At 66.6% G+C, this 54761-nt stretch carries 56 protein-coding genes and 1 pseudogene (1 of these 57 only partly in view); 20 read left to right on the forward strand and 37 right to left on the reverse strand.

Translation table 11 applies throughout. From position 1 onward, the window contains the following. The 4 genes from AC0GNO_RS14655 to AC0GNO_RS14670 form a co-directional block, all read right to left on the reverse strand. Positions 1-301 carry the start of a M14 family zinc carboxypeptidase gene (locus AC0GNO_RS14655; RefSeq protein WP_472904463.1) on the reverse strand. The gene continues 719 nt to the left of window position 1, outside the view, so 301 of the gene's 1020 nt are visible here — the first part of the coding sequence; its start codon is at positions 299-301; its stop codon lies beyond the left edge, outside the window. Between the two features lie 81 nt (positions 302-382). Beyond that, on the reverse strand, positions 383-1651 hold the full coding sequence (locus AC0GNO_RS14660; protein ID WP_472904464.1) for an acyl-CoA dehydrogenase family protein: 1269 nt from the start codon (positions 1649-1651) through the stop codon (positions 383-385). 32 nt (positions 1652-1683) lie between these two features. Further along, positions 1684-2499: an alpha/beta fold hydrolase gene (locus tag AC0GNO_RS14665; protein WP_472904558.1), complete on the reverse strand. Its 816-nt coding sequence runs from the start codon at positions 2497-2499 to the stop codon at positions 1684-1686. Further along, positions 2496-3545: a 2,5-dihydroxypyridine 5,6-dioxygenase NicX family protein gene (locus AC0GNO_RS14670; RefSeq protein WP_472904465.1), complete on the reverse strand. Its 1050-nt coding sequence runs from the start codon at positions 3543-3545 to the stop codon at positions 2496-2498. Before AC0GNO_RS14670 ends, AC0GNO_RS14665 begins: the two co-directional genes overlap by 4 nt. An 87-nt stretch (positions 3546-3632) precedes the next feature. Between AC0GNO_RS14670 and AC0GNO_RS14675 the strand changes: the two are divergent. Both AC0GNO_RS14675 and AC0GNO_RS14680 read left to right on the forward strand, forming a co-directional pair. Continuing rightward, positions 3633-4151: pseudogene (locus AC0GNO_RS14675) on the forward strand (flavin reductase family protein); the annotation flags it as partial. Positions 4152-4690: 539 nt separating this feature from the next. After that, the gene (locus AC0GNO_RS14680; protein WP_472904466.1) at positions 4691-5590 is read left to right on the forward strand and encodes a DMT family transporter; all 900 of its coding nucleotides are present in this window, start codon (positions 4691-4693) and stop codon (positions 5588-5590) included. A 20-nt stretch (positions 5591-5610) separates the two neighbouring features. Here the strand turns inward: AC0GNO_RS14680 and AC0GNO_RS14685 are convergent, their stop codons facing one another. The 8 genes from AC0GNO_RS14685 to AC0GNO_RS14720 form a co-directional block, all read right to left on the reverse strand. Then, on the reverse strand, positions 5611-7407 hold the full coding sequence (locus AC0GNO_RS14685; protein ID WP_472904467.1) for an NAD(P)/FAD-dependent oxidoreductase: 1797 nt from the start codon (positions 7405-7407) through the stop codon (positions 5611-5613). A 188-nt stretch (positions 7408-7595) separates the two neighbouring features. After that, a complete protein-coding gene (locus AC0GNO_RS14690; protein ID WP_472904468.1) occupies positions 7596-9518 on the reverse strand; it encodes a sigma-54-dependent Fis family transcriptional regulator in 1923 nt (640 codons plus the stop codon). Positions 9519-9738: 220 nt separating this feature from the next. After that, positions 9739-10503 (reverse strand): hypothetical protein, encoded by a 765-nt coding sequence (locus tag AC0GNO_RS14695; RefSeq protein WP_472904469.1) that lies wholly within the window; start codon positions 10501-10503, stop codon positions 9739-9741. A gap of 116 nt (positions 10504-10619) precedes the next feature. Next, positions 10620-11186: a hypothetical protein gene (locus AC0GNO_RS14700; protein WP_472904470.1), complete on the reverse strand. Its 567-nt coding sequence runs from the start codon at positions 11184-11186 to the stop codon at positions 10620-10622. A 457-nt stretch (positions 11187-11643) separates the two neighbouring features. Beyond that, on the reverse strand, positions 11644-12246 hold the full coding sequence (locus tag AC0GNO_RS14705; RefSeq protein WP_472904471.1) for a lipocalin family protein: 603 nt from the start codon (positions 12244-12246) through the stop codon (positions 11644-11646). A gap of 73 nt (positions 12247-12319) precedes the next feature. Continuing rightward, positions 12320-13321 carry a tripartite tricarboxylate transporter substrate binding protein gene (locus AC0GNO_RS14710; RefSeq protein ID WP_472904472.1) on the reverse strand — a complete coding sequence of 334 codons (1002 nt, stop codon included), beginning with the start codon at positions 13319-13321 and terminating at the stop codon, positions 12320-12322. Between the two features lie 130 nt (positions 13322-13451). After that, a complete protein-coding gene (locus tag AC0GNO_RS14715) occupies positions 13452-13628 on the reverse strand; it encodes a hypothetical protein (RefSeq protein ID WP_472904473.1) in 177 nt (58 codons plus the stop codon). Between the two features lie 150 nt (positions 13629-13778). After that, positions 13779-15890, reverse strand: coding sequence for an acetoacetate--CoA ligase (locus tag AC0GNO_RS14720; protein WP_472904474.1), 2112 nt, complete (start codon positions 15888-15890; stop codon positions 13779-13781). 121 nt (positions 15891-16011) lie between these two features. Between AC0GNO_RS14720 and AC0GNO_RS14725 the strand changes: the two genes are divergently transcribed. Beyond that, complete coding sequence (locus AC0GNO_RS14725) at positions 16012-16497, forward strand: DUF3237 domain-containing protein (protein WP_472904475.1); 486 nt, start codon at positions 16012-16014, stop codon at positions 16495-16497. A 160-nt stretch (positions 16498-16657) separates the two neighbouring features. Further along, positions 16658-18010, forward strand: a complete 1353-nt coding sequence (locus AC0GNO_RS14730; protein WP_472888976.1) for a solute carrier family 23 protein — start codon at positions 16658-16660, stop codon at positions 18008-18010. Here the strand turns inward: AC0GNO_RS14730 and AC0GNO_RS14735 are convergent. Next, complete coding sequence (locus AC0GNO_RS14735; RefSeq protein WP_472904476.1) at positions 17994-18296, reverse strand: hypothetical protein; 303 nt, start codon at positions 18294-18296, stop codon at positions 17994-17996. The genes AC0GNO_RS14730 and AC0GNO_RS14735 overlap by 17 nt on opposite strands. 141 nt (positions 18297-18437) lie before the next feature. Here AC0GNO_RS14735 and AC0GNO_RS14740 point away from each other — a divergent pair, with 141 nt between their 5' ends. The 4 genes from AC0GNO_RS14740 (at position 18438) to AC0GNO_RS14755 (ending at position 21208) form a co-directional block, all read left to right on the forward strand. After that, positions 18438-19016: a DJ-1/PfpI family protein gene (locus tag AC0GNO_RS14740; RefSeq protein WP_472904477.1), complete on the forward strand. Its 579-nt coding sequence runs from the start codon at positions 18438-18440 to the stop codon at positions 19014-19016. 65 nt (positions 19017-19081) lie between these two features. After that, on the forward strand, positions 19082-19483 hold the full coding sequence (locus tag AC0GNO_RS14745; RefSeq protein ID WP_472904478.1) for a ribbon-helix-helix domain-containing protein: 402 nt from the start codon (positions 19082-19084) through the stop codon (positions 19481-19483). Between the two features lie 95 nt (positions 19484-19578). Beyond that, the gene (locus AC0GNO_RS14750; RefSeq protein ID WP_472904479.1) at positions 19579-20001 is read left to right on the forward strand and encodes a hotdog fold thioesterase; all 423 of its coding nucleotides are present in this window, start codon (positions 19579-19581) and stop codon (positions 19999-20001) included. Between the two features lie 82 nt (positions 20002-20083). Then, positions 20084-21208 (forward strand): PilT/PilU family type 4a pilus ATPase, encoded by a 1125-nt coding sequence (locus AC0GNO_RS14755; RefSeq protein WP_472904480.1) that lies wholly within the window; start codon positions 20084-20086, stop codon positions 21206-21208. Between the two features lie 18 nt (positions 21209-21226). Here the strand turns inward: AC0GNO_RS14755 and AC0GNO_RS14760 are convergent, their stop codons facing one another. Further along, positions 21227-21601 (reverse strand): hypothetical protein, encoded by a 375-nt coding sequence (locus AC0GNO_RS14760; protein WP_472888970.1) that lies wholly within the window; start codon positions 21599-21601, stop codon positions 21227-21229. Continuing rightward, positions 21598-22164, reverse strand: coding sequence for a cob(I)yrinic acid a,c-diamide adenosyltransferase (locus AC0GNO_RS14765; protein ID WP_472904481.1), 567 nt, complete (start codon positions 22162-22164; stop codon positions 21598-21600). Before AC0GNO_RS14765 ends, AC0GNO_RS14760 begins: the two co-directional genes overlap by 4 nt. Positions 22165-22379: 215 nt before the next feature. Here AC0GNO_RS14765 and AC0GNO_RS14770 point away from each other — a divergent pair, with 215 nt between their 5' ends. The 4 genes from AC0GNO_RS14770 to AC0GNO_RS14785 all read left to right on the forward strand — a co-directional run bounded on the left by AC0GNO_RS14770 (position 22380) and on the right by AC0GNO_RS14785 (position 25864). Continuing rightward, a complete protein-coding gene (locus AC0GNO_RS14770; protein WP_472904482.1) occupies positions 22380-22685 on the forward strand; it encodes an EF-hand domain-containing protein in 306 nt (101 codons plus the stop codon). A 109-nt stretch (positions 22686-22794) separates the two neighbouring features. Then, the gene (locus AC0GNO_RS14775; RefSeq protein ID WP_472904483.1) at positions 22795-24219 is read left to right on the forward strand and encodes an FAD-binding oxidoreductase; all 1425 of its coding nucleotides are present in this window, start codon (positions 22795-22797) and stop codon (positions 24217-24219) included. Between the two features lie 167 nt (positions 24220-24386). Next, positions 24387-24962, forward strand: coding sequence for a tetratricopeptide repeat protein (locus AC0GNO_RS14780; RefSeq protein WP_472888966.1), 576 nt, complete (start codon positions 24387-24389; stop codon positions 24960-24962). 62 nt (positions 24963-25024) lie between these two features. After that, a complete protein-coding gene (locus tag AC0GNO_RS14785) occupies positions 25025-25864 on the forward strand; it encodes a hypothetical protein (RefSeq protein ID WP_472888965.1) in 840 nt (279 codons plus the stop codon). A 301-nt stretch (positions 25865-26165) separates the two neighbouring features. Here the strand turns inward: AC0GNO_RS14785 and AC0GNO_RS14790 are convergent, their stop codons facing one another. The 8 genes from AC0GNO_RS14790 to mnmG all read right to left on the reverse strand — a co-directional run bounded on the left by AC0GNO_RS14790 (position 26166) and on the right by mnmG (position 32478). After that, a complete protein-coding gene (locus AC0GNO_RS14790) occupies positions 26166-27089 on the reverse strand; it encodes a ParB/RepB/Spo0J family partition protein (RefSeq protein ID WP_472904484.1) in 924 nt (307 codons plus the stop codon). 1 nt (position 27090) lies between these two features. Continuing rightward, positions 27091-27396 carry a type II toxin-antitoxin system RelE/ParE family toxin gene (locus AC0GNO_RS14795; protein WP_472904485.1) on the reverse strand — a complete coding sequence of 102 codons (306 nt, stop codon included), beginning with the start codon at positions 27394-27396 and terminating at the stop codon, positions 27091-27093. After that, the gene (locus tag AC0GNO_RS14800) at positions 27396-27686 is read right to left on the reverse strand and encodes a ribbon-helix-helix protein, CopG family (protein ID WP_472904486.1); all 291 of its coding nucleotides are present in this window, start codon (positions 27684-27686) and stop codon (positions 27396-27398) included. Before AC0GNO_RS14800 ends, AC0GNO_RS14795 begins: the two co-directional genes overlap by 1 nt. Positions 27687-27706: 20 nt before the next feature. Continuing rightward, on the reverse strand, positions 27707-28252 hold the full coding sequence (locus AC0GNO_RS14805) for an RBBP9/YdeN family alpha/beta hydrolase (RefSeq protein WP_472904487.1): 546 nt from the start codon (positions 28250-28252) through the stop codon (positions 27707-27709). A gap of 17 nt (positions 28253-28269) precedes the next feature. Continuing rightward, positions 28270-29040: a ParA family protein gene (locus AC0GNO_RS14810; RefSeq protein ID WP_472904488.1), complete on the reverse strand. Its 771-nt coding sequence runs from the start codon at positions 29038-29040 to the stop codon at positions 28270-28272. A gap of 15 nt (positions 29041-29055) precedes the next feature. After that, positions 29056-29670, reverse strand: a complete 615-nt coding sequence (locus tag AC0GNO_RS14815) for a LysE family transporter (RefSeq protein WP_472904489.1) — start codon at positions 29668-29670, stop codon at positions 29056-29058. Positions 29671-29857: 187 nt separating this feature from the next. Then, positions 29858-30511 carry a 16S rRNA (guanine(527)-N(7))-methyltransferase RsmG gene (gene rsmG / locus AC0GNO_RS14820; RefSeq protein ID WP_472904490.1) on the reverse strand — a complete coding sequence of 218 codons (654 nt, stop codon included), beginning with the start codon at positions 30509-30511 and terminating at the stop codon, positions 29858-29860. After that, positions 30508-32478 (reverse strand): tRNA uridine-5-carboxymethylaminomethyl(34) synthesis enzyme MnmG, encoded by a 1971-nt coding sequence (mnmG, locus tag AC0GNO_RS14825; RefSeq protein ID WP_472904491.1) that lies wholly within the window; start codon positions 32476-32478, stop codon positions 30508-30510. The genes rsmG and mnmG overlap by 4 nt, the downstream gene beginning before the upstream one ends. A 143-nt stretch (positions 32479-32621) precedes the next feature. On the opposite strand from mnmG, the gene AC0GNO_RS14830 reads away from it, so the two are divergent. Genes AC0GNO_RS14830 through AC0GNO_RS14840 form a run of 3 tightly spaced genes read left to right on the forward strand, consistent with a single transcriptional unit; the run spans position 32622 to position 33830 of the window. Beyond that, entirely contained in the window at positions 32622-32927 is a 306-nt protein-coding gene (locus AC0GNO_RS14830; RefSeq protein WP_472904492.1) for a TfoX/Sxy family protein, read from the forward strand. 49 nt (positions 32928-32976) lie between these two features. Further along, positions 32977-33567 carry an NADPH-dependent FMN reductase gene (locus tag AC0GNO_RS14835; protein WP_472888955.1) on the forward strand — a complete coding sequence of 197 codons (591 nt, stop codon included), beginning with the start codon at positions 32977-32979 and terminating at the stop codon, positions 33565-33567. Beyond that, entirely contained in the window at positions 33564-33830 is a 267-nt protein-coding gene (locus AC0GNO_RS14840; RefSeq protein WP_472904493.1) for a YkgJ family cysteine cluster protein, read from the forward strand. Before AC0GNO_RS14835 ends, AC0GNO_RS14840 begins: the two co-directional genes overlap by 4 nt. Here AC0GNO_RS14840 and AC0GNO_RS14845 read toward each other — a convergent pair. The 4 genes from AC0GNO_RS14845 to AC0GNO_RS14860 form a co-directional block, all read right to left on the reverse strand. Further along, complete coding sequence (locus AC0GNO_RS14845) at positions 33805-34704, reverse strand: alpha/beta fold hydrolase (protein ID WP_472904494.1); 900 nt, start codon at positions 34702-34704, stop codon at positions 33805-33807. The genes AC0GNO_RS14840 and AC0GNO_RS14845 overlap by 26 nt on opposite strands. Positions 34705-34899: 195 nt before the next feature. Further along, on the reverse strand, positions 34900-35466 hold the full coding sequence (locus AC0GNO_RS14850) for a YceI family protein (RefSeq protein ID WP_472904495.1): 567 nt from the start codon (positions 35464-35466) through the stop codon (positions 34900-34902). Between the two features lie 68 nt (positions 35467-35534). Continuing rightward, the gene (locus tag AC0GNO_RS14855; RefSeq protein ID WP_472904496.1) at positions 35535-36104 is read right to left on the reverse strand and encodes a YceI family protein; all 570 of its coding nucleotides are present in this window, start codon (positions 36102-36104) and stop codon (positions 35535-35537) included. A 46-nt stretch (positions 36105-36150) separates the two neighbouring features. Then, a complete protein-coding gene (locus AC0GNO_RS14860; protein ID WP_472904497.1) occupies positions 36151-36708 on the reverse strand; it encodes a cytochrome b in 558 nt (185 codons plus the stop codon). A 129-nt stretch (positions 36709-36837) separates the two neighbouring features. On the opposite strand from AC0GNO_RS14860, the gene AC0GNO_RS14865 reads away from it, so the two are divergent. From AC0GNO_RS14865 to AC0GNO_RS14875, 3 genes are all read left to right on the forward strand, one after another. Then, positions 36838-37491 (forward strand): Crp/Fnr family transcriptional regulator, encoded by a 654-nt coding sequence (locus AC0GNO_RS14865; protein ID WP_472904498.1) that lies wholly within the window; start codon positions 36838-36840, stop codon positions 37489-37491. A 146-nt stretch (positions 37492-37637) separates the two neighbouring features. Beyond that, positions 37638-37823 (forward strand): YgaP family membrane protein, encoded by a 186-nt coding sequence (locus AC0GNO_RS14870; RefSeq protein ID WP_472904499.1) that lies wholly within the window; start codon positions 37638-37640, stop codon positions 37821-37823. A 244-nt stretch (positions 37824-38067) separates the two neighbouring features. Then, entirely contained in the window at positions 38068-38841 is a 774-nt protein-coding gene (locus tag AC0GNO_RS14875; RefSeq protein WP_472904500.1) for a class II aldolase/adducin family protein, read from the forward strand. On the opposite strand, the gene AC0GNO_RS14880 is transcribed toward AC0GNO_RS14875, so the two are convergent. The 10 genes from AC0GNO_RS14880 to AC0GNO_RS14925 all read right to left on the reverse strand — a co-directional run bounded on the left by AC0GNO_RS14880 (position 38842) and on the right by AC0GNO_RS14925 (position 51595). After that, the gene (locus AC0GNO_RS14880) at positions 38842-40179 is read right to left on the reverse strand and encodes a glutamine synthetase family protein (RefSeq protein ID WP_472904501.1); all 1338 of its coding nucleotides are present in this window, start codon (positions 40177-40179) and stop codon (positions 38842-38844) included. Between the two features lie 53 nt (positions 40180-40232). Next, a complete protein-coding gene (gabT, locus tag AC0GNO_RS14885) occupies positions 40233-41519 on the reverse strand; it encodes a 4-aminobutyrate--2-oxoglutarate transaminase (RefSeq protein WP_472904559.1) in 1287 nt (428 codons plus the stop codon). A gap of 143 nt (positions 41520-41662) precedes the next feature. Continuing rightward, a complete protein-coding gene (locus AC0GNO_RS14890) occupies positions 41663-43150 on the reverse strand; it encodes an aldehyde dehydrogenase (protein WP_472904502.1) in 1488 nt (495 codons plus the stop codon). A gap of 167 nt (positions 43151-43317) precedes the next feature. Beyond that, positions 43318-44181 carry an ABC transporter permease gene (locus AC0GNO_RS14895; RefSeq protein WP_472904503.1) on the reverse strand — a complete coding sequence of 288 codons (864 nt, stop codon included), beginning with the start codon at positions 44179-44181 and terminating at the stop codon, positions 43318-43320. Between the two features lie 13 nt (positions 44182-44194). Continuing rightward, positions 44195-45112, reverse strand: a complete 918-nt coding sequence (locus tag AC0GNO_RS14900; RefSeq protein WP_472904504.1) for an ABC transporter permease — start codon at positions 45110-45112, stop codon at positions 44195-44197. Positions 45113-45251: 139 nt separating this feature from the next. Next, complete coding sequence (locus tag AC0GNO_RS14905; protein ID WP_472888941.1) at positions 45252-46355, reverse strand: ABC transporter ATP-binding protein; 1104 nt, start codon at positions 46353-46355, stop codon at positions 45252-45254. Between the two features lie 102 nt (positions 46356-46457). Next, positions 46458-47636, reverse strand: a complete 1179-nt coding sequence (locus AC0GNO_RS14910) for an extracellular solute-binding protein (protein WP_472888940.1) — start codon at positions 47634-47636, stop codon at positions 46458-46460. 146 nt (positions 47637-47782) lie between these two features. Continuing rightward, positions 47783-49222, reverse strand: a complete 1440-nt coding sequence (locus tag AC0GNO_RS14915; RefSeq protein WP_472904505.1) for an aspartate aminotransferase family protein — start codon at positions 49220-49222, stop codon at positions 47783-47785. Positions 49223-49361: 139 nt separating this feature from the next. Next, positions 49362-50732: a glutamine synthetase family protein gene (locus AC0GNO_RS14920; RefSeq protein WP_472888938.1), complete on the reverse strand. Its 1371-nt coding sequence runs from the start codon at positions 50730-50732 to the stop codon at positions 49362-49364. A 50-nt stretch (positions 50733-50782) separates the two neighbouring features. After that, positions 50783-51595 (reverse strand): gamma-glutamyl-gamma-aminobutyrate hydrolase family protein, encoded by an 813-nt coding sequence (locus AC0GNO_RS14925; RefSeq protein WP_472904506.1) that lies wholly within the window; start codon positions 51593-51595, stop codon positions 50783-50785. 132 nt (positions 51596-51727) lie between these two features. Between AC0GNO_RS14925 and pdxR the strand changes: the two genes are divergently transcribed. Beyond that, positions 51728-53218, forward strand: a complete 1491-nt coding sequence (pdxR, locus tag AC0GNO_RS14930) for a MocR-like pyridoxine biosynthesis transcription factor PdxR (RefSeq protein WP_472904507.1) — start codon at positions 51728-51730, stop codon at positions 53216-53218. A gap of 109 nt (positions 53219-53327) precedes the next feature. After that, the gene (locus tag AC0GNO_RS14935; RefSeq protein WP_472904508.1) at positions 53328-54749 is read left to right on the forward strand and encodes a beta/gamma crystallin-related protein; all 1422 of its coding nucleotides are present in this window, start codon (positions 53328-53330) and stop codon (positions 54747-54749) included. The last annotated feature ends 12 nt before the right edge of the window (positions 54750-54761 follow it).

Below are 54761 nucleotides of genomic sequence, written 5' to 3' on the forward strand. Positions count from 1 at the left end.
CCACCAGCACCCGGATGCGGGCTTCGGGTGCGACCACGTCGCGCTGGTACAGGGTGCGCCCCTGGACCGAACGGCCCACCGTGGGTTTGAGCCGGGCCGCCGCGCACACCGGCGCTTTGACGTTGGGCAGGCGCGCCACGAATTCCCGGCAAGGATCGCTGCCCTGGATGTCGGCCAGCGGATGGCCGGGGCCACGGGCCTTGCTGGCCGGGCTGGCGCTGTTGGCGTGTGCCACAGGCCACAGCAGGCTCGCCGCAAAGAGCAGGGGCAGGGTCGGGAGCAGGGCAGGAAATCGGCGCATCACGGCATTCTAGGGACCCGGCCCCCGCGGCGAATGACCGACCGCGTGAGCACCGTGAACGGCGGCACGGCCGCGCGGTGCTCAGGCGTCCTTCTCGCCCGGCTCGTACAACGTCTCGCGGCCCATGCGGTCGAGGATCAGTTCGGCCGTCCAGGGCAGCATGAGCGCGCCGCAGCGGCTGTCGCGGTACAGGCGCTCCAGCGGCAGGTGTTTGAGCATGCTCTGGCCGCCGCAGGTGCGGATCGCCAGGCGCGCGACGTCGTTGGCGCCTTCCATCACGCTGTAGTGCGCGGCGTAGAGGCGCATCCTCTCGTCCTTGCTCGGGTTGGGTTTGGCCTCGGCGATGGCGCGCGCAAAGAGGCTCTTCATGTTCTCCAGCTGGATGCGCATCTGCGCCACCGCGATCTGCTTCGTTGGGAACTGGCGGCGCTTGATGGGGGGTTCTCCCGGCACCTCGCCGCGCAGGTACTGAACCGTGAAGTCGTAGGCCGCGTTGGCCACGCCCAGGTAGGTGGGCGAGAGCGTGAAGAACATGGCCGGCCAGGTCTGCGCGCCTTTGAAGTAGATGCCGCGCGGCATGAGCTGCTCGGCGTCGCTCACGAACACGTCCTTGAACGCGAGGTTGCGGCTCACCGTGCCGCGCATGCCCAGCGGGTCCCAGTCACCGCTGATGCTGAAGCCGGCCGACGTGGCGGGCACGCTGATGTAGAGCGTGTCGCGCGCGTCGGGGTGCTGGTCGCCCTTGTCTTCGGTGCAGAGCACGCCGTAGTAGTCGGCCGCGCCGGAGAGGCTGGCCCAGATCTTCCGGCCGTTGATGAGCCAGCCGCCCTCGACCTTCTTCGCCGTGGTGCCGAAGGGCGCGCGCCCGGCGGCCGCCGCCGTGCCTTCGCTGAAGGGCTGGGCGTAGAGCGCGCCGTCGTTGACGATGCGGCCGAAGTGCAGCTCGCGCCGCGCCGCGTGTTCGCGGCGCTCGTCGTCGCTCATCGGAATGCCGTCGGCCAGCACGCCGGTCCACATGGTGCTGCAGATGTGCATGTTCCAGGTGAGCGCGGTGGCGCCGCAGAAACGCCCGATCTCGGCCGCGGCCATCATGTAGGTGGTGTAGTCCGCGCCCAGGCCGCCGTGCGACGTGGGCACGCAGAGCTTGAGGAACCCGGCCTCGCGCAGGTCGTCGTAGTTGGCGAACGGGAAGCTGGCTTCGGTGTCCCACTGCTGGGCTCGCGCAGCGAACTTGTCGCGGCCCAGCGCGTGGGCTTTGGCCAGCAGTTCGCGCTGCAGCGGCGTGAAGGCCATGTCGCCGACAGCGGGGGTGAAGTCGAGCCCGGTGTGGGGGTTGACGGGGTTGTTCATGGGTCTTGTCTCCGGCTGTTTTTCGGTTCGGGTCAGTGGGTATCGGGCAAAGGCTTGGGCTCGGGCTCGCGCAGGAAAGCGAGCAGCAACGCATCGAATTCGTCGGGTGCTTCGAGGTTCATGAGGTGGCCGATGCCGGCGAGTTCGGCGTATCGGGCGCGCGGAATGGCGCCCGCCATCTGCTTCATCACCGCCGGCGCGGCCACGCGGTCGAACTCGCCGCCGAGCAGCAGCGTGGGCACGCGGATGTCCGCCAGCGCGGCCTGTCGGTCAAACGTCACCAGGCATTCGAGCGCGCGCCGGTAGGTGGCGGCGGGCACGCCGGCCATGCAGTGTTCGGCCAGTCGCGCGCCTTCGGGCAAGGCGCCCGGGCCGACCATCTGCGGCACCAGCGTGGCCGCCATGTCGGCCATGGTCTTGCCGGCGTCGAGCGGTGCGGTGCGCTGGCCGATGAACTGCTGCGCCCAGGCTTCGGCCGAGCGGCCGTCGGTGCGTTTGCCGAAGGCGGCCGAGGTGCCGCAGAGGATGAGCTTTTTCACTTTGTCGGGCCGGCGCGCGATCACCTCCTGCGCCACCATGCCGCCCATGCTGTGACCCAGCAACACCACGCTCTCACACCGCAGCGCGTCGATCAGGTCGATGCAGCTCTGCGCCAGCGCCTTGAAGGTATAGGGCTCGATGGGTGCGCTGCGGCCGTAACCCGGCATGTCCCAGGCCACCGCGCGGTAACCGGCCTGCGCCAGGGTTTCCACCTGCGGCGCGAACGCGAGGTGACCGCCACCGATGCCGTGCAGCATCAAGACCGTCGGGCCACTGCCCAAAGTGGTGAATTGCGGAAGCGGCATCAGTCGTTCACCTTTCCAGCGCTGACCACCACCGAGTCGTCCAGGGCCACGGTGCAGTTGCGCATCGGCCAGTCGAAATGGCCCCGCGTGTAGCGCCCGGCGGTTTCGTTGGCGCCGGTGCTGTAGAGGAAGTTGCCGGCGAAAGCGCGCAGCTCGGTGCCGTTGAAATCGCGCTTGTCGTAGAGCGCCATGCTGTCCCAGCGCGCGGCATCGTTCAGGCCATAGCCCACGTGGCTCACGGCGTACGCCTCTTTCTCCTGCCAGGCTTCAAAGTACGAACGCAACAGCTCGGCATCGACCCCCGTGCCTTCGATGCGGATCACGTAGTCGTTCTCGATCGTCAGCGCGATCGGCCGCTCGATGTAGCGCTTGAAGGTCAGGTTCACGTCGCCCTCGGCCAGCACCAGCGTGCCGTTGACGCTGCCCGCGGCGGGAAACGCCAGCACCAGACCACCGGGCCAGTGGGTCAGCGTGCCGGGGCGGGTGGTGGTGCCCCAGTTGCCGCCGGCCACCGCGCCCTGCAGCGCGATGCTGAGGTCGGTGCCCGCGGGCGAGGTCACGCGCATGGCCTTCGCGCCACGCAGGCGTTTCACATGGTTTTTCACGCGCGCTTCGGTCGCGTCGTCGGGTAGCAGGCGCGCCAGCGCTTCGGGGTGCTCGTTGCTCACGTAGACGATGCGCGGCTGCGTCGTGCCGTTGCCCTGCAGGATGGCCGGCAGTTCGGGCGCGTGCATCAGGCCCTCGACCGTACAGTCCACCACCAGGGTGCAGGCCTGCAGCGCCGCGATCACCGGGCCCAGCTGCTGGATGGCCGGTGTGGCGCCGGTGGAGCGCGTGACCGGCTCGCCGCGCGCGAACACCGACGGCAGGGTGAGCGTGAAGGCATCGGCCCCGACGCGCGCGACCGCGAGCCGCGCGAGCTCCATGAGCACCGGGCGGCTCTGGGTTTCACCGAGAATGGCAACCGTATCGCCCGGCTGCAGCGCACAGCGCTTCAAGACCAACTCAAAGGCGTCGATCCAGACGGGTTCGATCCGCTCCTGCAACATCGCTTGTCTCCTGTTTTGGGTCGGCTGCCATCAGGGGAATGGCACCAGCGGACACATTATTCATGAATTTTCATATAAATTGCAGCCATGTCCCCAGCCCGTAACGCCGGCCACCAGGCCCGCCCCCCCGATTTCTCACCGCGCGAATTCCGTGCCTCGCTGGGCATGTTCGCCACCGGCGTGACCATCGTCACCGCGCGCACCGCGTCCGGTGAACTGGCGGGCTTGACGGCCAGCTCGTTCAACTCGGTATCGCTCGACCCACCACTGGTGCTCTGGAGCCTGGCCCAGGCGGCCGGCTCGATGGCGGCGTTTGCCAACGGCCAGCACTACGCCATCAACGTGCTCGCGGCCGACCAGCAGGCCCTGGCCGAACGCTTTGCCGCGCGCGATGTGGACCGCTGGCAGGGGGTGGAATTTGTGGAAGGTGTCAGCGGTGCACCGCTGCTCACCGGCTGCGTTGCCACGTTCGAGTGCTTCAACCGCAGCCAGTACACCGAAGGCGATCACGTGATCTTCGTCGGCGAGGTCGAGCGCTGCAGCCGCCGCGCCGCCACCTCGCCCCTGCTCTACCACGGCGGCCGCTTCTACACCGAGCACCCCTTGCAGGGCTCACAGGCCGACCCGAGCGCGCCGCAGGCACCCGACGACCGCTTCGTCGGCAGCTACCTGGGCTACCTGCTCGGGCAGGCCAACCACGCCGTGTACCGCGACTTTGAAAACGCCATCACGGCGCAGGGCCTGACCCATATCGCCTGGCGCGTGCTCGCCGTGCTGCACGACGCGGCGCTGTCCCCCGACGAGCCGGCCGGCGTCGCCATCGGCCAGCTCGCCCACGACGTGCTCGCCAAACAGCCCACCGTGACCAAGCTGGTGCAGCGCATGGCCGAAGAAGGCCTGGTGGCGCTGCACGCCGACGCGGCGGACCAGCGGCGCACGCTGGTGCTCGCCACCGACACCGGACAGCGCATCGCCGCCGCGCTGATCGCCCAGGCGCGCGAGCAGGAAACCACCCTGCTCGCGCGCTGGTCGCCCCGCGAAGCCGAGACACTCAAGCGGCACCTTCAGCGCCTGGCCCAAGGGCGCTGAGCGCCCCTTTCCTTGGCGACAGCGCCGGCACGGCGCGCGCCCTACCATCCCTTTCCATGACCGCCGTCCAACGCAAAGACCACCTCGACACCCTGGCCATCACCCTGCTCGTGGCCTGCTGCGCCTTCTGGGGTTTCCAGCAGATCCTGATCAAGTTCGCCAGCCGGGAGATCCCGCCGCTGTGGCAGGCCTCGATCCGCATGGCCGGCGCCACCGCGCTGCTCTGGCTGTGGTGCCAGGTCCGCGGCGTCAAGCTGTTCCAGCGCGACGGTTCGCTGCACGGCGGGCTGATGGTGGGCCTGCTGTTCGCGGCCGAGTTCTGCCTGATCTACCTCGGTCTGCAACACACCAGCGCCTCGCGCCTGACCGTGTTCCTCTACACCAGCCCGTTCTGGGTGGCGGTGCTGCTGCCGCGTTTCGTGCCGGCAGAGTCGCTGCGCAGAACCCAGTGGATCGGCCTGGTGATCGCCTTCAGCGCGGTCGGCATCGCGTTCAGCGAAGCCTTCACGCACAGTTCGATGCCCGGCCAGTGGAAAGGCGACGCCATGGGCCTGGCCGCCGGCATGTTCTGGGGCCTGACCACCATCGCCATCCGCACCACGAAAGTGGCCACCGTGCAGGCCGAGAAGTCGCTGTTCTACCAGCTGGGGGTCACCGCCGTGGTCTGCCCGCTGATGTCGCTGGCGCTTGGCGAAACCTGGAGCTTCGACTACTCCACGCTGGCCTGGGGCTCGGTGTTCCTGCAGACCGCCGTGGGCGCCTTCGCCAGCTACCTGGCCTGGATGTGGATGCTGCGCCACTACCCCGCCACGCAGATGTCCACCTTCACCTTCCTCACGCCGCTGTTCGCGCTGGTCTTCGGCGTGGTGTTGCTGGGCGAGCCGCTGACGCTGCAGCTGGTGCTGGCGCTGGTGGGCGTGGCGGCCGGGATCGTGCTGGTCAGTCGCAAGGGCTGACCAGCACATCCGGGTGGATTTCAGCGCAGGTGGTGCACCGCCGCCTGCCCGTAGACCGGCGTGTCCAGCCCTTCGTAGCGCGCCTTCAGCTGCAGCGACAGGAACTGCGAGTAGTGGCGGCTCTGGTGCAGGTTGCCGCCGTGGATCCAGAGCTGCTTCTGGTTGGTGGGCTTCCACATGTTGCGCAGCTCGCCTTCCCACGGCCCCGGGTCTTTCGTCGTGCTCGATCCGAGACCCCAGACCTTGCCCACGCGGTCGGCCACCTCGGGTGACACGAGATCGGCGAGCCAGTGGTTCATCGAGCCATAGCCGGTGGCGTAGACCAGCAGGTCGGCGGGCAGCTCGGTGCCGTCGGTGAGCGTCACGCTTTTCGGGTTGATGCGCTCGATGTTGTTGTGGCTCTTGAGCTTGATGCTGCCGTTGGCCACCAGCTCGCTCGCGCCCACGTCGATGTAGTAGCCCGAGCCGCGGCGCAGGTACTTCATGAACAGGCCCGAACCGTCGTCGCCGAAGTCGAGCATGAAGCCCGCCTTCTCCAGCCGGCCGTACAGGTCGGCGTCGCGCTTCTTCATCTCGTCGTACACGGGGATGTGGAAGGTGTGCATGATCTTGTAGGGCACGCTGGCGAACACGAGATCGGCCTTGTGGTGGTCGATGCCGTTCTTCAGCGCTTCCTCGCTGTACAGCCCGCCGAGCGCCAGCTCCATCAGCGAATCGGACGGCGCGATGTGCGTGCTGGTGCGCTGGACCATGGTCACGTCGGCGCCGTTTTCCCAGAGGGCCGCGCAGATGTCGTGGGCCGAGTTGTTCGAGCCGAGCACCACCGCCTTCTTGCCCTGGTACTGCTCGGGGCCGGTGTGCTTGCTGGAGTGGTGCTGGTCGCCCTCGAAGCTCTCGGCGCCGGGGATCTTGGGCACGTTGGCGTAGCCCGACACACCGAGCGCGAACACCAGCTGCTTGGGCCGCAGCGTCACCTCTTCGCCGTCGCGGTCCACCACCACTTCCCACTCGCCCTTGGCCTCGTTGAAGGTGGCCTTCTTCGCGGTGGTCGAGCCCCAGTAGTTGATCTCCATGACCTTGGTGTACATCTCCAGCCAGTCGCCCACCTTGTCTTTCGGCGCGAACACCGGCCAGTCGTCGGGGAAGGGCATGTAGGGCAGGTGGTCGTACCAGACCGGGTCGTGCAGGCACAGCGTCTTGTAGCGGTTGCGCCAGCTGTCGCCGGCCCGCGGGTTCTTCTCGATCACGATGGTCGGCACGCCCAGCCGGCGCAGCCGCGCGGCGAGGATGATGCCGCCCTGGCCGCCGCCGATGATCACCGTGTACGGCTGCTCGTCGTAGCCCAGGCGCGCCTCTTCTTCGTGGCGCCGCTCCAGCCAACTCTTGCGGCCCTGCTGCGCGCCGTGCTCCGCGCCCTTGATGCGGCGCGTGCCCTTCTTTTCTTCAAAGCCCTTGAGCTCGACCATGGTGGTCAGCAGCGTCCAGGCCTTGTCGTTTTTCAAGCGCAGGTGGCCGCGCCCGCGCGAGACCCTGGTCTCGAAGGTGAACCAGGCGTCGGTCACGCCGTCGGCCTCGGTGGCCTCGCCGTCGAGCTGGAAGTTGGACGCGCCGGTTTCGGCCTGGCGCGCCGCGAGCATGTCGCGCACGGCCTCGTGGCCTTCCTGCGTGCGGATGTTCCAGGTGAATGCCACCAGGTCGCGCCAGTAGCAATCGGCGTCGAACAGCGGCAATACGGACTCGGGTTGGCCGGATGCCAGGGCGGCGCCGAAGGCGTCCAGCCAGCGTTGAGCCCGCTGGGAGGGCGTGGTGTCGGTCATGGGTCTTGTCTCCTGTGGATGCCGGCCTCGATGCGGACCGGTACCCTTCCCTTCTCAAGACCCGTGCCATGTGGTGGACACGCGCAAGTGCTTGATTTGCCGAGACTTCCAGAAGCGGTGCGGGTGTCACACCCCGTGCACCTGTCACCCATCGAAGTGACAGGTGTCACAGCCCTTCGAGCAGGCGTTCAGTGGAGCGAGGGATCGTCCTGCCTGTTCGGAGGAACGATGCCGCCGCGCTTCATCCGCCGGTACAGCGTCATGCGAGAAAGCCCCATGTCCCGCGCCACCGCGCTCACGTTCCAGTGCGCCGCGCGCAGCGCCTGCAACAGCGCCTCAGGTCCGTCGTCGTGCGCCGCTTCAACGGCGGCGTTGGCACGCAGCTCCAGCCGACCCGCCTGCAACTCAGGCAGATCGTCCAGGTCGATCGCTCCATCCGCGCACAAGCTCCCCGCGTAGTCCAGCACGTTGCGCAGCTCGCGCAGGTTGCCCGGCCAAGGGTGGCTCATCAGCCGCTGCAGCGCGGCGGGCGTGAGCGAGCGCCCGCCCAGCAGGCGCGTGATCATGGCGCCCAGGTCGCTGCGCTCGCGCAGCGGCGGCAGCTGGATGTGCGCGCCCTTGAGGCGGTAGTACAGGTCGTCGCGGAAGCGGCCTGCGAGCACCAGCGATTCCAGCGGCGCGTGCGTCGCCGCGATCACGCGGATGTTCACCGGCACCGGCCGCGTCGCGCCCACCGGCAGCACCTCGCGCTCCGACAGCACGCGCAGCAGCCGCGCCTGCAGCGCCAGCGGCATGTCGCCGATCTCGTCGAGGAACAGCGTGCCGCCATCGGCCTCGGCGATCAGGCCGCGCTTGCCCTTGGGCGAGGCGCCCGAGAAGCTGCCCGGCAGGTGGCCGAACAGCTCGCTCTCGATCAGGTGCTCGGGGATGGCCGCGCAGTTCACCGCCACGAAAGGCCGCGCGCGCCGCTCGCTGCTGGCGTGGACCGCCTTGGCAAAAAACTCCTTGCCCGACCCCGTCTCGCCCGTGATCAGCAGGCTGATCGGCGTGTTCACCAGCCGCGCCACGCGCTCCACCTGCCGGTCCAGCGTGGCGTCGCCCGCCGAGAGCGCGGCCAGCGGCACCGGCACCGCGCGTTCGCGCTGCGCGGCGGCCACCGGGCGCGGCGGTGGCGGCACGGCCGAGAGAAACAGCAGCTGCCGCCCGCCCGCGAGCATCACCGCGCGCTGGTCAGACGGCTGCGTCAAGACGAAGCGGCCGATCTGGCTGAACGGCAGCTCGAACAGCGCTTCAAAACTGCGCCCCACCAGCGGCATAGCGTGCACCGCCCGGCCCTGCAACGCCAGCTGCGCGCGCCGGTTGTGGCCCACCACGCGGCCGTTCGCGTCCAGCGCCAGCAGGTACTCGGGCTGCACGTCCAGGAACTGCGGCGCCGCCGAGAGCCGCAAGATCCAGTCGTGCCGGTGACGGTGCAGAAAGGCCGCGTGCTCGATGTCGTGCGCCGTCATCTTCACCAGCTGCAGCGCCAGGTGCTGGCTGCTCTTGGGCTGGCTGGAACTGAGCTGCGAAATGTCCAGCACCGCGCTCAGCTCGCCCGCGCTGTCGTATACCGGCGCGGTGGTGCAGGTGAGCGGGATGTGGGTGGCGTCAAAGTGGTCGTCCAGGTGCACGGTGAGCGCCTCGCCGGTGCTGATGCAGGTGCCCACGCCGCAGGTGCCCGCGTGGTGCTCGCTCCAGTCCGCGCCGAGGTAGAGGCCCGCCTTGCGCAGGCTGGGCTCGAACACCAGGTCGCCCAGAAAGTCCACCGTCACGCCGCGCGCGTCCGTCAGCAGCACCACATAACCCAGCCCCGCCACCTTGCTGTAAAGCGCCTCCAGCCCGTGGCGCGCGATCTGCAGCAGCGCCTCCATCTGGTCCTGGTGCTCGCGCAGCCGCGCCTGCGGCAGGATGACGGCCTCCTGCATGCGCGTCGGGTCCAGCCGGTGCTGCTGCACACAGCGCAGCCACGAATCGCGGATCACCTGCTCATGCCCCGCCGCGGCCTGCGCGTCTGCGCCGTCGGTGGCCACCTGCATCACGGTGGCGATGTGCTGGTGCTGGGTGGTGGACATGGCGCGACTCCGGGTGAAAGGCTGGCGGGCGAGCCTTGCACCTTGGGGGGAGCGCGGGGTGGTGTCAATGGTGGGTTTACCCGGGGTGGGGTGGACTGGGCTTTGTCGGCCAGTAGTAGTCCGTCCTCATGCGGTAAAAAAGGCGCTCAACCGGCTTGACCGAAGGGTTGAGCGTCACACGGCAGTGTCTTGCTCATTGTTCGGGTAAGCGGCGTTGGCGTTAAGCCGCTGAGGGTCCGCTTGACCGGTCACCGAGTTTCCAGACGCGCACTTGGTCGTGCACAGAATTGAAGAAGTACGTTCTGTCAAATGCACTTCCGAGACGGCCAATATCCGGAAGACTGTTGGGATCGAAAAACTGAGATGGTTGGTTGCCCTCCACGGCTAGAAGAAGCCAAACCTCATCCAGTTTCGAGCGATATATTGGAAGCTTGTGGTTCTTTGCCGCAATGGCTTCTGCGAGGAGTTCCTCTGACAGGGATGCTCGCCAACCCGCGCGGGCTACGAACCAATGGGCCATGCTTGCCTGTGGCACAGAGATAACGGTAACAAACGCTATTGCGTCCAAGTCGGGATCTTCGTAGTCGTTTCGCCATTGCGTGTGGACTCCGGGAATCAGCGACATCTGAAGGACGAGTTTGCAGAGGCTTCTTGCTGTGGCATCCCTGTCGAGGGTTCTGATATTGATTCCCTCGAAGAAGGCGACGTTGACGTGTACGAAGCTCTTGGCCTCCGCTTCGTAGATGCGCCTTGCAGCCCAGACAATTCGGTCGGTCAGATTCTCTTGTGCTCTCGAGGGAACGCTGCTACCGACTGCGGGGCGGTAGAGCTCAGTGAGTTCAATTCCTACCCTCCTGCCATCGAGTTCAAGAATGAAATCCGGCGACTCTGAGTCCTCAACAGCTTTGACTGGAAGGCTCGCGACGTCAAGGAATAATGACAGAAGGTGTCGCTCGCGTTGCTTCCGAATGGCTGCGCGGTGCATTTTGTGATGCCTAACGTGTAACTAGGGACACGCCGAAGGCGCGTCACAGCGACCCGAGGGAGCGAACTTGAGCGAGAGGCCGCGCTCGGCGCTACCCGGGCAGGGGATTGCTCGCACTACTTCTGCCTACCCTTGAAGTAGCTTTGTCGAGCCTGAGCGCTCGCCTCAAAGTCGCGAAAAGGCGACTCGGTTATGGACTCGTCTACGACGAAGTTGCGATCAAAGACGACGAAACCACCAAACAGACCAGCCACTGCGCCAATCAACCCGAGCGCCATCAAGACCAACTCGCTGTGAACTGAAAAGTGAAACGAGGCGATATAGATGGCGAGCAATCCGCCAAAAGTGGCACCGTAGATACCGAAGGATGTGCTTTTTGAGGCTGCGCCGGGAGACAGCATTCCTTTACCTTGTTCACGTGCTTCGCGTAGTGCGACTTCGTGTGCTTGGACTTTCAGTTTCGAACGATCGGCCTCCTCGGATTCCGTTGCTTCGCGCCGATTGGCAGCATCTATGTACTCGAAAACGTCAACGGGGATCATTCGAGTCCACTCGGCCAACCTTTGCTCGGTTGCATGTAGGTCGCGTTGCAACGCAGCGATCTCCTTTTCGCTCTCGGCAATGCGCTCAGCCTTGAATTGCTTCGCTGCTTGCAGCTTGGCTCGGAGTTCCTCTTCAGTCATGGCAGATTATGTGGTGGTCCGAAGATGTCGTGTGTAAGCCCGGCCTAACTTTGTCGCCTACGCCGATTTCTGCACAGGCGCCATTCCTTCGCCACGCACTGGCTCCGATATACGCAGGGTGCAGAAACTGCTGGGACCTTCTGGCCGCTTCCTCCACCATGATCTGCTCACATGCTGGATGCCATTGAACTTGTGCCTTGAGGAACCGCCTTGCGAGCTATGGGTGAGTGTCTGCTCGGATCGAAAAGAGCGAACTGACGCCAAGCCTTCTCACTCAAGGCAACGCCCCCGCCCAACCGCTCGTTCGGATATTGGCCCAGCGCCAGCGCCTGCAACCCGCACCAGCCAATCAACCAGCCAACGGTCTGAATGCAGAAGTCCCAGGCCAGCCACCAGAGCGCTCACAGCCCACCGAGCACGAGGCCTCTGGGCGCGTCCAGCCAGTCGGTGGGGTCGATCAATCAGGCTTCCCGGTTTGGGCGGTCCGTTCCAGCTTCGAAAGATCAAACCCCTTCGCCTGCAACCGCCCCAGCAAGGCCTGATACGCCCCCGCCTCCACCGTCGGCGTGCGCGACAGAACCCACAGGTATTCGCGCTTCGGTTCGCTCACGGCGACCAGCTGGTAGTCCGCATCGAGGTCGATCACCCAGTAGTTGCCCCAGACCATGGGCAGCCACGACAGCCAGGCGGGGGCGAAGCGCACTTCGAGTTTGGGCGAATCGGCGGGGCCGTCCTGGCGCGCGCGGCCCACGGCTTCGGCCACTTCGCCGTTGGCCTGGCGGCAGCGGTTGATGACGTCGAGCTGGCCGTCGTCGCGCAGCCGGTACAACGCACTCGTGTCGGCCACGCACTGGCGCTGGAAGCGGTTGGGGTATTTCGCGATTTCGTACCAGGTGCCCAGGTAGCGGCCGACGTCGAGCCGGCCTATGGTCTGGAGCGGCTCGGGTGGCGCGGAGGTCTGCGCCGGTGCGGCGAGTGGCGACAGCAGGGCCAGCGCGAGGGCCAGCTGCAGCAGCGTGGGCGATGGGGTGAACGAAGGGGCGGTGGTGGGCGAGGTCATGGCATCGGGTGGGTTGGGCTCAGTGTGCCCGGTTCCCACACGGCGCGATGTCTGCCACCGCACCCAGGCCGCCTCAGCTTTTCTTCGCCAGCCCCAGCCGCTCGATGGTCGCCTTCTCGGTCTTGAAGGTGCGCTCGCCGTAGGCCGTGTAGTCGGCCGTGCTCATGTAGACCGTGGGCATGAAAAACTTGTCCAGCGTCTCCTGCACCTTGGCGTCGTCCAGGGTCTTCTTGAACGCGTCGTGCAGCACCTTGACCACGGCCGGGTCCATGCCCTTGGGGCCGCCAATGCCAAAGGGCGATTCGGTGATGGTGTCCCAACCGCTTTCCTTGACCGTGGGCACGTCGGGGAAGGCCTTGTTGCGGTTGCTGCCCAGCGTGGCGAGCAGGCGCAGTTTGCCGCTCTGCACGTGTGGCGCGAATTCGGTGGTGCCGCTCATCATGCGGATGTGGCCGCCCAGGATGGCCTGCATGATTTCGGCCGAACCCTTGAACGGGATCGGGTTGAGCTGGATGCCGGCTTTCTCGCTGAACTCTTCGATCGCGAGGTGCGGCGTGGTGCCCGTTCCCGTGTGGCCGTATTCGAGTTTGCCGGGGTTGGCCTTGGCGTAGGCCACCATCTCCTTGAGGGTCTTGAACGGTGCGTCCGCCGTGCAGGCGATGCCGAAGGTGTAGCCGGTGAGGCAGACGATGTGGCTGATGTCCTGCACCGGGTCGAACGGCATCTTCTGCATGTGCGGCAGGCGGTAGATGCCCAGCGGCAGCTGCGTGAGCGTGTAGCCGTCGGGAGCGGCGCCAACCATGGCGGCCGCGCCCAGCGTGCCGCCCACACCGGGTTTGTTCTCGATGATCACGGGCACGCCCAGCGTCTTGCTGGCGCTGTCCGCGAAGGCGCGCATGACCCCGTCGCTGCTGCCACCGGCGGGCCAGGGCGCGATCAGCTTGATGGGGCGGCTGGGGAACTTGTCCTGTGCGAACGCGTGTGCCGGCAGGAGGGCCGGAGCAGCCACGGCGGCAGCGGCCGACAGGATCTGGCGGCGGTTGAAGTGGGCGGGGCGGCTGGACGGGTGGCTCATGCGGTGTCTCCTGTTGCAATGAAGTGAGACACGCAACATAGAACCAGCGGGCCCAACCGTGAATGGGGTAGGCCCGGTGCTGCCTCCGGAATCCGTCACCCGCGCGACGCAGGCTCAGGTCTTCAAGCCTTCAAGCGGCGGTCTTCTCGCCCAGCAGGTCGTCGGCCTTGCCGAGCGGCTCGCCGTCGTCCAGGGTCTGCCAGTCGCTGGTGAGCAGCTCCATCAGCGCCTGGTCCAGGGTGTCGATATCAATGTCCAGAGGCTCGACCAAGCCCTCAGGCTGCAAACGGGAAGGTCCGCGGTTCATCTGGGTCCTCCGATCTGATCGACAGCTCGCGCCGGACACGGCGAACGACGGTGCGATCACCACCCGAGTGTTCTGCAAAGCGGGCGCCTTGACCAGTATCAAACCGTTTCAACATGTGAAGGGCCCGACCGGCCTTGCACGCTGAGGACTTCAGATGCGGGTGGCATCGGCCCGCCGGTGCGCGAATTCCACGTACCAGTCCAGACAGCCGGGGTTGGCCATGGCCTCCTTGTTGATCACCTTGTCCAGCGGCTGGCCGAGCAGCAGTTTCTTGATCGGCAGTTCCTGCTTCTTGCCCGAGAGCGTGCGCGGGATTTCGGCCACCTGCAGGACTTCGTTGGGCAGGAAGCGCGGTGACAGCGCGGTGCGGATGGCGCCGTTGATCCTGGCCGTCATCGGATCGTCCAGCGTGAGCCCCGGGCGCAGCACCACGAACAGCGGCATGTAGCTTTCGCGGCCGAGGTATTCGAGGTCCACGACCATCGAGTCCAGCACCTCGGGCAGCGCTTCGACGGCGCTGTAGAGCTCGCTCGTGCCCATGCGCAGGCCGTGGCGGTTGATGGTGGCGTCGGAGCGGCCGTAGATGACGCAGGAGCCGTCGGGGTGGATGCGCAGCCAGTCGCCGTGGCGCCAGACGGCGCCGGCGTCTGCGGCGAGATCACCACCACCCGGTTTGCGACCGTGCCCTGGCGGGTACATGTCGAAGTAGCTGCCGAGCAGGCGCTGGTTGTCCTTGTCGCCGACGAAGTACAGCGGCATGGACGGGATGGGTTGCGCGCAGACCAGTTCGCCCACTTCGTCGATGACGGGCTGGCCCTGTTCGTTCCACGACTCGACCGCGCAGCCCATCAGACGGCACTGCATGCGGCCTGGCGTTTGCGGCAGTTCGCGGTGGCCGCCGATGAAGGCGCCGGCGAAGTCGGTGCCGCCGGAGATGTTGCACCACCAGATGTCGCGCTGCGCATCGTTTGCAGCGATGGCCGCGAACTGCGCAGTGCCCCAGTTCTGCGCATCCTCCGACAGCGGCGAACCGGTCGTGCCCAGTGCCCTCACCTGCGACAGATCACCGCAGGTCGACAGGTCCACGCCCGCCTTCAGACAGTTCGCAAAAAACGCCGCGCCGGCGCCGAAGAAGGTCACGCCGAGTTCGGACGCAAAGCGCCAGAGCGTGGTCCAGTCGGGACTCTCTTTCGCCCCGCCGGGGTTGCCGTCGTAGAGCACGCAGGTGGTGCCGTTGAGCAGGCCGCTGGTCTGTGCGTTCCACATCACCCAGCCGGTCGAGCTGTACCAGTGGTAACGCTCGCCCCAGCTGTTGGGCGCGTAGCTGCAGCCCACGTCGTTGTGGATGATCTTCAGTGCCATCGCCACGATGACCGTGCCGCCGTGGCCGTGCACGATGGGCTTGGGCAGGCCGGTGGTGCCGCTGCTGTAGACGATCCACAGCGGGTGGTCGAACGGCAGCCACAGCGGCTCGAAAGCGGCGGTGGCCGCGTCGTAGCGCGCGGTGGCGGTGCTGAAGGCGGTGCAGGGTTGGGCGGCTTCGAGCGCGCGGTCCACCGCGGCCGGGTCGTCGGCCAGGTTGGTGTGCAGGATCACGTGGCGCACCGTGGGCAGCGCCGTGCGCAGTTCGGCCACCACGGACAGGCGGTCGAAATCCTTCATGCCGTAGGTCACGCCGTCGCAGGCGATCAACACCACCGGCTCGATCTGTTTGAAGCGGTCGAGCACGGCGTTGGTGCCCATGTCGGGTGCGCACACGCTCCACACCGCGCCGATGCTCACCACCGCGAGAAAGGCGACCATGGTCTCGGGGATGTTGGGCAGGTAGGCGGCCACGCGGTCGCCGGGCTGTACGCCCTGGGCCTGCAGGTGCAGCGCGAGCGACGCGACCTGGCGGCGCAGCTGGGGCCAGCTCAGTTCGACATGGCGCCCCTTTTCGTTGCGGCTGACGATGGCCGGGAAGCCCGCGGCATGGGCCGGCATCACATGGCGCAAGACCTGCTGCGCGTAGTTGAACTGCGCGCCCGGGAACCACTTCGCCCCCGGCATCACGTTGCGCTCCAGCACCGCCGTGTGCGGCGTGGGCGACTGCATCTCGAAGTAGTCCCAGATGCTTTGCCAGAAGGCGTCGAGATCGGTGGTGGACCAGCGCCAGAGCGCGTCGTAGTCGTCGAACCGCAGGCCGCGGTGTTCCGCGAGCCATTGCTGGTAGAGGCGTATCTGGGGAATGTGGGGCGCGGGGGTGCCCGGCGTGGTGCTCATGGTGGCTCGCTCTTGGTTCGGGCCCTGGGGGCCTGTTGTCTCCGTCTGCCGCGAGGGTAGCAGCGCACCCCTGACCGCGCCACTGCCGAGGTGACAGGGCCCCCTGCGGTATAACCCGCGCATGCTTCTGCCCACCCCCACACTCGAACCCGCTCTGGACCTGACCGTCTTCGTCGCCGCGCCCATCGAGGCGGGCGAGATCACGGGGCTCAACAGCCGCGGCAAGCGCCGCATCATCCCCATCATAGGGGGCTCGGTCAGCGGTGCCATCCACGGCCGCGTGCTGCCCGGCGGCGCCGATTTCCAGCTCGTGGTGAGCGACACCTGCGCCGACCTTGACGCGCGTTACCTGCTGCAGCTGGACGACCCCGACTGGGCAGGCGCCCATGTGTTCGTGCAGAACCGCGCGCTGCGCCGCGGCTCGCCGGAAGACATCGCCAAGCTGGTGCGCGGCGAGCCGGTGGACCCGGCCGCCATCTACTTCCGCTGCGCGCCGACCTTCGAGGTCTCGCACCCGGCGCTGGCCTGGATGACACAGAGCCTCTTCATCGGCACCGGTGCGCGTTTCCCCGATCGGGTCGAGATGCGATTCTTCCGCGTGGCCTGACGCGTATCAAGGCGCGTGCACCGGCCGCGACGCCAAGATTGCAGCGGCCCTGTCCCGCCCGCGTCGCGCCTGTTGCAACGCAGCATGCGTGCCCTCAGACCACCCGGCAGAATCGCCGCCACCCGACACCCGCTTTCCACAACCACAACAAGGAGTTTTCATGGGCATGTTCAGCTGGACAGAAAAGTCATCGGCCACGCTCGACGGCGGTGGCGTCATCGCCCCCGACGAGCGCCTGCCATGGCCGCAGACCATGGTCATGGGTGTGCAGCATGTCATTGCCATGTTCGGCGCCACCGTGCTCGCGCCCCTCCTGATGGGCTTCGATCCCAACGTCGCCATCCTCATGAGCGGCATCGGCACGCTCATCTTCTTCTTGATCACCGGCGGCAAGGTGCCGAGCTACCTGGGGTCGAGCTTCGCCTTCATCGGCGTGGTGATCGCGGCCAGCGGCTACGCCGGCCCCGGCCCCAACGCCAACCTGGGCGTGGCGCTGGGCGGTATCGTCATCTGCGGTCTGGTGTACACCGTCATTGGCTTCATCGTGCACGCCACCAATGTCCGTCACACCAGGTCCACGCCCATGGCCGGCATGGAAGTGGAAGAAGTGGAAGAAGGCGTGGCCGTGCACTGGATCGAGCGCCTCATGCCGCCGGTGGTGACCGGCACGGTGGTGGCCGTCATCGGCCTGAACCTCGCCGCCATCCCGATCAAGAACATGGCTCCCACCGGCTTCGACGCCTGGATGCAGGCCGTCACCTTCATCAGTGTCGGCCTGGTGGCCGTGTACACGCGCGGCATGACGCAGCGCCTGCTGGTCCTGGTCGGTCTGATCGTGGCCAGCGTGATCTACGCCGTGCTGACCAACGGCCTGGGCCTGGGCAAGGCGATCGACCTCTCGGGCATTGCCAGCGCGGCCTGGTTCGGTTTGCCGACGTTTGCCGCGCCGGTGTTCGAGGCCCAGGCGATCCTGCTGATCGCACCGGTGGCGCTGATCCTGGTGGCCGAGAACCTGGGCCACATCAAGGCCGTGAGCGCCATGACCGGGCGCGACCTCAACCCCTACCTGGGCAAGGCCTTCATCGGCGACGGCGTGGCCACCATGGTCAGCGGCGCCTCGGGTGGCACCGGGGTGACCACCTACGCCGAGAACATCGGCGTCATGGCCGCGACCAAGATCTACTCCACCGCCATCTTTTTCGTCGCCGGCATCATGGCCATCGTGCTCGGTTTCAGCCCCAAGTTCGGCGCGCTGATCCAGGCCATTCCGCTGGCCGTGATGGGCGGCGTGTCCATCGTGGTGTTCGGCCTGATCGCCATCGCAGGCGCCAAGATCTGGGTCGACAACAAGGTTGATTTCTCCAACAACAAGAACCTGCTGGTGGCGGCGATCCCCCTGGTGCTGGGCACCGGCGACTACACGCTGCGTTTCGGCGAATTTGCGCTCGGCGGCATCGGTACCGCCACCTTCGGCGCAATCGGGCTCTACGCCCTGCTCAACCGCAAGGGCTGAGCGGCAGAGCACGGAGCACCACCCCGGGGCATGGAACGGTGCCGCCCGCTGGAGCGGGCACCGGCGCCACCACCAGCTGGCCATTCACCACGCGCGCGACGTCGTAGGTGGCGTCCTGCCGTTCGTGGTCGTCACCGGTGAGTCTGGCTTCGTTGAAGCGGCCCTTCAGGCCCGACGAGAACGACTCGGCGGCGTTGCTGGAGATCCCGGAGCCAAACAGGTCGCGCGTCACGCCCATGTGGAAACTGGCCTTGCGCAGCAGCTGGCGGTCGCTGGACAGGTCCACGTTGTTGGGGATGTTCAGATCGCCGCCTGGCCCCCCGGCGCCGATCAGGGCAAACCCCCATGCCTGCAGCAGCGGGCTGTTACCTCCGCCACCGGCCGCGCTCCAACAATCGTCTCCACCCCCAACCACCAGGAGACGAGCATGGGCAAAAAACTGTTGATGATCTGCGGCGACTACTGCGAAGACTACGAAACCATGGTGCCGTTCCAGGCGCTGCAGGCGGTGGGCCACACGGTGCACGCCGTCGCACCCGACAAGAAGGCCGGCGACTTCATCCACACCGCCATCCACGATTTCGAGGGCGCGCAGACCTACAGCGAAAAGCCCGGCCACCGCTTCACGCTCAACGCCACGTTCGCCGACGTGAAGCCCGAGAGCTACGACGGCCTGGTGATTCCCGGCGGGCGCGGCCCCGAGTACCTGCGCATGCACGCCAGCGTGATGGCGCTGGTCAAACACTTCACCGGCAGCGGCAAACCGGTGGCCGCCGTCTGCCACGGCGCGCAGCTGCTGGCGGCCACGGGCGACATCCAGGGCCGCACCATCTCGGCCTACCCGGCCTGCCAGGTGGAGGTGGAACTCGCGGGCGCCACCTACGCCCACATCGCGGTGGACGAAGCCGTGACCGACGGCCCCTTCGTCACCGCGCCCGCCTGGCCGGCGCACCCGGCGTGGATCGCGCAGTTCCTGGTGGTGCTGGGCACGAAGATCACGCATTGATGTGAATCACCCGCGCCTGAAGCCGCCGACAATGCGGCTTCGTCCGCCCACGCAGGAGTGCTGCCATGTGTGAAGTCTTCATCAGCGCCGACCCCGAGAGCTACGCCAGCCGCACCCGCTCGGTGCGGCTGCACGGCGTGGTGACCAGCATCCGGCTGGAGAACCTCTACTGGGACGTGCTCAGCGAGATTGGCGAGCGCGACGGCATGGCGGTGGTCGCGCTGATCGAGAAGCTCTACGACGAGCTGGTGGCCGCGCGCGGCGAGGTCGGCAACTTCGCGTCCTTCCTGCGCGTGAGCGCGCTGCGCTACATGGCCTTGCAGGCCCACGACCGCATCCCCATGGACAACGCGGTGCCGATCCGCTCGCTCGACGCGCGCGCCGTGCTGCACGCGCTGCCGGCGCACTGGGCGCTGCCGTCCCCGGCGGTGTCGGGCACGGTGGTGGCGCTGCGCCGCAAGGGTTGAGCGGCGGGCACAGGTGACACCCGGCGCTGTGCGCGCCGGTGGTGGGCCGCTACAGTGTGGCGATTCCTCCCCCAAACCGCAGCCTGTTCAGCCCCATGACCCTCTGGAAAAAACCGATCTCCGTCGAAGAACTCACCGCCATCCACGTGGGCACCGCCGTGCAGCACCTGGGCATCGAATTCCTGGCCGTCGGCGACGACTTCATCCGCGCCCGGGTGCCGGTGGACACCCGCACGAAACAGCCCTACGGCCTGCTGCACGGCGGCGTGAGCGTGGTGCTGGCCGAAACCCTGGGCTCGTGCGGCGCGGCCTACAGCTGCCCCGAAGGCCACCGCGCCGTGGGCCTGGACATCAACGCCAACCACCTCAAGGGCGCCACCAGCGGCTGGGTCACCGGCGTCACGCGGCCGGTGCACATCGGCCGCACCACCCAGGTCTGGCAGATCGACCTCACGAACGAGGCCGGCGAGCTGACCTGCGTCTCGCGCATCACCATGGCGGTGCTGGCGCCGCGTTAGGGACGGATTGCAGGGGTTGACGTTTTTTGTTACAAAACCGATAGGCAAGGCGTACAGTCCAGTTCACTCCTCTGACACCACCATGGACTCCATCCTGCCTTCCAACGACGACATCGGCCACTACCTTTCGCTGATGGTCGCGCATGGAGCATCGGACTTGTTTCTCTCCAGTGGCAGCTCGGCGGCGCTCAAGGTCCAGGGCGTGGTCCGGCGCTTGCCAGAGCCTCCGCTGGACCCGGCGCGCACACAGCGCCTGGCCTATTCGGTGATGCGCGAATCACAGATCCGCGACTTTGAAGCCACGCTGGAAAGCGACCTGGCCATCGCCCTGCCCGGCCTGGGTCGTTTCCGTGTCAACGTCTACCGCCAGCGCGGCGACGTGGCGGTGGTGGTGCGCCACATCAACGCCAAGATTCCCTCGCTGGACGCGCTCAAGCTGCCACCGGTGCTGAAAAAGCTGGCCCAGCTCAAGCGCGGTCTGGTGCTGGTGGTGGGCGCAGCGGGCTCGGGCAAGTCGACCACGCTGGCGGCCATGCTGGACCACCGCAACCGCAACCTGAGCGGGCACATCCTCACCGTCGAAGACCCGATGGAGTTCGAGCACAGCCACGGCCTGTCCATCGTGGACCAGCGTGAGGTGGGTCTGGACACGCAGTCGTTCGACGAGGCCCTTCGCCACGCCATGCGAGAGGCGCCCGACGTGATCATGATCGGCGAGATCCGCGACCGCGAAACCATGCAGCACGCCATGGCCTACGCCGAAACCGGCCACCTGTGCGTCTCGACACTGCACGCGAACAACGCCAACCAGGCGATCCAGCGCATCCTGAACTTCTTCCCCGAGACTGCGCACAGGCAGATCCTGATGGACCTGTCGCTCAACCTCAAGGGCGTCGTGGGCCAGCGGCTGATCCGCGGCGCGGAGGGCAATCTGGTGCCAGCGGTGGAGGTGATGCTGCTTTCGCCCTACATCGCCGACCTGATCCAGAAGGGCCAGACAGACGACATCAAGGAGGTGATGGCCAAGAGCAATGATCTGGGCATGGCCACGTTTGACCAGTCGCTCTACGAGCTCTACGAGCGCGGCGAACTCACGGCCGAGCAGGCGGTGGACAACGCCGACTCGCGCACCGACCTCTCGCTGCGCATCCGGCTGCACCACGGGCAACGGCCGCAAGCCGGCGGCCTGCGCATGGTCCCGAAATGAGCCGGCCGGCCCCGGCGCTCAACCGGTTGACGCGGCGCCAGCGACGGGCCTGGGCTGGCCACGTTCGCAGCGCCCGTGTGCACTGGCCACACCGCGGAAATCGCTGCTCCAGGACTGGGCGGCGGTATTGATCTGGATGCGCTCGTTGTCCAGCGACGTGAGGATCACCGTGCCACGGATCGCAAAGGTGTACACCGGCACACCATCGATCAGCACCGAGCGCACACGCTGCTGGTCGTATTCAATCGCGACCGTGCGCGTCCAGACGGTGCGGGCTGGCAGGTAGGCGGCCTCGCACACCAGCACCACCTGGCTCGTTGCTGGCGGTGTCTGGCTGTGGGCGACCGCGCTGAACGTCAGCGCCAGCACCGCGGCCATCCGCACAGGTTTCATTCGGCGCCGCCCTGCGCCATGCGTTCGCTCTTCCAGTAGACGTCGTCGCCACCGTTCATGCGGTTGAGCACGCGCGCGAGCACGAACATCAGGTCCGAGAGACGGTTCAGGTACTGGCGTGGGGCTTCCTTGATCGCTTCTTCGTTGCCCAGTGCCACCACGACGCGCTCGGCACGCCGCGCCACCGTGCGGCACACGTGTGCCTGGGCCGCAGCGCGGTTGCCCGCGGGCAGGATGAATTCCTGCAGGCGCGGCAGCTGTTCGTTGTAGGTGGCCAGGGCCTCGTCGAGCGCGAGCACGGCCTCGGGCTTGAGCAGCTCGAAACCCGGGATGGACAGTTCGCCGCCCAGGTTGAACAGCTGGTGCTGGATCTCCACCAGCAGCGTGCGCACATCGGTGGCCATGTCTTCGCACAGCAGCACGCCGATGTGCGAGTTGAGTTCGTCCACGTCGCCCATGGCGTGCACGCGCAGGCTGTTCTTGGAGACGCGGGTGTTGTCGCCGAGGCCGGTGGTGCCGGCGTCGCCGGTGCGGGTGGCGATCTGGGTGAGTCGGTTGCCCATGGCGGATTCCTTGGTGTCGGCTGTGCGGGGAAGCTTGCATTGTGCGGGATTCGGCGCGCGTTACACCGGGCAGGGAAATGTGTCTGCGGCAAGCGGAATGTCATGCAGGCAACAGCCGGCAAAACCATTGGCGCTGCTCGGTGTGCTGCTATGAAATAACAGAACCCCGCGCTTCAGGGCACGGGGTTCTGTTCAATCTCAAGGAGCCAAGAACCATGTTTGATCGACAACACCACACTCTGTTCGAAGTCCGCAGCGTCCTGCTGTTCGCCGCCCTGACCATGGGCTCGACCAGCGCCCTGATGGCCCAAAGCACCGCCCTGCCCGCGTTGGCTTCCAGCGACCAGGCCATCAGCGCCGCCTTCACCAGGGCCGACAAGAACGGTGACCAGGCCCTGAGTGCCGAAGAGGCCAAGACCTTGCCCGCGGTGTCGCAGCAGTTCACCCAGATCGACGCCAACGGCGACGGCGCCCTTTCGCTGGCGGAGTTCAGGGCGGCCATGAAGGATCCCAAGTCCTGATCGCCTGAACAAAGCGTGAACCCGACAGGGGCATTGCGCAACGCTTCTCCCGGCGGGGGGCTGGCAGTAAACTGGGCCGTTTTTCGCTCGGCCCAGTTTGGAGACTGCCATGAACGCCCCCGCCCAACTCGCCCATCTGGTGCCCGACATCCAGCAGCGCCCCGTGCCTGCGGAACTGTTGGCGGCGCTGCAATCCCGTTTTGGCGCACAGTGTTCCACCGCGCTGGCGGTGCGCGAGCAACACGGCCGCGACGAGTCGGTGTACGACGTGCCGCCGCCCGCCGCCGTGGTGTTTGCGCTGAACACACAGGACGTGTCGGACGCGGTGAAACTCGCGGCGTTGTACAAGGTCCCCGTGATCCCGTTCGGTGTCGGCTCCTCGCTCGAAGGCCACCTGCTGGCCGTGCAGGGCGGCATCAGCATCGACGTCAGCCGCATGGACCAGGTCTTGTCGATCAACGCCGAAGACCTGACCGTGACGGTGCAGCCCGGCGTCACGCGCAAGGCCGTGAACGAAGCGGTGAAAAGCGAAGGCCTGTTCTTCCCCATCGACCCGGGTGCCGACGCCTCCATCGGCGGCATGGTGGCCACGCGCGCCAGCGGCACCAACGCCGTGCGCTACGGCACCATGCGCGAGAACGTGCTGGCACTGGAGGTGGTGACCGCGCAAGGCGAGGTGATCCGCACCGGCACCCGCGCCAAGAAGAGCAGCGCCGGCTACGACCTCACGCGCCTGATGGTGGGCAGCGAAGGCACGCTGGGCGTGATCACCGAAGTCACGCTCAAGCTCTACCCGCTGCCCGAAGCGATCTCGGCCGCGACCTGCTCCTTCCCCACCATCGAAGCCGCGGTGCGCACCGTGATCCAGGTGATCCAGCTCGGCGTGCCGATCGCGCGCTGCGAGCTGATCGACGCCAACACCGTGCGCATGGTCAACGCCCACAGCAAGCTGGGCCTGCGCGAAGAACACATGCTGCTCATGGAGTTCCACGGCTCGCCCGCGAGCGTGAAGGAACAGGCCGAGACGGTGCAGGAGATTGCCAGCGAATTCGAGGGCAACGCCTTCCAGTGGGCCACCACGCCCGAAGAGCGCACCCGCCTGTGGACCGCGCGGCACAACGCCTACTTCGCCGCGATCCAGAGCAAGCCCGGCTGCCGCGCCATTTCCACCGACACCTGCGTGCCCATCAGCCGCCTGGCCGACTGCCTGCTCGATTCCGTGGCCGAGGCCGACGCCAGCGGCATCCCCTACTTCCTGGTCGGCCACGTCGGTGACGGCAATTTTCACTTCGGTTACCTGATTGACCCGGCGATCCCGGAAGAGCGCGAACGCGCCGAGGTGCTGAACAACCAGCTGGTGGCCCGCGCGCTGCGCCTCGAAGGCACCTGCACCGGCGAACACGGTGTGGGCCTGCACAAGATGGACTTCCTGCTCACCGAAGCCGGCACGGGCGCGGTGGACATGATGCGCAGCATCAAGCGCGCGCTCGACCCCGACAACATCCTGAACCCCGGCAAGATCTTTGCGCTCTGAGCCACCGCCTGGCGGTACGCTGTGAAAGCCCTGCCCTGCACCGAGACTCCCCAAAAAGAGGGACGGCTGGCGACCCTGCGTGCGCGGTGGTGACCGCTGGGTGTGACCGAATGCCGTTGAAGATGTAAACTTTACGACTCAAAATTACCCGGTTGTGGAGGTGTCACATGAACAGACTGCTGCTCCCCCTGCTGTTGGCGTCGTCCGCCGTGTTCGCACAGGACGCCGTGCCCACCGTCCGCATCTGCGACAGCAGCGGGTGCTCGGATCGCCCACGCGACAGTGCCACCTTCCAGCCCGAAGCCACCGACCCGGTGGCCGAGCAGCGCCTGCTGCAGCTGACCGAAGTCGCCCGTGACGACCCCCGTGCCGCCTACGACCTGGGCCTGCGCTACTTCCGTGGCGACGGGGTTCCCAAAGACAGCTACCTGGCGATCAAGTGGATGCGCGAAGCCGGCGAACGCGGCGTGGTGCCTGCCCAGTTGGCGCTCGGGCGCTTCTACCTGATGGGTCTGGAGGAAATGGGACCGGATCCTGCCGAGGCCGAAAACTGGCTGTCCATGGCCGCCGCCAAGGGCAACAAGGAAGCTCAAAAATGGCTGCCCCAGGCCCGGGCCGCGAAGAAGGACGAAAAGAGCGCCTACGAATGGCGCGAGTCCCAGCGCAAGACCTGGTATGGCGGGTGGAATGCTGCCTATCCTTATTACGGATACTGGGGTCCGAACGGCTGGAAATACCGTTAAACACCCCCCAGCTGTTCTTTTTTTCTGATCACTTTTTTCCTACATCAACAGAGAGTTCATCCATGAGCAAAACCACCTCCTCCCTCCGCTGGGCCGCTTTGGCTGCCTCCCTCGCACTGGCCGGCTGCGGCGGCGGTGGCGGCGGCCTCCTCACCACCGGTACCAGCAACACCGCCACCACCGGTGCGGCCGCTGGTGGCACCAGCATGAACGCCAGCAGCGGCCTGCAGCGCTGCGATTCGCCGCTGGGCACTCTGGCCGTGGACGACGGCCGCGGCAAGGAGTGGTATGCCAGCTTCGGACGAGAAACCCAGGTCACCACCATCGAACCGCTGATCCGCCTGGCGGTGCAGCAGTCCAACTGTTTTGTCATCACCGCGATCGGCAACACCCGCACCGAAAGCAAGATTTCCGCGATCACCGACAAGCAGCGCAACTCGGGCGAGTTCCGTGCCGGCTCCAAACAGCAAAAGGGCCAGCGTGTGGCTGCCGACTACTACCTGGAGCCCGCCGTGATCATCGACAACGAATCCACCGGCCAGATCGCCGGCGCGCTCGGCGGCCTGTTGGGCGGGCGTAACCGCAACCTGGGTGTGCTCGCCGGCTCGCTGGAAAGCAAGGCATCCGTGGTCACCATGACCCTGCTGGACATCCGCTCGGGCGTGCAGATCGCCATCTCCGAAGGCAACGCCACGGCCACCAACTACGGTGCCGCGCTCGGTGCCTTCGGCCCCAGCGCCGGCGGTGCCCTCAGCGGCTTCTCGCGCACCCCGGCCGGCAAAGCCACCGTGGCTGCGTTCACCGACGCCTACAACAACATGGTCATCTCGCTGCGCAACTACAAGGCGCAGGAAGTCAAGGGCGGCCTGGGCCGCGGTGGTCAGCTCAAAGTCGGCAATTAAAGTACCCCCCTGCGCCGCTGCGCGGCGTCCCCCCCCGGGGGGACGATGCCTTTGGGCCGGCGGAGCCGGACCTTCGGCATCTGCTGGTGGGGCTTCCCTCCTTCGAACAAGGCCTACTTCGGGAGGCCTTTTCTATTGGGCGTGCGCTTTGAACTGAATTGGGTCTGCGCATCTTGGCCCGATGACAGGCCGTGCAACCGGCGCGCCAATGCCCCCAACCCAGGGGCGCCGACGATCCGGCTCCGCCGGTCAAAGGGCGCCGTCCCCCTGGGGGGAAGCCGCGAAGCGGCGCAGGGGGTTACTACTTCCTCAACTTATCGATCAGCCCATTGAGCTCGTCCAGCGAACCGAACTGGATCGCCAGTTCGCCCAGCTCCTCCACCCGACCATGGCGCTTCACGCGCTTTTTCACCCGGACCTCCACCTCGGCGGTCAGCAGGTCCGACAGCTCTTCTTCGACGCGCTTGATGTCGCGCGACTTCTCCTTCTTGAGCTTCTGCGGCGCCAGCGTGAACTCCGCCGTCAGTTTTTTCACCAGGCTCTCGGCCTCGCGCACCGACATTTTTTTGGCCGCGATCTGGTTGCCGGCCGTGATCTGGGTCGCCTTGTCCAGGGTCAGCAGCGCACGCGCATGGCCCATGTCCAGGTCGCCCGCCATCAGCATGGTCTGCACCGGCTCGGCCAGCTGCAGCAGGCGCAACAGGTTGCTGGCCGCACTGCGCGAGCGGCCCACGGCCTGTGCCGCCTGTTCGTGCGTAAGCCCAAACTCCTTCACCAGACGTTGCAAACCCTGGGCTTCTTCCAGCGGGTTCAGGTCTTCGCGCTGGATGTTCTCGATCAGCGCCATGGCGGCGGCCGATTCGTTGGGCACATCGCGCACCAGCACCGGCACGCTGTCCAGACCCGCCAGCCGGGAAGCGCGGAAGCGCCGCTCGCCCGCGATGATTTCGTACTTGCCGGCGTTCGGCCCATCGGCGAGCTTGCGCACCAGGATCGGCTGCATGATGCCCTGCGCCTTGATCGACTCGGCCAGCTCGTAGAGCGCGCCCTCGTCCATGCGCGTGCGCGGCTGGTAGACACCCGGCACCAGCTCGGTCAGCGGCAGGCTGCTCGGCGTCTGGTTGCGCGCGTTGTCCTGCGCGTCGGGCGAAGCGGCTTCCGCCACTTTGGGGCCCAGCAGGGCTTCGAGTCCGCGGCCCAGGCCTTTGGGTTTTTTGGTGACCATGTCAGATGTCTCTTTCGGTGTAGCCAGACTGGCGCTGATGGCGAAGGCGCAGCACGCGCACAGCCTCCAAGTGGGACAGATAACGGTATTTGACGAGGTAGCCGCTTTTGCCCCGGTGGAGGATCAGTTCGCGCAGGCCGTCTTCCATCGGTCGTCCGATACCGGGTTGATGGGTCAGCACCTGCAAGCCGTCCAGCACAAACGCCAGCAGCTCGGGGGCCGTCGGGTCATCTTGGGCCAGCAGGAAGTCCACCAGTTCTTCAAGATCGATCCAGGCATCTTCGGCCAGCTGTACGGTGATGGGCATCAGCGAACCACCGGGCGCAGCGGCGGCCGCTCAGGGCGTTCGCCTCGCGCACGCGCTTCAAAATAGGCCTTCACGTCTGCCAGGTCATAACCACCGCGTGCCAGCATGTGCTGTTCGGCCGCCAGTGCGTCCTGCGTGAACTGCTCGCGCAACCGTGCCCGTTCGGACGCATCGGCCAGGGTCCGCACCATGTAGGCGTGGCTGGAGAGGCCTTGCTTGCGCGCGTCCTCGTCGATGGCCGCCTTGAGTTCGGCGGGCAATTTCAAACTGGTGGCGATGGTGGGGGGCATGGCGAATCTCCAACAAGTAGTCAGACTTGACTACTTGTGCAGTCTAGCAGCAGCCGATGCCCTTCGGGCCAGTCGCCCAGACCCGATTCGGCGTTGATGTGGCCGCGTTCGCCGAGGTCGACGAAGCGCGAGCCCCAGCTCTCGGCCAGGCCCTGCGCGCGCTCGAAGCTGCAATACGGGTCGTTGCGGCTGCCCACCAGCATGCTGGGGAACGGCAGGCGCTCGCGCACGATGGGTGACCAGCTGGGCAGCACCGGGCGCATTTCTTCGCGCTCGGCGTCACCGGGTGCGACCAGCAGCGCGCCCTGTACGCGGTGCGTGCTGCGCGACACCTGGGCCCAGGCAGCGGTGAGGATGCAACCCAGGCTGTGGGCAACCAGAACCACCGGGCCTTCACAGCCGAGGATGACGTCTTCCAGCCGCGCGATCCAGTCGCCGCGGCGCGGGGTCATCCAGTCGTGCTGGTCCACGCGGCGGTAGCCGTACAGGGCTTCCCAGCGGCTTTGCCAGTGGTCCGGCCCGCTGTTCTGCCAGCCGGGCAGGATGAGCACGTTGTGGGGTTTCACGTGAAACACAGCCGCGCTCACATCTTGTCGATGCGTGCCACCATTTCGGTGGCGAAGGTCACAAAGGCCTGGCTGCCCTTGGCCCCCGGATCGAACACCACGCCCGGCAGGCCGTAGCTGGGCGCTTCGGCCAGGCGCACGTTGCGCGGGATCACGGTGTCGAACACCTTGTCGCCAAAGTGCGCCTTGAGCTGGTCGCTCACCTGCTGCTGCAACGTGATGCGCGGGTCGAACATGACGCGCAGCAGACCGATGATCTGCAGATCCTTGTTGAGGTTGGCGTGCACCTGCTTGATGGTGTTGACCAGATCGGTCAGGCCTTCGAGCGCGAAGTACTCACACTGCATGGGCACGATCACGCCGTGCGCCGCGCACAGGCCGTTGAGCGTGAGCATGCTCAAGCTCGGCGGGCAGTCGATCAGCACGAAGTCGTAGTCGGCTTCCGCCGCGGCCAGCGCGGTCTTGAGGCGCTTTTCACGCCGCTCCACGTCCACCAGCTCCACCTCGGCGCCGGCCAGTTCCCGGTTGGCACCGAGCACGTGGTAACCGCACTTCTCCGAAAAGATGGCGGCCTCCTTGACGGTGACCGACTCCAGCAGCACGTCGTAGACGGACAGCTCCATGCTGCGCTTGTCCACGCCCGAGCCCATGGTGGCATTGCCCTGCGGGTCGAGGTCGACCATGAGCACCCGCTGCCCCACCTTGGCCAGGCCGGCGGCCAGGTTGACGGTGGTGGTGGTCTTGCCGACACCACCCTTCTGGTTGGCCACACAAAAGATCTTCGCCATCTGGTGTTCCGGTGCTTATTTGGAGATGGCCAGCTTGATGCCGAAGCCGATGAGGAAGACGCCCGCGAGCTTTTCCAGCGTGCGGGCAATGACCGGGTTGGCGCGCATGCGCTCGGCCAGAAAGTGCGTGAGCAGCACGGCGGTCAGGCCATAGAAAAAGGTCAGCACCGCGACGGTGGCGGCCATGGCACCGAAGGTGATCAGGCCCTGGTGCTTCGCAGGGTCCACAAACAGCGGGAAGAAGGCCATGTAGAAGACGATGGCCTTGGGGTTGAGCAGGGTGATGGTGAGCGCCTGCTGGAAATACTGGCGCGGGCGGATATTGAGCACGGGTTTGGCGCCGGGCTTGGCGGTGAGCATCTTCCAGCCCAGCCAGGCGAGGTAGGCAGCGCCCAGCCACTGCACCGCGGCGAAGGCCGCCGGGTACGCCGCGAGCAGCGCCGCCACCCCTGCCACGGCCATCCACATCAGCACCTGGTCGCCTGCGATCACGCCGAGGGTGGCGGCCAGTCCGCCGCGCATGCCCCCCTTGCTGGTCGAGGTGATCAGCGCGAGGTTGCCCGGGCCCGGAATGGCCAGAAACAGGACGATGGCGGCGACGAACGCGCCGTAATCAGCGATGCCGAACATGTGAAAACCCCGGGAGTTGAGGGACTGAGTTTACGTGACCCTCCCTCTTCGTTTGGCGTTGCTTTGGGTTGTGTTGCGTTTTGCGTTCGTAGCGTGCGTTCAAAGGACGTCCACATCCGCCACTCCCCGGACGGAGGCGGCATGCGCTGGCGCGAGGTCTTCGCGATGAGCGGGGATGCGAGAAAGCTCAGACCGAAGGCGACGGGCGCAACCAGACGATGCAACGCTCCGCATCCAGCCCCGGCACCACCAACTGTTCCACGTGAAACACCGACACCGAAGCAGGCAGCGCAGCGATCTCGTCCGCCGGGTGTTTGCCCTTCATCGCCATCCATACCGCACCCGGCTTCAAGGCCGATGAAGACCAGGTCGTGAAATCCACCAATGAGGCAAATGCCCGCGAGCAGATCACATCAAAGCCGGCGCCCTCTTCCGCTTTCAGCGCCTCCACCCGGGCGTGCACGCCGCGCAGGTTCGGCAACTTCAGCGAGGCGGCCGCCTGCTGGATGAAAGCCGCCTTCTTGCCCACCGTGTCCACACAGCTCACCTGAATCTGCGGACAGGTGATGGCGATCACCACGCCCGGCAACCCGCCACCCGAACCGACGTCCAGCAGCTTGATGGGCTGGCCGCCGGTCTGGCCCAGCAGCGGGCCGATGGCCGCCAGGCTGTCCAGCAGGTGGTGCGTCATCATCTCCGCCGGATCGCGCACGGCGGTCAGGTTGTAGACCTTGTTCCACTTCTGCAGCAGCGCCAGGTAGTCCAGCAGCAGACTCACCTGTTCGTCGCTCAGTTGCAAGCCCAAAGCTTGAAGACCAGAAGTCAGCACATCCCGGCTCATGCCTCGGCGCCTTCCACCGCCACAGTGGCAAAACCCTTGAAGCCGCCCTTCTTCAGGTGGATCAGCAGCAGCGAGATGCTGGCCGGCGTGATGCCCGAGATGCGCGAGGCCTGACCGAGCGTTTCGGGCCGGTGCTTGGCCAGCTTCTGCCGCGCCTCGAACGAGAGCGCGGCCACCTGCAGGTAGTCCAGATCGGCGGGCAGCTTCAGCCCCTCGTAGTGCGACGCCCGCTCCACCTCGTTCTTCTGGCGGTCGATGTAGCCCGAGTATTTCGCGGCGATCTCCACCTGCTCGACCACCGGCTCCAGCAAGTCACCCAGCGTTTCACGTGAAACATCGGGGTTCACATACTTGCCAGCCTCCATGCCCACCAGATCGGCGTAGCCCACGGCCGGTCGGCGCAGCAGGTCGAACAGGTTGTGCTCGTGTTCGATGGCCTTGCCCAGCACCCGTTCGCTTTCGGCCGCCGGCAGGTTGCGCGGGTTCACCCAGGTGGATTTGAGGCGCTCGGTTTCCCGCGCCACCGCGTCGCGTTTGCGGCTGAAGGCATCCCAACGCGCGTCATCCACCAGGCCCAGCTGGCGGCCAGCTTCGGTCAGGCGCATGTCCGCGTTGTCCTCGCGCAACTGCAGGCGGAACTCGGCGCGGCTGGTGAACATGCGGTAGGGCTCGGTCACGCCCTGGGTCACCAGGTCGTCCACCAGCACCCCCAGGTAGGCCTCGTCGCGGCGCGGCAGCCAGGCGTCTTTGCCCTGGCACTGCAGCGCTGCGTTGAGCCCGGCGAACAGGCCCTGGGCCGCGGCCTCTTCGTAGCCGGTGGTGCCGTTGATCTGGCCAGCGAAGAACAAGCCCTGGATCTGCTTCGTTTCGAAGCTGTTCTTGAGCGAGCGAGGGTCGAAGTAGTCGTATTCGATGGCGTAGCCCGGGCGCAGGATGTGGGCGTTTTCCAGCCCCGGCATGCTGCGCACCAGCGCGTACTGGATGTCGAACGGCAGGCTGGTCGAGATGCCATTGGGATAGACCTCGTGCGTGCTCAGCCCCTCGGGCTCCAGGAAGATCTGGTGGCTGTCCTTGTCGGCGAAGCGGTTGATCTTGTCTTCCACACTCGGGCAGTAGCGCGGGCCCACGCCCTCGATCTTGCCGGTGAACATGGGGCTGCGGTCGAAACCGCTGCGGATGATCTCGTGCGTGCGCAGGTTGGTGTGGGTGATCCAGCACGGCACCTGCTTGGGGTGCGGCACCGATTGCCCCATGAAGCTGAACACCGGCACAGGCTGGTCGGGGTTCATGCCGCCGGGCACGCCGTCGCCGGGCTGTTCCTGGCACTTGGAATAGTCGATGCTGCGGCCGTCCAGGCGCGGCGGCGTGCCGGTTTTCAGGCGCGCCTGGGGCAGTTTCAGCTCCTTGAGCCGGGCCGAGAGGCTGATCGCCGGCGGATCGCCCGCGCGGCCAGCGGCGTAGTTGTTCAGGCCGACATGGATCTTGCCGTCGAGAAACGTGCCCGCCGTCAGCACCACGGTGCGGCTGCGGAAACGGATGCCCACCTGTGTGACGGCGCCGACCACCCGGTCGCCCTCCACCATCAGGTCGTCCACCGCCTGCTGGAACAGCCACAGGTTGGGCTGGTTTTCCAGCATGCGGCGGATCGCGGCCTTGTACAAAATGCGGTCAGCCTGGGCGCGGGTGGCGCGAACCGCCGGGCCTTTGGAACTGTTGAGGATGCGGAACTGGATGCCGCCCTCGTCCGTTGCCAGCGCCATCGCCCCGCCCAGCGCGTCCACCTCTTTCACCAGGTGGCCCTTGCCGATGCCGCCGATGCTGGGGTTGCAGCTCATCTGCCCCAGCGTCTCGATGTTGTGCGTGAGCAGCAGCGTGGTGCAGCCCATGCGCGCGGCGGCGAGCGCGGCCTCGGTGCCGGCGTGGCCACCGCCGACGACGATGACATCAAACTCTTGTGGGTACAACATGGTGAAAGCTCCAGGGCACGGCGGCTGGCGCGCTGCCCGACAATGCGGATGCGGTGTGTTTCACGTGAAACACCCGCCGCCCGGCCGGCGTCTGGCTCGGGCAACCCGCAATTGTCCCATCAATGCCCCTTCGCCGCCCACCCGTGCCCGGCACCACCCCACGCGCAACCGGCGAACCGGCCCTGGCCGCCCTGCCCGGCCTCGGCCCCAAATCGCAGGCGATGCTGGCAGCGGCCGGCATTCCCGATCTGGCCACGCTGCGGCGGCTGGGCTCCGTGGCCGCCTACGCCCGGGTGAAGCGCAACGACCCACGCGCCAGCCTCAACCTGCTCTGGGGGCTCGAAGCGGCGCTCACCGGCCTGCCCTGGCAGACCGTGGCACGCGAACACCGCACCAGCCTGCTGCTGGCGCTGGACGCGCTCAGCGATCCGAAGTCCCCATGTCAATGAGGTTGGCAGCGCCAGCCTCACAATCAAAGGCCACCACACCAAGGCCCGCATGACCGCACCCATCCCCCTCCTCGTTTTCGCCGGCAGCAGCCGCGCCCAGTCCTGGAACCGCAAGCTCGCCAGCGTCGCGGCCGACACCGCTCGCGCCGCTGGCGCCCAGGTCACCCACCTGGAGCTGGGCGACTTCGACCTGCCGCTCTACAACGGCGACCTGGAAGCGCGTGGCATCCCGAGCGACGTGCTCCGGCTGAAGGAGATCTTCCACGCCCACCCGGCCTGGCTGGTGGTTTCGCCCGAGTACAACGGCAGCTACACCGGCCTGCTGAAAAACACCATCGACTGGGTCTCGCGCCCCGTCAAAGACGATCCGCTGTGGGCGAATGGCGGCAAGCCCTTTGCAGGCAAGGTGGTGGGCATGCTCTCGGCTTCGCCCGGCGCGCTCGGCGGCCTGCGCAGCCTGAGCCACCTGGCACCGTTGCTGATGAACCTGCAGTGCTGGGTCTCGCCCAAGCAGTTCGCGCTGTCCAGGGCGGCCGATGCCTTCGATGCGGAAGGCGGCCTCACCACCGACGCCAGCCGCGCCGGCGTGCAGGCGGTGATCGACCAGGTGCTCTGGGCCGCCGGCAAATTCCAGGCATGAACTGCCGCCCCGGCTGCGCCGCCTGCTGCATCGCGCCTTCGATCAGCAGCCCGATGCCGGGCCTGCCCCATGGCAAGCCCGCGGGCGTGCCCTGCCCGCATCTGGACGAGGCCCTGCGTTGCCGGTTGTTTGGTCTGCCGGAACGACCCGCCGTGTGCGGGTCGCTGCCCCCGGGCGCCGAGATGTGCGGCAACTCACGCGAACAAGCGCTGCATTTTTTAGAGCAACTGGAACTGGCTACCCAACCTGCGGTGCGCCCATGAACGCCGCCACCTGAGCACCAGCCGGGGCGGCCAGGGACTCCGGCAGCAGGTGCCCCATGTCCAGCACGGTCAACCGCGCACCGGGGATGAGGCGAGCAAGCGCCTGTCCGTGTGGCAAAGGAAGACACGGATCTTCGGCACCGTGCAGCACCAGGGTGGGCACCGTGAGGGAAGGCAACCAGTCGGTTCGCGGTGGTGCGAGATCCACGGCCAGGCCATGGCGCATCGCGGCCAGTGGCTGGTGGCCAGACGCCAGCGCCGCCCGCACCTGGGCCCGCACCATGTCGGCCGGAAACGGATGCGAACCCGCATGAAAGGCGCTCCAGCCTTGCACCGCCACATCCTCCGGCGAGCCATTGCGCTCGGCCGCCATGCGCAGCAAGGCCTGCAGAAAAGCAGGTGTCGGCCCCGGCAGGCCCACGGCGGGCACTGCCCGCCCCAGCGTGGCGGCCATGTAGGGCCGGTGGTCGGGCGATGTCGCCAGCAGCACCAGATGGCTCACACGATCCGGGTGTTCGTGGGCCAGGCACTGCGCGATGTAACCGCCCATGGACCACCCCACCACCGCCACGCGAGGCAGCGCCCAGGCATCCAGCACCCGCAACGCATCGCCCACCAGATCACCCAGCGCATACGGCGGTGCGGTCGATGGCATGACGAAGGAGCGACCGGTGTCGCGGTGGTCGTAGCGCAGCACCCGGCAGCCCGCGCGCACCAGCGCCCCCACAAAGGCCGGCGGCCAGAACAGGCCGGGGTTCATCGCGCCCATCACCAGCAGCACCGGAGGGCCGTCCACCGGGCCACAGGCCTCGCTCCAGAGCTCACCCAGCCCCGGCACCGCTACGGGCCGCCCCACCCAGTTGATGGTGTCCATGGGACCTTTGTACCGCACGCACGCCAGGACTTCCACCCCCCAAACAACAAAGGCCCGCACAAGCGGGCCTTTGGGAACAAGCAAACAACTCCGGAGCGCGTGCATGCATCCAGCACACGCCGAGGATCCGGCTTTGCCGGTCCAAGGGCGTGGTCCCCCCTTCCAGGGGGAAGCCGCGAAGCCGGCGCAGGGGGTTTACTGTTTCACGCCTTCGACCTGGATCACCAGGCGCACGTTCTTCGGGAAACCCCAGTCCACGCCGTAGTTCACGCCGAACGCCGTGCGGTCGATGGTGGTTTCGAAGTCGCCGCCGCAGACCTCGCGCTTGAGCATGGGGCTCTCGTAGCAGGCGAACTGGTTGGCCTTGAGCGTCACGGGCTGGGTCTTGCCCAGCAGCGTCAGGTTGCCGTCGACCGCGCTGACCTTGTCACCGCTGAACTGGAACTTGGTCGACACGAAGCGGGCCTTGGGGTGCTTGGCGGCGTCCAGGATGTCGGGACTCTGCAGGTGCTTGTCGAAGTTCGCCGTGCCGGTGTTGACCGAGGCCACGTCGAAGCTGATGTCCACGCTGCCGGTCTTGGCGGCCTTGTCGAAGCTGATCGTGCCTTCCTTCTTGTCGAAACGGCCGCGGTTCACGCTGGCGCCGAAGTGGCCGATCTCGAAGGTGGCGAAGGTGTGCGTCGGGTCGATCGCGTAGTCGGCGGCGAAAGCGCCGGTGGACAGGGTGGCGGCCGCGGCCAGCAAGGTCAGGGATGTGCGCATGGTGTGTGTGACTCCAGTTAAAAAATCAAGGTATCGAAAAACGAACGTGAAAAAGAGAAAACGGACGATCAGAGCTTGCCGACGCCGGTCAGGGCGAGCTTGAACTTGACCTGCACCTCGTCGGCGACCGTCGAGGTGTCGGCCCACTCCTTCTCGCCAATGCGGAAAGACAGGCGCTTGATCGGAAAGGCGCCGGTGGCCGTGGTGGTGGCGCCGCTCTGGGCCAGCGTGACGGGCACGACCACGTCGCTGCTCACGCCCTTGATGCTCAGCTTGCCGGCGACTTCGAATTTGTTGGCGTCGATGCGCTTGATCGCGCTGGACTGGAACGTGGCCCTGGGAAAGGCCGCCACGTTGAACCACAGGGGTTTGACCAGCTCCGAGTTGGCTTCGCGGCTGATGTCGGCGCTGCCGGTGTCGACCGTGAAGGCGATCTTGCTGGTGGCCAGCTTGGCCGGGTCGAACGCCACCTGGGCACTGAAGGTCTTGAACCTGCCCTCCACCGGTACGCCCATCTGGCGGCTCACAAACAGGACCTCGCTCTGCGCCGGCACGAGCTGCTGCTGGGCCTGGGCGGCCAGGGGCAACAGGCTGGTCAGGGCCAGGGCGAACGCAACGGGTGTCAGGCGGAAGGTCATGTCGGCAACTTTCGGAACAGGAACAAGGGTGGGGAGATCAGCGCGCTCAGCGGCCGGCCAGGGCCATGCGGCGCAGCAGGCCGTCACGGTCCACAAAATGGTGTTTCAGTGCGCCGGCCACGTGCAGCAGCACCAGCGCGGCCATGGCCAGGGCCGAGAACTTGTGCAGCGGCTTGAGCACGTCGGCCAGGCCTTCGCTCACCGGCACAAAGTCCGGCAGCGGCAGCACGCCAAACAGCACCAGAGGGAAGCCGGCGGCCGAGCTGTAGGCCCAGCCCAGCAAGGGCACCGCGAAAAACAGCGCGTACAGACCGGCGTGCGTGGCCTGGTGCGCCAGTCGCTGCCAGGCCGGCATGGCGGCCTCGACGGCCACCGGCAAGGCAGGCGGACGGGCCAGCCAGCGAGTCAGCAGGCGAGCCAGGGAGAATGTGAGCACCAGCACACCAGCCCACTTGTGCCAGCTGTAGTACTGCAGACGGGCGGGCGAAAACGGCAGGTCGGCCATGTACAGGCCGAGGGCAAAGTTGCCGATCAGGGCCAGGCCCAGCAGCCAGTGCAGGGCCACGGCCACGGGGTGGTAGCGGACGACGGTCGGTTCGGTCATGGGGGCAGTTTAGGTAACCGATGACGCGTCCGGTGTGAAACCGCTTGAAGCTTACATTCAAAAAATTCGAATGAACTACAGCGGCCGATTCGAATCACGCAAGGCCTGCGTCGCTCCTACAATGCGCCCATGCCCGACACCGATGCCCAGAACCTGCTGACGCTCTACCCCGCCATGGGCTCGCTCAAGGAGATGCTGCCGCGGTTGCAGACGATGCAGGTGCCGGCGGGCACACAACTGTTCCGGGAACTCGAAACCTGCCAGGGTTTCCCCATGGTGCTCAGCGGCGAGGTGCGCGTTTCGCGCAGCGCCGCCAACGGCCGGGAGCTCGAACTCTACCGGGTGCTGCCCGGCGAAATGTGCCTGGTTTCGTCCGCCAGCCTGTTTGCCGGCCAGCCGCTCACGGCGCATGGCGTGACCACCTGCGAAACCACGCTCACCCTGCTCTCGCCACCCGACTTCCAGCGCGCCCTGACCGACGAAGCTTTCCGGTCTTTCGTGCTCGGCCTGTTCGCCTCGCGCATGGCCGACCTGACCGCGCTGATCGAAGCCATCGCGTTCCAGCGCCTCGACAGCCGGCTCGCCAGCACCCTGCTCGGCCACGGTCAGCAGGTGCGCGCCACCCACCAGGCGCTCGCCGACGAGCTGGGCACGGTGCGCGAAATCATCACGCGCCTGCTGCACCGCTTCGAGCGCGACGGTCTGGTGGAGCTTTCGCGCGAATGCATCACCATCCGCGACAGCGCCGCCCTGCGCGCCATCGCCGCCATGTCGACGAAGTGAGCCGCCACGGCGCCGCTGACGCTTTGTGACACAGGTCACATACCCTGCCCCGACGCTTCGATTCAATACGCTCCACGTTCCGTCGCAAGGCGAACCCCCGCAGGGTTCACGGCAGCGGCTCAACCACCGTCAACAGGAGTATTCACATGACCAAGAACGTCGGCGGCATCGACCGCATCCTTCGCATCGTCGTGGGCATCGCCCTCATCGCCGCTGCCGCCATGGGCAGCATCGGCGTCTGGGGCTACATCGGCGTGGTGCCGCTGCTGACCGGCCTGATGGGCTGGTGCCCGCCCTACGCCCTGCTGGGCTTCAACACCTGTAAAAGGTAACCCCCCCGCGCCGCGAAGTTCACTCTCCCCCCGCGCCGCCTGCGGCGTCACCCCCCGGGGGGGCATCACGAGCGGCCCGGCGGAGCCGGTTCCGCCGTGATCCGGGTTCAGGCACCCGCTCCGGAGAGGTCGCTTGTCCCCTTCTGCATCTCCAGTTTGTCCGACCTGCGACAGCCCGCATCCCCTCTCCGCGCGACCATGTCGCCCACAGCCGCGCACCCCGACGCGGCGCAGGAGACACGGCATGCTCAACATCCCCTCGCTCAAAGAATCCGTCAGCGCCGAAGAATGGGCGCTGCGCTGCGACCTCGCGGCCTGCTACCGCCTCGTGGCCGCCTACGGTTGGTCAGACCTCGTGTTCACCCACATCAGCGCCAAGCTGCCCGACAGCGTCACCGGCGGTGAACACCAGTTCCTCATCAACCCCTACGGCCTGATGTTCGACGAGATCACGGCGAGCAGCCTGGTCAAGGTCGACATGGCCTGCAACAAGCTGATCGATTCGCCCTTCCCGGTCAACCCCGCCGGCTTCGTGATCCACAGCGCGGTGCACGAGGCGCGGCCCGAAGTGCAGTGCGTGCTGCACACCCACACGCGCGCCGGCGTGGGCGTGAGCGCTCAGAAGGCCGGCATCCTGCCCATCAGCCAGCAAAGCACCTTTGTGCTGGCGTCGCTGGCGTACCACGACTACGAAGGCGTGGCCTTCCGGCCCGACGAGAAGCCGCGCCTGCAGGCCGACCTGGGCCGGGCGAACTTCCTCATGCTGCGCAACCACGGCCTGCTCACCGTGGGCAGCAGCATCGCAGACGCCTTTTTGTCGATGTACACCTTCGAGAACACCTGCCGCATCCAGATCGATGCGCTGGCCGGTAGCGGTGAGCTCACGCAGGTGGACCCGCGCATCCTCGCCGGCATGGCGGAGGTGATGAAGATCGCGACCGCCGGCCAGGGCGCACAGCTCGCCTGGCCGGCTCTGCTGCGCAAGGTCGAGCGGCTGGACCCGGGCTACAGGACCTGATCAGAACCCGTCGGCGTAGCGGGCCAGCTCCCAGTCGCTCACCTGCTGCGCGTAGGTATCCCACTCCGCCTGCTTGAGTGCGAGGAACTGTTCGCAGAAAGCCTCACCGAGGTCGTCACGCAGGATCGCGTCGCTGCGCAGCGCCGCCAGGGCATCGTGCAGATCGCGCGGCAGGCGGGGTGGCATGGGCTGGCCGCTGGCCTGGCGCTGGTACAGGTCTTCGTCGCAGGCGTCGGGCACGGGCAGTTCGCGGTGAATGCCGTCCAGCCCGGCGGCCAACGTGGCCGCGAGGGCTGCGTACACGTTGCACGACGGGTCGGGCAGGCGCCACTCGATGCGCCCGGCCACGGTGCGCACGAGGCAGGTGCGGTTGTTGTCGCCCACCGTCTTCCACACCGGCGACCAGGTCGTGCCCGAGGCGCTTGCGCTGCTGGCGAGGCGCTTGTAGCTGTTGACCGTGGGCGCGCAGAGCGCGGCCAGCGCGTCGGCGTGGTGGATCAGGCCGGCGGCGAACCGGTGGCCCGCCGTGCTCAGGCCGAGCGCGCCCGCCGGGTCTGCCATCACCGCCCTGCTCTGTGCATCCGTGAGGCTGACGTGGAAATGCAGGCCACTGCCCGGCGCGCCCGCCAGCGGCTTGGGCATGCAGCTGAAGGTGGCACCGTGCTGCTGCGCCACCGCGTGCGCGGTGAGCTTGAACAGCTGGTAGCGGTCGGCCGCGGCCAGGGCCTCGTCGTGCCGGTAGTTGATCTCGTACTGGCCGATGGCGTCTTCGTGGTCCATCTGCTGCAGCTCGAAACCCAGCGCCGTGAGGTGGCGGCGCATGTCGTCGAGGAAGCCGAAGTTGCGGTGGATCGCCTTCAGGTCGTAGGACGGCTTGTCGAGCCGATCTTCGCCATCGGCCACGCCCCAGCGGCCCTGGGCGTCCTGCTTCAACAGAAAGAACTCGGGCTCGATGCCGACGTGCAAGGTCCAGCCGCGTTCGCTCAGGCGCGCGAGCTGGTGCTTCAAGACCTGCCGCGAGCAGGTGTCCAGCGGCTCGCCACCCGCAAAGCCGTCGCACACCGCGTGCGCCACACCGGACATGAAGGGCAATGGCCGCAGCGACTCGGGCACCACACGACCGTAGTACTCACCGCGTGTGCCCATGCGTGGCTGGCCCGTGCCCCAGATGCTGGGGCCGGCGAACCCGGCCCCGGTGGCCACCGCGTCGGGCAGCGCCTCCAGCGGCACCAGCTTGCCCTTGGACACGCCGTGCAGGTCGGTGAAGGTGGTCATCACCGAGTGGATGCCCTGCTCGCGCAGGCTGTTGATGCGTTGATCGAGGCTGGGCTGACCCATGCGGATTCCAGACACAAAAAAGCCGGGCAAGCCCGGCGGGTGAATGAGCGGGGTCAGGCCAGCATTTCGGCCATGGCGGCGTCCAGCACGCCCAGCGCTTCGGCGAACACGCTGTCTTCAATCGTCAACGGGAACAGGTAGCGGATCACGTTGCCGTAGACGCCGCAGGTCAGCAGCAGCAGGCCGCGCTTCAAGGCGGCGGCCTGCACCTTCTTGGTCGTATCGGCGTCGGGCTCCCCGGCCGCGTTCACGAACTCGTTGGCCACCATCGCGCCCAGGCCGCGCACGTCGCCCATGCGCGGGTACTTGGCCTTGGCCGCGTTCAGGTGCTTGACCAAACGCTCGCCCAAGAGCTGCGCGCGCTCGGGCAGCTTCTCTTCCGCCATCACGTCCAGCACCGCGTGCGACGCCGCAATCGCGAGCGGGTTGCCCGCGTACGTGCCACCCAGGCCGCCCGGCGCCGGGCCGTCCATGATCGCGGCCTTGCCGCTCACGGCCGACAGCGTGGTGCCGCCGGCCATGCTTTTTGCCATCGTCATCAGGTCGGGCGACACGCCGTAGTGCTCCATCGCAAACATCTTGCCGGTGCGCGCGAAACCGGTCTGCACCTCGTCGGCGATCAGCAAAATGCCGTGCTGGTCGCACAGCTCGCGCAGCCACTTCACGGCAGCCGGCTGGATGGGGTTGAAACCGCCCTCGCCCTGCACCGGCTCGAACACGATGGCCGCCACGCGGCTGGGTTCGATGTCGCACTTGAACACCTGCTCCATCGCCTTCTGCGTGTCGGCCAGCGAGCTGCAGTGGCAGGGGAAGGGCACGTGGTAAATCTCGGGCGGGAACGGGCCGAAGCCCGCCTTGTAGGGCTGGACCTTGCCGGTGAGCGCCACAGAGAACATGCTGCGGCCGTGGAACGCGCCGCCAAACGCGATCACGCCGCTGCGCCCGGTGGACGAGCGCGCGATCTTCACCGCGTTTTCAATCGCCTCCGCGCCGGTGGAGAAAAACGCGGTCTTGACCTTGCCTTCAATCGGCACGATGGCGTTGATGCGCTCGGCCAGCGCCACATATTCAGCGTAAGGCACGACCTGGTAACAGCTGTGCGTGAAGCGCTGCAGCTGCGCCGCGATGGCCGCCTGCACCTTGGGGTGCACGTGGCCGGTGTTGAGCACCGCAATGCCGCCGGCGAAATCGATGAAACGCCGCCCTTCGATGTCCCAGAATTCGGCGTTCTTCGCGCGGTCAATGAAGAAGTCGCCCATCACCCCCACGCCACGTGGCGTGGCATCGAGTCGGCGCTGGTGCCAGGCGGCGTTGGTGTGGTCGGTCTTGAGGTCGTTCATGGCGTTCATTGCAATCTCCAGAAATGTTGGCGAGAAGGGCTTTGTCCAGCACGTATCGCAGAGCGAAATGTCTTTTCCAAGGGCACCGCGGAACGGGCTTTGCCCGGCCGCCAGTGCCGTCCCCCCTCCGGGGGGAAACCGCGTCAGCGGTGCAGGGGGGAGTCGATGCGTATCCAGGTCGTCTTGGTTTCCGTGTACTTGTCAAACGCGTGCAGCGACTTGTCGCGCCCCACGCCACTCTGCTTGAAGCCGCCAAAGGGCACGGTGATGTCGTCTTCGTCATAAGAGTTCACGTGCACCGTGCCGGCACGCAGCGCGCGCGCCACGCCGTGCGCCTTGTTGATGTCACGCGTCCACACGCCCGCCTGCAGGCCGTACACGCTGTTGTTCGCGGCGCGCACCACGTCGGCCGCATCGGTGAAGCTCTGCACCGCGAGCACCGGGCCGAAGATCTCTTCGCGCGCGATCGTCATCTGCGGCGTCACGCCGTCGAAGATGGTCGGCATCACATAACAACCGCCCGCCACCGGCGACGCCAGCGCACCGCCTGCGATCAACTGCGCGCCCTCGCTCTGGCCCAGGCCGATGTAACGCATCACGTTGTCGAGCTGCACCTGGTCGACGATGGCGCCCATCACCGTGCCCTTGTCCAGCGGGTTGCCCGGCTGGTAGTTCGGCACCAGCTTCAAAGCCTTCTCCAGGAACGCGTCCTTGATCGAGGCCTCGACGAACAGGCGCGAGGGCGCGTTGCAGCTCTCGCCCTGGTTGAAGAAGATGCTGCCCACGGCAGCCTCCACCGCGCGGTCGAGGTCCGGGCAGTCGGCGAACACGATGTTGGGCGACTTGCCGCCCAGCTCCGTCCACGCGCGTTTCAGGTTGCTCTGCCCGGCCATCACGTGGATCTGCTTGCCCACGCGCGTGCTGCCGGTGAAGGCGATGCAGTCCACGTCCATGTGAAGCGCCAGCGGCGAGCCGGCCTCGGTGCCGAAGCCCGGCACCACGTTGAACACGCCGGGCGGGATGCCGGCGGCCAGCGCCAGCTCGGCCAGTCGCAGGGCGGTCAGCGGGCTTTTCTCCGAGGGTTTCAACACCACCGAGTTGCCCGCGGCCAGCGCCGGCGCGATCTTCCAGGCCGCCATGATCATGGGGTAGTTCCAGGGCACGATGATGCCCACCACCCCCACCGGCTCGCGCGTGATCAGCGCCAGCGAGTTGCTCGGTGTGGGCGCGATCTCGTCGTACACCTTGTCCACCGCCTCGCCGTACCAGCGGATGCAGTTGGCAGCGCTGTTCACGTCCACGCCCTTGGCGTACTTGATGGGCTTGCCCATGTCCAGCGTTTCCATCAGCGCCAGCTCGTCGGCGTGCGCCAGCAGCTGGTCGGCAAACTTGATCATGATGCGCTTGCGCTGCGCGGGCGCCATGCCGCTCCAGCGGCGGTCTTCAAAAGCGGCACGGCCGGCGGCTACGGCCGCGTCGATGTCGGCCTGGCCACCGCGTGCCACCTGCGTGAGCACGCGGCCATCCACCGGGGAGATGCAGTCAAAAGTCTGGCCATCGCGGGCGGCCATCCGCTCGCCGTTGATGACGGCGCGGCCGTCGAACTGGGGGGTTGTGGAGGTGTCGGTCATGGGCTCGGGTCCTGCGGATCGGGGAAAACAATTGGCACCATGCTACGCCGAACAAGGCACGTTTGTGCCATCCACTTCCGAGCGGCCGCAACCATCCAGTGGTCCTGGAAAAGCCAGCGGCCCCGGCATCCAGAGACACCGGGGCCGCGACGAGGACCGGAAACAGATCAGGTCGTCGTGACGAGGGCCGCAACCTCCGCGCGGGTCGCGGCCGCAATCTCGCGCTCGCGCTTGCGCGTCTGCCTGGCCACCCAGACCGAGTAGCTCACGATCACGATCGTCACGGTGGTGATCAGCAGCGTGGCCGCGGCGTAGATGGTCGGGTTGATGCCGCGCCGCGCGTAACCGAAGATCACCTGCGGCAGCGTGTTCACACCCGGGCCGGAGAGGAATTCGGCGATCACCACATCGTCGAACGAGAGCGTGAACGCCAGCAGGAAGGCGGCCAGGATGCCCTGGAAGATGTTGGGCAGGGTGATCAGGAAGAACACCTGGAACGGCCGCGCGCCGAGGTCCATGGCGGCCTCTTCGATGCTGCGGTTCACCTCCAGCAGACGGCTCTGGATCACCACCATGCCGTAGGCCATGCCCAGCAGGGTGTGGCCCAGGATGATGGTCAGCATGCCGCGTTGCGGCCAGCCAAAGGCGTTCTGCGCGCCCACCATCAGCAGCAGCAGCGACAGGCCGATCACCACCTCGGGCATCACCAGCGGCGCGTTGACCATGCCCGAGAAGATGGTGCGGCCGAGGAAGCGCCGGTAGCGCACCAGCACAAAGGCGGCGAAGGTGGCCAGCACGGCCGACAGCACACCCGTGACCAGCGCCACCTTGAGCGAGAGCCAGAAGCCTTCGACGATCTTGGTGTCGCGCGTGAGCGCCTCGTACCAGCGCAGCGAGAAGCCAGTGAAATTGGCGTCCTGGCGTGTGCTGTTGAAGCTGAACACGATCATGAAGAACAGCGGCACGTACAGGAACAGGTACACCGCCGCCAGCCAGAACTTGCCGAAGTGTTTTTCGAGGAACTGTTTCATGGAGAGTGCCCCTTCATTTCTTCCCATCGGCGGGATCACCGGTGAAGTGGTAGTAGATCGCCAAGGGCACGATGATCAGCGCGATCATCACCACCGCCAGCGCCGTGGCGCGTGGCCAGTTGTTGCTGGTGAACATCTCGTCCCAGACCACGCGGCCGATCATGATGTTTTCCGGCCCGCCCAGCAGCGAGGGAATCACGAACTCGCCCACCGCAGGGATGAACACCAGCATGAAGCCCGCGACGATGCCGGCCTTGGACAGCGGCACCGTCACCAGCCAGAACGCCTTGAACGGCGAGGTGCCCAGGTCGTAGGCGGCTTCGAGCAGGCGGAAGTCCATCTTCACCAGGTTGGCGTAGAGCGGCAGGATCATGAAGGGCAAATACACATAGGTCATGCCGACCAGCATGGACACGTCGGTGTAGAGCATCTGGATCGGCTCGTCGATGATGCCCACACCCATCAGCAACTGGTTGATGACGCCCTGGTCGGCCAGGATGCCTTTCCACGCGTACACCCGCAGCAGGAACGAGGTCCAGAACGGCAGCATCACCATCATCAGCAGCGCAGGCCGCACGCTGGGCGCCGAGCGCGCGATGAAGTAGGCAAACGGGTAGCCGATCAGCAGACACAGCACCGCCGTCATCAGGGCGTACCAGATCGATCGCAGGTAGGCCTCGATGTAGATCGTCTTGAACAGCTCGCCACTCTCGGCATCGCGAAAGATGGTCTCGTAGTTCTCGTACTTCAGGCTCAGGATGCCCGTCACCGGGTCCCAGATCGGCTTGAACGGATGGATGCTCTCGCCCATGTCCACGAAGCTGATGTACAGCAGGATCAGGAAGGGCAGCAGGAAAAAGACAAACAGCCAGACATACGGCACGCCGATGACGAAGCGCTTGCCGGGCATGGGGAGCGATGAAGTGGCCATCCAGAACCTCCAGAAACGTACAACCTAAGAGCGCAGCAGCAACCTAAACCCAGAACGCCGCGGAACCGGCTTCGCCGGGCCGCCAGCGTTGCCCCCTCCGGGGGTGACGCGAAGCGGCGCGGGGGGAGACTGACCCGTGTCAGTCCCTCAAGACCACGGCGGCGTTGTCGTCCCACCAAAAGTAGACGTCGTCTTCCCAGGTGATGTCCGTCAGGTCCTGGCGCGTGGTGTTGGCCTCGGTGACCCGCACCTTGGAGCCATCACCGGCCTGCAGGATGTAGGTGGTGTACGAGCCCAGGTAACCGATTTCCTTGACCTTGCCCTGGAACAGGTTGAACGATGCGTGCTCGGGCCGGGTCTTGCTGATCTCGATCTTCTCGGGCCTCACGGCGATGGACACGGGCATGTTCAGCGTGCCGCTCACCCCGTGACCCACGTGGACTTCGCCGATGGCGGTGGTGGCCGCGCAGCGGTCGGGCTCGTCCACCGTGAGCTTGCCGGCGAACAGGTTCACGTTGCCGATGAAGTCGGCCACGAACTTGTTGCGCGGGTGTTCGTAGATCTCTTCCGGCGTGCCCACCTGCAGTACACGGCCCTTGCTCATGATGGCGATGCGGCTGGCCATGGTCATGGCCTCTTCCTGGTCGTGCGTCACCATCACCACGGTCACACCCACGCTTTCGATGATGTTGACCAGCTCGAACTGCGTCTGTTCGCGCAACTTCTTGTCCAGCGCGCCCAGCGGCTCGTCGAGCAGCAGCAGCTTGGGCTTCTTGGCCAGGCTGCGCGCGAGCGCCACGCGCTGCTGCTGCCCGCCCGAGAGCTGGTGCGGCTTGCGCTGGGCGTAGGGCGTGAGCTGCACCAGGCTGAGCATCTCGTCGGTGCGTTGCTTCACCTCGGCCTTGGGCAGGCCTTCTCGCTTCAGGCCGAAGGCCACGTTTTCCCAGATGTTCAGGTGCGGGAACAGCGCGTAGCTCTGGAACATCATGTTCACCGGCCGGTCGTAGGGTGGCATGTTGGCCACATCCTGGCCGCCCAGCATGATGCGGCCCGAGGTCGGCTTCTCGAAGCCGGCCAGCATGCGCAGCAGGGTGGACTTGCCGCAGCCGGAGCTGCCGAGCAGGGCGAAGATTTCACCCTTGCCGATGGAGAGCGACACCTCGTCCACGGCCACCGCTTCGTCGAAGCGCTTGACCAGTTTCTCTGTGACCAGGTAACCCGCTTGTGTGCCCGCATCTGCCATGGGTGAACCTCACTGTGCTGTTGTGTGGGGGAGTGGACAAGAAAAAGGGCTGTTCATACGGTGCGTACAAACAGCCCTGGTGTCAGGCGCGAAGCAAAATGCTTACTTGCCTTTTTTGAAGCCGTTGTAGACGTTGGCCATGGCTTCGCGGGCTTCGTTGGTGAAGCTGCTCGGCGGGATCATCTTGGCGAAGTAGTCGGCCTCGACAAAGATGGTCTTGTTGCTGGCGATCTCGGGCTTGACCTGGGCCAGACCCGCCTTGTTGCCCGTGGGGTAACCCATTTCGTTGGCCATCGCGGCGGCGTTTTCGGGGCGCAGGAAGAAGTCGATGAAGGCCGCGGCGTTGTTCGGGTGCTTGGCGTCCTTGGTCACGGCCATGGTGTCGGCAAACAGCAGCGCGCCCGAGATCGGCAGCAGGGCTTCGATCTCGTCCTTGGAGCCGTTTTCCTTGGCGCGGCCGGCAGCGATGTTGATGTCACCCGACCAGCCGATCACCGCGCAGGCCTTGCCGCCGGCGATGTCGTCGATCATGGTCGAGCTGAACAGGCGCACGTCCTTGCGCACCTGGCCCAGCATCTCGCCCGCGGCCTTGTAGTCGGCCGGATCGTTGGAATACGCGTCCTTGCCGATGTAGTGCAGCGCCACCGGGATGATCTCGGTCGGCGAGTCCAGGTAGGCGATGCCACAGGACTTCAGCTTGCTCGTGTACTCGGGCTTGAACACCAGGTCCCAGGCGTTTTCCGGCATGGCCATGCCGCCCAGTGCCTTCTCGACCTTGGTCTTGTTGATGCCCACGGTGGTGAAGCCCCAGCCCCACGGCACGAGGTGGTTGTTGCCCGGGTCGGCCGTGACCAGGGTTTGCATGAACCCGGGGTCGAGGTTGGCCAGGTTGGGCATCTGTTCCTTCTTCAGCGGCTGCAGCAGCCCGCCTTCGATCTGGCCCTTGGCGAACACGGTGCCCGGCACCACGATGTCGTAGCCGGTGTTGCCCGCCACCAGTTTGGCGTGCAGGGCTTCGTTGGTCTCGAAGGTGTCGTAGTTGACCTTGATGCCGGACTCTTTCTCGAAGGCGGCGATCATGCCCTCGGGCACGTAGTCGGGCCAGTTGTAGATGTTGAGGACCTTCTCGTCGTCGTACACCGGGCCGGCAGGTGCGGCCGGGGCAGCGGGCGCGGCCGCCACGGGAGCGGGTTCCGCGGGGGCGGCCACCGGCTCTTCTTTTTTACCGCAAGCGGCCAGCAGCATGGCCGAGATGGCCAGAACCAGAACGTGCTTTTTCATGGTGAGGGACACTCCAGAGTGATGAAACGAAAATCGACGGGTGACACGGCACAGGCCGGTCGGCATCGCAATGCCCTGCGGGCATGCAATTTACAGACCAGCTTTGTCCCCGGTTTGGGGCACGAAACACTGTAACAAAGAATCCCTCAGGCGAGCTGTCCGGCGGCGCGCAAATCGTCCAGCGTGGCGTCCAGGCAGCGCACGATCAGCGCCATCATTTCGTCGATCTGGGCGCGCGTCATCACCAGCGGCGGCGCGATGATCATGCGGTCGCCCACAGCGCGCATGATCAGCCCGTTTTTGAAGCAATGGCCGCGGCAGATCATGCCCACGCCGAGGTCCGCGTCGAACATCTGCCGGGTCGTCTTGTTTTTCACCAGCACCAGACCGGCCACGAAGCCGCAGGTCTCGGCATCACCCACCAGCGGGTGATCCTTGAGCTCGGCGAAGCGCTGCGCCAGGTAGGGGCCGGTGTCGTTCTTGACGCGATCCACCAGGCCCTCACGCTCCATCAGCTCCAGGTTGGCCAGCGCCACCGCGCAGGCCACCGGGTGACCACTGTAGGTGTAGCCGTGGTTGAACTCGCCGCCCTGCTCGATCAGCACCTGGGCCACGCGGTCGCCCACCATCACGCCACCGAGCGGGATGTAGCCGCTCGTCACGCCCTTGGCGAAGGTCACCAGGTCGGGCCGGTAGCCGAACTTTTCGTACGCGAACCAGTGGCCCAGGCGGCCGAAGGCGCAGATCACCTCGTCGGAGATCAGCAGGATGCCGTACTGGTCGACGATGCGCTGGATCTCGGGCCAGTAGGTCTCGGGCGGGATGATCACGCCGCCCGCGCCCTGCACCGGCTCGGCGATGAAGGCAGCCACCTTGTGTGCGCCAATGGCCAGGATCTCGGCCTCCAGCCAGCCCGCGGCGCGACGGCCGAAATCGGCCCGGCTTTCACCCGGCAACGCGTTTTCCCAGAAGTGCGGCTGCTCGATGTGCGTGATGTTCGGGATCGGCAGGTCGCCCTGCGCATGCATGCCGCTCATGCCGCCGAGCGATGCGCCGGCCATGGTGCTGCCGTGGTAGGCGTTGTGGCGGCTGATGATCACCTTGCGCTGCGGCTGGCCCAGCAGGTCCCAGTAGCGGCGCACCATGCGCACGTTGGTGTCGTTGCTTTCGCTGCCGCTGCTGCTGAAGAACACGTGCTCGAACTTGCGGCCACCCACCACCGGCGCCAGCGCCGCCAGCTTGGTGGCCAGCTGCACCGCCGGCACGTTGGTGGTGTTGAAGAAGCTGTTGTAGAACGGCAGCGTCATCATCTGCTGGTACGCCGCGTCGGCCAGCTCCTTGCGGCCGTAACCCGCGTTGACGCACCACAGGCCGCTCATCGCGTCCAGGATCTTGGCGCCTTCGGAGTCCCACACGTAGATGTTGTCGGCCTGCGTGATCACCCGCGCGCCGCGCGAGGCCAGGCCGGCGTGGTCGGTGAAGGGGTGGATGAAGTGCGCACTGTCCAGCGCCTGGATGGCTTTCGTGTCCTGCTGCTCGGCGCGGCGTACCAGGGCGGGCGGGGCGATGAGGGTTGAGGGGTTCATACGGATCTCACTTTCTTGCAGTGCATTCATCGGGAACGCCGCGGAACCGGCTTCGCCGGGCCGCCAGCGTTGCCCCCTTGAGGGGGTGACGCACCGCAGGTGCGGCGCGGGGGTGGGTCATCAACTGCGGCGCGGGGGGTCAAACATGAAGCAACAAATGTTCGCGTTCCCACGGCGAAATCACCTTCATGAACTCGTCGAACTCCAGCTCCTTGATCTCGGTGTAGATGGTGATGAATTCCTTGCCCAGCACCTCGTGCAGGTCGGGTTCGCGGCGCAGCCAGTCCAGCGCTTCGCCCAGCGAGCGCGGCAGCGAGTACGGCGCCAGGTAGGCGTCGCCCTTCATCTCGGGCTTGGGCTTGATCTTGTTTTTCATGCCCAGGTAGCCGCAGGCCAGCGTCATGGCCATCGCCACATACGGGTTGGCGTCGGCGCCGATGACGCGGTTTTCCACCCGGCGCGCGGCCGGACTGGAAATCGGTGAGCGGATGCCCACCGTGCGGTTGTCGTGGCCCCACTCGATGTTGATCGGCGCGGCCGTGTGGCGCGAGAGGCGGCGGTAGCTGTTCACGTAGGGCGCCACCAGCACCATGGCGGCCGGGATGTAGCGCTGCAGGCCACCGATGTAGTGAAAGAAGGCGTCGGAGGCCGTGCCGTCTTCGTTGCTGAAGATGTTCTGGCCGGTGGCCTTGTCCAGGATGCTCTGGTGCACGTGCATGGCGCTGCCGGGCTCGCCGGCGATGGGCTTGGCCATGAAGGTGGCGTACATGTCGTGGCGCAGCGCGGCCTCGCGCACCGTGCGCTTGAAGAAGAACACCTCGTCGGCCAGGCCCAGCGGGTGGGCGTGGAAGAAGTTGATCTCCATCTGCCCCGCGCCCACCTCGTGGATCAGCGTGTCCACGTTGAGCTCCATCTTGTCGCAGTAGTCGTAGATCTCCTCGAACAGCGGGTCGAACTCGTTCACCGCGTCGATGCTGTAGGCCTGGCGCGAGGTCTCGGCGCGGCCGCTGCGGCCGATCGGCGGCTTCAGCAGCGTGTTCGGGTCGGTGTTGCGCGCGGTCAGGTAGAACTCCAGCTCGGGCGCCACCACCGGCTCCCAGCCCTCGGCGGCGTAGAGGTCGCAGATGCGGCGCAGCACACTGCGCGGCGCAAACGGCACCAGCTTGCCTTCGTGGTCAAAACAGTCGTGGATCACCTGCGCGGTCGGGTCGGTGGCCCAGGGCACGATGCGCACCGTAGAAGGATCCGGGCGCAGCTGCATGTCCTTGTCGGTCGGGTCCACCACGTCGTAGTACGGCCCGCTCTCGGGGAACTCGCCCGTCACCCCCATGCCCACGATGGCCTGCGGCAGGCGCATGCCGCGGTCTTCGGTGAACTTGCCGCGCGGCAGGATCTTGCCGCGCGCCACACCGGTCAGGTCGGGCACCAGGCATTCCACCTCGGTGACGCGGCGCTCGTTGAGCCAGTTCTCCAGGTCGTTGAAGGTGGTTACGGTCTTGGGGGCTGTCATGGGCCGGTTCCTTGTCTGTCGTTGTGTGCGGTGGTGTCGGGTCGGAAAACTCAGGAGTTGATCGTGACACGGCTGCGGTTCAGGTCAGCGGCCTGCATGCGCAAGCTCATGCGCTGGCGGCAGGCCTTGCCGAAGGCCTCGAAGATCGCGGCATAAAACGGTGTTTCCCAGCAGCGCCATTCGGGGTGGAACTGCACGGCGTAGGCAAAGGTGTGGGCGCCCTTGACGCCGAACGCCTCCACCAGGCCATCGGGCGCATGGCCCAGCGCCTCCAGCCCGGGTGCGAGCTGGTTGATGCCCTGGCCGTGCAGCGAATTCACCATCGCCTCCGCGCCACCGGCCCAGGTCTCGAACACGCTGCCCGGCGCCAGGCGGATCGGGTGGCTGGGCGCGTACTGCTCTTCAAACGGGGCGGTTTTGGGTTCGCGGTGGTCCGTCAGGCCCGGCACTTCGTGCACCCGCTGGTGCAGCGTGCCGCCCAGCGCCACGTTGATCTCCTGAAAGCCCCGGCACACGCCCAGCAGCGGCACGCCTTCGTGCACGCAGGCCTTCACCAGCGCCAGCGTCAGCAAGTCGCGCGCGGGGTCCAGCGGCAGGCTGGGGTCGGCCACGTCTTCAGCGAAATGCGAGGGGTGCACGTTGGAGGGTGATCCGGTCAGCATCACGCCATCCACCATCGACAGCAGATCGCTGATGTCACCCGTCTCGGCCAGCGGAAACATCACCGGCTGGGCCTGGGCGCCCACCTTGACGGCGCGGGCGTATTTGTCACCCAGCAGCAGAAACGGCATCAGATGCCCGTGGTCGCCCATGAGGCGGTGGTCGGCGGGCAGCCAAACCATGCATGGCGGCGGCTTGTTCATGACATCTCCAAACAGGTGGTTGATTCTGACGGGTCAATTGGATCACAATCAGAGCCAGTTGAAGCCACTCCATGGTGCCATTTGACGGTCATCATGGTCACCGATCGCTCCCTTTCTCCCGCCTGTCCACCCATGCTGTCCGAGTTCCTGCTCAGTGAAATGAACCGCCTGGGTGCGCAAGACGCCCTGCCCTTGCACCGCCAGCTCTACGAGGCACTGCGCCGCGCCATGCTCGACGGCAAGCTCGGCGCTGGCGAGCGCCTGTCCTCCAGCCGCGACCTGGCGTTGGACCTGGGTCTCTCGCGCAACACCGTGGTCGCGGCCCTCAACCAGCTCAGCGTCGAAGGTTATCTGGTCAGCCGTGTGGGCAGCGGCACCTTCGTCAACGACAACGTGCCACGGGTCAACCCGGCCTCCGCCGCCCGGCCCCACCAGCGCGGCGCCCCGACGGTGGCGCCCGCGCGCCTGTCGGCCCGCGGTCTGGCCCTGTCGACCACCTTCTGCGCCACCGAACTCGAAGTCCAGCCCTTCACGCCCGGCATCGCCGACTTCAGCGCCTTCCCGCTCACGCTCTGGCAGCGGCTGCAGAACAAACACTGGCGCATGACCTACCCGGACATGCTGGACTACAACGACTCCGGCGGCTACGCGCCGCTGCGCCGGGCCATCGCCGACTACCTGCGCGTCTTCCGCAGCGTGCAGCTCGACGCCGACCAGGTCATCGTCACCACCGGCACCCAGCAGTCGCTCGAACTCTGCGCCCGCCTGCTGGCCGACCACGGCGACACCGTGTGGGTGGAAGATCCGGCCTACTGGGGCGCGGTCAAGGCCTTCATGGCCACCGGTCTGGCGATCCATCCGGTGCGGGTGGACGACGAAGGCATCTGCCCCGGCGCCGCCGACAACGCCCGGCCACCGCGCCTGATCTACGTCACGCCCTCGCACCAGTACCCCACCGGTGCGGTGATGTCGCTGCCGCGGCGCCACCAGCTGCTCTCCACCGCGCGTGCCCACGGCGCCTGGGTGCTGGAAGACGACTACGACAGCGAATACCGCTTCAGCGGCCCGCCGATCTCCAGCCTCGAAGGCCTGGACACCGATGGCCGCGTGCTCTACATGGGCACCTTCTCCAAGGTGCTCTACCCCGGCATCAAGCTCGGCTACCTGGTCGTTCCCAAGCCGCTCGTCACCGCCTTCAAGCAAGCGCATTACGACCTCAACCGCCCGGGCCAGATGCCGCTGCAGGCCGCGCTCGCCGAGTTCATCGAGATGGGCCATTTCAGCAGCGCGCTGCGCCGCGCGCGCCAGAGTTACGGCGAACGGCGCGCTGCCCTGCTCGAAGCACTCAAACCCGTGCTCGCGGCCGACACCGATGGTCCGTTCATCAGCGGCGCCGAACAGGGCCTGCACCTGTGCCTGCGCCTGCCCTCGCACGCGGACGACAAGGCCCTCGCCCAGCGCCTCGCGCAACAAGGGCTCACCGTGCGCCCGCTCTCGGCCTATTGCCTCGCCCTCAACGACCTCAAAGGTCTGGTGATCGGTTACGGCTATGCGCCGCTGACCGACATCCAGCGCTGCGGTCCTGTGCTCAGTGCAGCCGTCAAGAGCCTGATGAGCACCTGAAACGGCAGCGCTGGTCCAGCCGCCGGCGCGGCAGGTGTGCGCCAACGCACAGACACGGGCAGCCCCGGAGGTCATCCTGACCAGCGATACCCATTCAGGAGACACCCACATGACTTCCCTCTCAAGAACCCTGCTGGCCGTGGCCGGCATCGTCTTCAGTGCCCAGGTGGCCGCCCAGGCCACCTTCTACGAAAACCCGGACTTTGGCGGCCGGACCGTGCGTGCCAACCAGGAAATCCCCCGGTTCGACCGCTACAGCTTCAACGACCGCACCTCGTCCGTGGTGATCGTCGGCAACCGCTGGGAGGTTTGTGAGCACAGCGGCTTCCAGGGCCGCTGCGTGGTGTTGCGCCCAGGCAAATACCCCTCGCTCGCCGACATGGGCCTGAACGACGAGGTCTCCTCGGCGCGCGCCATCGCCCGCAACGCTCGCGTGGACGACGACCGCTATGCGCCGGGTCCGGTCGTGGTCGCGCCCCAGGTCACGTTCTATGAGCGCGAACGCTTCGACGGCCGTTCCTTCACCACGACCGGCGCCATCCCCAACTTCCGCCGCTACGGCTTCAACGACCGCGCCTCGTCGGCGGTCGTGGTCGGTGAACGCTGGGAGGTCTGCGACGACAACCGCTACCGCGGGCGCTGCGTCGTGCTGCGCCCCGGACGTTACCCGTCGCTGGAAGCGATGGGCCTGGACAACGAGGTCACCTCGGTCCGCACCGTCGCGGGCAACGCGCGCATCGCCGACAACCGCTACGCCCCCGCCCCCGGAGCTGCCCGGGCGGACGGTCAGGTCACCTTCTTCGAGCGCGCAGGCTTCCAGGGCCGCTCCTTCACCACCGAAGAAAACATTGCCAACCTCGAACGGGCCGGTTTCAACGACCGCGCCACCTCGGCGGTGGTGATCGGCGAGCGCTGGGAGGTCTGCAACGACACCCGGTTCAATGGCCGCTGCGTCGTGCTGCGCCCCGGCCGCTATCCGTCACTGGAAGCGATGGGCATGAACGACCGCATCTCGTCCGTGCGCACCGTCGAAGGCAACGGCCGCATCGACAACAACCGCTACGCGCCACAACCGGTGGCGGTCTATGACAGCCGCCGCCGCAACAACGAACGGCTCTTCGAAGCCCCGGTCACGTCCGTGCGGGCCGTGCTCGCCACTTCCGGACAACGTTGCTGGGTCGAGCGTGAACAGGTCCAGGGTCAGGGCGGCAACGCCAACGTGCCCGGTGCGCTGGCCGGCGCCCTGATCGGCGGCATCCTGGGTCACCAGGTGGGCGGCGGCAGTGGCAAGGACATCGCCACCGTGGGTGGCGTGATCGCCGGTGCCGCGCTCGGCGCCAACGTCGGCCGCGACGGGCAGGCCGCCACGCAGGATGTGCGGCGCTGCGAAAACACCCCCGGCGGCGCGCAGCCCGCGTTCTGGGACGTGTCCTACAGCTTCCGCGGTCAGGACCACCGCGTCCAGATGGCAGCGGACCCGGGCAGGACCATCACGGTGAACGAACAGGGCGAGCCGCGCCAGCAACAGTGATGTGGCTGGGGG

Source organism: Hydrogenophaga sp. L310, assembly GCF_055703065.1.

Coding starts and splice junctions, on each gene's coding strand:
- AC0GNO_RS14660 (WP_472904464.1), bottom strand. CDS start 1,651: ATGAACAACCCCGTCAACCCCCACACCGGGCTCGACTTCACCCCCGCT.
- AC0GNO_RS14670 (WP_472904465.1), bottom strand. CDS start 3,545: ATGTTGCAGGAGCGGATCGAACCCGTCTGGATCGACGCCTTTGAGTTG.
- AC0GNO_RS14680 (WP_472904466.1), top strand. CDS start 4,691: ATGACCGCCGTCCAACGCAAAGACCACCTCGACACCCTGGCCATCACC.
- AC0GNO_RS14685 (WP_472904467.1), bottom strand. CDS start 7,407: ATGACCGACACCACGCCCTCCCAGCGGGCTCAACGCTGGCTGGACGCC.
- AC0GNO_RS14690 (WP_472904468.1), bottom strand. CDS start 9,518: ATGTCCACCACCCAGCACCAGCACATCGCCACCGTGATGCAGGTGGCC.
- AC0GNO_RS14695 (WP_472904469.1), bottom strand. CDS start 10,503: ATGCACCGCGCAGCCATTCGGAAGCAACGCGAGCGACACCTTCTGTCA.
- AC0GNO_RS14700 (WP_472904470.1), bottom strand. CDS start 11,186: ATGACTGAAGAGGAACTCCGAGCCAAGCTGCAAGCAGCGAAGCAATTC.
- AC0GNO_RS14705 (WP_472904471.1), bottom strand. CDS start 12,246: ATGACCTCGCCCACCACCGCCCCTTCGTTCACCCCATCGCCCACGCTG.
- AC0GNO_RS14710 (WP_472904472.1), bottom strand. CDS start 13,321: ATGAGCCACCCGTCCAGCCGCCCCGCCCACTTCAACCGCCGCCAGATC.
- AC0GNO_RS14715 (WP_472904473.1), bottom strand. CDS start 13,628: ATGAACCGCGGACCTTCCCGTTTGCAGCCTGAGGGCTTGGTCGAGCCT.
- AC0GNO_RS14720 (WP_472904474.1), bottom strand. CDS start 15,890: ATGAGCACCACGCCGGGCACCCCCGCGCCCCACATTCCCCAGATACGC.
- AC0GNO_RS14725 (WP_472904475.1), top strand. CDS start 16,012: ATGCTTCTGCCCACCCCCACACTCGAACCCGCTCTGGACCTGACCGTC.
- AC0GNO_RS14730 (WP_472888976.1), top strand. CDS start 16,658: ATGGGCATGTTCAGCTGGACAGAAAAGTCATCGGCCACGCTCGACGGC.
- AC0GNO_RS14740 (WP_472904477.1), top strand. CDS start 18,438: ATGGGCAAAAAACTGTTGATGATCTGCGGCGACTACTGCGAAGACTAC.
- AC0GNO_RS14745 (WP_472904478.1), top strand. CDS start 19,082: ATGTGTGAAGTCTTCATCAGCGCCGACCCCGAGAGCTACGCCAGCCGC.
- AC0GNO_RS14750 (WP_472904479.1), top strand. CDS start 19,579: ATGACCCTCTGGAAAAAACCGATCTCCGTCGAAGAACTCACCGCCATC.
- AC0GNO_RS14755 (WP_472904480.1), top strand. CDS start 20,084: ATGGACTCCATCCTGCCTTCCAACGACGACATCGGCCACTACCTTTCG.
- AC0GNO_RS14760 (WP_472888970.1), bottom strand. CDS start 21,601: ATGAAACCTGTGCGGATGGCCGCGGTGCTGGCGCTGACGTTCAGCGCG.
- AC0GNO_RS14765 (WP_472904481.1), bottom strand. CDS start 22,164: ATGGGCAACCGACTCACCCAGATCGCCACCCGCACCGGCGACGCCGGC.
- AC0GNO_RS14770 (WP_472904482.1), top strand. CDS start 22,380: ATGTTTGATCGACAACACCACACTCTGTTCGAAGTCCGCAGCGTCCTG.
- AC0GNO_RS14775 (WP_472904483.1), top strand. CDS start 22,795: ATGAACGCCCCCGCCCAACTCGCCCATCTGGTGCCCGACATCCAGCAG.
- AC0GNO_RS14780 (WP_472888966.1), top strand. CDS start 24,387: ATGAACAGACTGCTGCTCCCCCTGCTGTTGGCGTCGTCCGCCGTGTTC.
- AC0GNO_RS14785 (WP_472888965.1), top strand. CDS start 25,025: ATGAGCAAAACCACCTCCTCCCTCCGCTGGGCCGCTTTGGCTGCCTCC.
- AC0GNO_RS14790 (WP_472904484.1), bottom strand. CDS start 27,089: ATGGTCACCAAAAAACCCAAAGGCCTGGGCCGCGGACTCGAAGCCCTG.
- AC0GNO_RS14795 (WP_472904485.1), bottom strand. CDS start 27,396: ATGCCCATCACCGTACAGCTGGCCGAAGATGCCTGGATCGATCTTGAA.
- AC0GNO_RS14800 (WP_472904486.1), bottom strand. CDS start 27,686: ATGCCCCCCACCATCGCCACCAGTTTGAAATTGCCCGCCGAACTCAAG.
- AC0GNO_RS14810 (WP_472904488.1), bottom strand. CDS start 29,040: ATGGCGAAGATCTTTTGTGTGGCCAACCAGAAGGGTGGTGTCGGCAAG.
- AC0GNO_RS14815 (WP_472904489.1), bottom strand. CDS start 29,670: ATGTTCGGCATCGCTGATTACGGCGCGTTCGTCGCCGCCATCGTCCTG.
- rsmG (WP_472904490.1), bottom strand. CDS start 30,511: ATGAGCCGGGATGTGCTGACTTCTGGTCTTCAAGCTTTGGGCTTGCAA.
- mnmG (WP_472904491.1), bottom strand. CDS start 32,478: ATGTTGTACCCACAAGAGTTTGATGTCATCGTCGTCGGCGGTGGCCAC.
- AC0GNO_RS14835 (WP_472888955.1), top strand. CDS start 32,977: ATGACCGCACCCATCCCCCTCCTCGTTTTCGCCGGCAGCAGCCGCGCC.
- AC0GNO_RS14840 (WP_472904493.1), top strand. CDS start 33,564: ATGAACTGCCGCCCCGGCTGCGCCGCCTGCTGCATCGCGCCTTCGATC.
- AC0GNO_RS14845 (WP_472904494.1), bottom strand. CDS start 34,704: ATGGACACCATCAACTGGGTGGGGCGGCCCGTAGCGGTGCCGGGGCTG.
- AC0GNO_RS14850 (WP_472904495.1), bottom strand. CDS start 35,466: ATGCGCACATCCCTGACCTTGCTGGCCGCGGCCGCCACCCTGTCCACC.
- AC0GNO_RS14855 (WP_472904496.1), bottom strand. CDS start 36,104: ATGACCTTCCGCCTGACACCCGTTGCGTTCGCCCTGGCCCTGACCAGC.
- AC0GNO_RS14860 (WP_472904497.1), bottom strand. CDS start 36,708: ATGACCGAACCGACCGTCGTCCGCTACCACCCCGTGGCCGTGGCCCTG.
- AC0GNO_RS14865 (WP_472904498.1), top strand. CDS start 36,838: ATGCCCGACACCGATGCCCAGAACCTGCTGACGCTCTACCCCGCCATG.
- AC0GNO_RS14870 (WP_472904499.1), top strand. CDS start 37,638: ATGACCAAGAACGTCGGCGGCATCGACCGCATCCTTCGCATCGTCGTG.
- AC0GNO_RS14875 (WP_472904500.1), top strand. CDS start 38,068: ATGCTCAACATCCCCTCGCTCAAAGAATCCGTCAGCGCCGAAGAATGG.
- AC0GNO_RS14880 (WP_472904501.1), bottom strand. CDS start 40,179: ATGGGTCAGCCCAGCCTCGATCAACGCATCAACAGCCTGCGCGAGCAG.
- gabT (WP_472904559.1), bottom strand. CDS start 41,519: ATGAACGACCTCAAGACCGACCACACCAACGCCGCCTGGCACCAGCGC.
- AC0GNO_RS14890 (WP_472904502.1), bottom strand. CDS start 43,150: ATGACCGACACCTCCACAACCCCCCAGTTCGACGGCCGCGCCGTCATC.
- AC0GNO_RS14895 (WP_472904503.1), bottom strand. CDS start 44,181: ATGAAACAGTTCCTCGAAAAACACTTCGGCAAGTTCTGGCTGGCGGCG.
- AC0GNO_RS14900 (WP_472904504.1), bottom strand. CDS start 45,112: ATGGCCACTTCATCGCTCCCCATGCCCGGCAAGCGCTTCGTCATCGGC.
- AC0GNO_RS14905 (WP_472888941.1), bottom strand. CDS start 46,355: ATGGCAGATGCGGGCACACAAGCGGGTTACCTGGTCACAGAGAAACTG.
- AC0GNO_RS14910 (WP_472888940.1), bottom strand. CDS start 47,636: ATGAAAAAGCACGTTCTGGTTCTGGCCATCTCGGCCATGCTGCTGGCC.
- AC0GNO_RS14915 (WP_472904505.1), bottom strand. CDS start 49,222: ATGAACCCCTCAACCCTCATCGCCCCGCCCGCCCTGGTACGCCGCGCC.
- AC0GNO_RS14920 (WP_472888938.1), bottom strand. CDS start 50,732: ATGACAGCCCCCAAGACCGTAACCACCTTCAACGACCTGGAGAACTGG.
- AC0GNO_RS14925 (WP_472904506.1), bottom strand. CDS start 51,595: ATGAACAAGCCGCCGCCATGCATGGTTTGGCTGCCCGCCGACCACCGC.
- pdxR (WP_472904507.1), top strand. CDS start 51,728: ATGCTGTCCGAGTTCCTGCTCAGTGAAATGAACCGCCTGGGTGCGCAA.
- AC0GNO_RS14935 (WP_472904508.1), top strand. CDS start 53,328: ATGACTTCCCTCTCAAGAACCCTGCTGGCCGTGGCCGGCATCGTCTTC.